Genomic DNA, 57,671 nt, shown 5'->3' with positions numbered 1-57,671 from the left:
TACCGCTGTAGAGCAGGACGATACCCGATACCTTCCAACCACCAATCGACTGAGCAAGGAAGCCCGTGTTTGCCCACTTCTTGCCCTTACCCAGCGGCAACTCGTAGGTGACAGACTGCGAGAAGCTGTTGGTGCGGTCGAAGTCGTTACGAGCGTAGTTGCGGCGCAGGTCCTGGAAGAAGGTGATGGCACCGTCGTCGCCTTGCTGATAACCAAGCCCCTTGCCCCAGGTGTAGGACGAGCTTGAAGCCAGGCCGTTGGTGAAACGACGGCTCAACGTGGTCTGCAGCGAGCTGTAGTTGCTGGAGAAACCGATGAACTGCTGCGTTACGCCGGCCGAGTGCTGGAACTTGATCTGCAGCGGTTGGCATGCCGTGCCGCAGTTCAGGCGGTCGGGTAGATTGATGTTGTTCGCCGCGCCGATGCGGACACCGTGATTGCCGACGTACGCAACAGACAGCGAGAAGTTGGCAGGCAGGGCTTGCTGCACGGCGAAGTTGTACGAATACACGTACGGGTTGTGGTAGTCCTGCGGGATGTAGATGTAGGTCTGGTTATTCAGCAGGCTGTTCGACGGGTCGATCTGGTAGACACCCGAGGTGGGAACAACGATCGGTACAGGAGCCGGGAAGCCGCTCTGGAACGTTACAGGCTGCGAGAAGGTATTGCCGGAGCAGGTGTACTGCGCCGAGAGATAGCTGCTACCAGAGCCGCAGGAAGTGTACGCATTGTTGGCGCGCACGGGATAGTTGTAGAGCCACGTGTTATCGGCATATGGCATATAGGCCATACCGATACCACCTCGAACCACAGTGTTGTCGCTTACGCGGTAGGCAAAGCCAGTGCGAGGCGCCCAGTAGTTGAGCTGCTTCTTGTAGCCCAGATCCATCGCGTTGGCACCCACGCCAGCAATACGAAGCTGGTTGGTGTTCGGGTCATAGGCCGAGAAACCTCCGGTCTTCGCTGGTGTGGCGGGCTGGTAGTACTCCCAACGAACACCAAGATCGACCGTTAGCTTGTTATTGACCTGCCACTTGTCGCCAGCGAAGCCGAAGTACCACCACTGACGATAATCAGGGAAGTAAGTAAACAGATCGCGTCCAACGCCGCTGGGGACGTCCAGCAGCAATGATGCGATATCGTTTGCAGCGCCGGTTTTGCCGCCAGGAATGCTGGTCTGGTTCTGACCGAACGTGGTGACGCCACGGGGGCTATAGGTTTGACCCTGCAGCAGTCCGTCACGAACACGGCGGATATCCACGCCCCAACGGAAGGTGTGGTTGCCCACAATCTTCGTCCAGTTGTTCACGAAGTCGATGTTGGCTTCCGCACGAATCCAAGGCATGGAAGGCGAGTAGCCGATGAACGGCCCCGAGGAGAAGGTACCGATGTTGATGCCAAGCTGGCCGCTGGTCAACTGGTCGACGTTGACACCAGGCGCGCCGGCGGTAGTGGCGTCGTTGGAGCCGTAGTCAGCCGGCTGCGACGTGTTGCGGTAATGTGCCACGCCCAACCGAACTTCGGTGAGCAAGGTGGACGAGAAGGCATGATCGTAGTTCAGACCGGTTGAGAAGGCGTTCTGATGGCCTGTACCGGCAAAACCACCGCCGTTACCAGGACCGCCAAGGAAACTGGAGAAGGATGGCGCCTGGAACAACGAATAGATCTGCTGGCTGAAACGTCCGCTAAGGTGGTCCTTCGGAGTGATCTGGTAATCGACCTTAACGTCGTAGGTATTGGCGTCCTTGAAGAAGGGCGAATTAACGAAGTAATTGTTGCTGGGGGCCGAAAGCGTATTCAGATTCTGATTCGGCTTCGGAAGCTTCTGCAACAAGCCCAATGACACGGCGTTTACGCGGGCAATAGGAATCTTGTTGCCAGCGAAAGGTGTACGACCAGCACCAGTGGTCGGATCGCCCGTTGCAGGATCGTATACCTGTGTTGGCAGGTCACTCAGGTCAATGAAGCCGCTGCCGTTATCTGTGTAGTACTTGGCGAACGGGATTGTCAGCGTGTTTGATGTGCGCTCATGGTCGGCGGTACGGAAATAATCACCGTAGAAGAAGAGCTTGTCCTTGATGATGGGACCGCTGATGTTGCCACCGAAGTAGTTGTAGGTGACCTTGCCTGCGGCAGCGGCGAAATACGAACGCGCGTTGAAGTAGCTGTTCTGCAGATACTCAGACGCAGAACCGTGGAACCGATTGGTACCGGACTTCAGAGTGACGTTGGTGACAGCGCCGATGGCGCGACCAAGCTCCACCTGGAAGTTGTTGGTCGATGCTTCAACGGAGCCGATTGCGTCGGCAGGCGGGATGAGGATCTGGAGCAGGCCCGTACGCATGTCATCGTCGATGCCTTCGATGTTGTAGGCATTGCCCATACGCGGAAGGCCGTTGACTTCGGTCTGCAGAGTGGAACCGGCATTGAAGAATTGCGAATGCTGGAAGGTTGCAGGTGTGGTGCCGGGAACCAGGTTCAACAGCGACTGGAAGTTGCGGTTCACGCCCATGGGCAGCGTTTCGACGCTCTGCTGCTCAATCTTCGTTGAGACATCAGCGCGATCGGACTGCATCATTGGTGCGGAGTCGGTGACTTCGATGGTTTCCGTCACGTTGCCGGGGTTCAGGTCGAAGTCAGAACGCGTGGTGTTGTTCACGAGCACGTCAACGCTGGGATGCGTTTCGCTCTGGAAACCCTGCATCTGCACGTTCACGGAGTATGCGCCCTGCGAAAGGTTCTGGAAGCTGTAGTTGCCACTGGCGTTGGTTGTGGCTTCGTGGGTGATGTTGGTGGCTTTTTCGGTGATGGTGACCTTGGCGTTGGGAACGGCTGCGCCGGTCTTGTCCTGTACGGTGCCCAGCAGCGATCCGTTCACTGCCTGCGCCATCATCATGCCTGGGAGCATTACGGGAGCGGTTGCGCCTGCCAGCAGCATCAGGCGCACTGCATTCTGCGCCAGACCTTTTCGCATGCGCGAAGGGAATTGGATAGGTGTCACGATATTTCCTCCGAAAGGGCTAACATCTGTGCGTTGCATGTGGCCTCTGCATTCACCGCGAGGTAGGACCACTTTTTTGAAGCGGCCAATTCTAGGCATTGGTCAGACCATTGAGCAAGCATGAAATTTCAAATGAGCCTGTGATTTTTTGAGGAAGAATCGGCGGAGGTGCGTCGAAACGTTTCGTTCTCCGTTGTGTTGTACATCGTGCCCCAAGGACCTATGAGATATGGAAGAAATACGTCTCAAAAGATCGCTCGCTCGACGAAGCAGGTATTTAGAAGAGCAACAAAAAGACGCAGCCCAGAGGCTGCGTTCTTCTTGAATCGAAGTTTTGGAAGGCTACTTTATACCTTGAGCTTCTTCAGGTAAGGAACGCTTGGCGCCATGAGTGCCGGATCTTCCTCGAGTTCAACAAAGTAATTCTTCACGCCTGCCTTGCCGGCAGCCGCGAATACAGCCTTCCAATCCACAACACCCTTGCCAATGGAGACCTGGCGGAATCCGCTCTTGGTGGAAGCGTCCTTCACCCAGTCCTGACAGTGCATGGATTGAAAGCGACCGGCGTACTTCGTAAGGTAGGTGACGGGGTCGAAACCGTCCTGCATCGTGGAGACCTGGAATTGCAGCTTCACGGCGGGATGAAGCTCGGTGATCATCACGTCGTAGACCTTCTTACCTTCGATGGTCTTGGAGACGAAGCCTTCGTTATGCAGCATGGGAATGATGCCTGCAGCGTTGGCCTTTTCTGCGAAGGTATTGAACTCATCGACGTAGCGCTTCACGTCGTCGAGCGTTTCATTTCCTTTGGCGTTGAAGGGGCCAAGAGCGGCGATGGCCATCTGCGTCATGCCGAACTCTTTTGCATAGGCGATGCTCTTGTCTGTTTCTTGGAACAGTTCCTTGCCGCCCCAGTGAGCCGAGAAGCAGTCGAGACCCCAGCCCTTGAGCAGGTCATGCAGTTCGCGCGGCTTGTACTTCTGCAGCGAAGCGAAGTCACTGTAGCCGTATGGCGAACAGAGTTCCACCGTGGAGAAACCCGCTGCAACAAGGCCCTTCATGGTGCCTTCAAAGTCCGTGGCAACGCTCTTGCGGAAGACGTAGCTCTGGAAACCAATGGGCAGGCCCAGGGGGTTTGCAAAGCTTGCCGGTGAGGCGGCCACGGCGGTGGCGGCTGCGGCAAGCTGGAGGAAGGTGCGTCGTGTCATGGCCATGGGCTTACATCTCCACTGAGAAATTGCAGACAACATCGAACTCAACCATGTTGAGCGCTAGGACGGTGTTAACGCAAATTTGCGAGGCTCTCCACGGACGGCACGAAGTAATACGAGCCCGTGATGGGCGCTGTATAACGCGTGAGCGCGTCGCGTGTGCCGTTGACGAGGCCTGCCATGCTGTCCAGCATCTTCTGCAGGCGTTGCTGCTCGGCGCTGAAGCCAACGAACATGGTGCCGTGGTCCTGCACGTCTCCGTACGGCATGTTGCGGCGGAAGATGTTGCCAAAGGTGTCCTGATCGGTGCGCGCCACGTGCGAGTATTCCGGCTTGTCTTCCAGCTCGGTGCTGTCGGCCTTAGTGCGGCCCATGGTCAGTTCCTGCTGGTGCACGGGCAGCGCTTCCCAGGCGCTGGTGTTGTGCTGCCATTTCTGTAACAACAACACAGAGCCTGCCGCGCCAGGCTGGTTCTCTGGAATCAATGCATCGCCGGGTGCTTCCAGCAGCGAAGGATTTTCTGATCCGTCGATGAATCCGGTGAGGTCGCGATCGTGTTGATAAGGCCAGCTTGTGGTTTCGTCAGAGAGCGTGGCAACATCGGCGAAGTCCTTGACCACAGCGCGCGCCATATCGAACAGGACGTCGTACGCGCTGCCGGAGAGCCACACCAGTGCATCATGCTGCGTCGCAGGCATCGTGAAGTTCTCTACTCCACGCAGGTCTTCATTGAAGCCGTGAATGTCTGCGGGCATGTCCCCGGGCATCAGCGTGCGCCACAGTTCCGGACGGACGCCGATGACAAAGTTCACGCCACCGGTGGTGGTGCGTGGTTCGCGAATGGCTGCGATCTTCGATGCAAATGCAGCGTGGTGCTGCGCATCCAGCAGGTCAAATTCCAGATACGCGTGCGAAGAGGTGCCAAGGGCAAAGATACCTGCCTGTGGTGTGTACATGCGGGGATTATAGGTTGTCGACGCGTCTACGTTGTTGCAACACGCGTGTGAACGTGTAGCCAGCAGTTGATGGCAAAACGAGAATCAGCAAAGTTCTGCGATGAGCACGCGATCGGCATGACCTGATGCGGTACGAACGACGGAAAGATGGCCAGCGTGTTTTGGGCGGGTTCAATATCCGTGTAGGTGTCATCGTTTGCAGAGAACAGACGCAGTTGGCCGCCGGTAAAACTCTTAGGTTCACGATGAAAGTAGTACACGGCGCTCAGCGCGCGATGCGATCCCTGTCCCATGGCTGTTTGCGTATCGGTGTGGCGCGTGAAGTGCGCGCCGTCGTTGTGCGCGGCGAGTTCCAATTCCATTCCAGAAACATCAAAGGGCGGCAAGCCCATCTGCGTCAGCCAGCCACGGTATTGGCTGCTTGCGGCTTTGGCCAACGGCATCTTGAAGGGACCAATATCCTGCATCACCAATGCGCGCCGCAGCTTGTCGTCCACGCCGGTGTGCACGCGCGCTGGCACAAACCCGTTTTGATTCTCCAGGGTCCAGCGCAACAGGTTGCTGTGGTCTTCCGCAGAGAGGAAGTTCTGCACGATGAGGTGAGGCGCTTGCGGCATGGCGACATTATCGCGCACCGGAAGAAGCGCGTGCAGGTTCGGAATTACACTCGGAACACTTATGCTGAACCGCCGCGAGTTCCTGCGAACATCCACCCTGGCCGCGTGCGCTGCCACCGCTTCCGCGAAGACCGCGGCAGCACTGCCTGCGACGCGTAAGCCAAACATCGTCATCTTCCTCGCGGACGACATGGGGTATTCCGACATTGGTTGCTACGGCGGCGAGATTGATACACCGCATCTTGATCGGTTGGCGAAGAACGGTGTGCAGTTCAGCTCGTTTTACAACTCGCCGCGCTGCTGCCCGTCGCGTGCGTCGTTGCTTACGGGGATGTATTCGCACCAGGCGCATATGGGCATGATGGTGGACGATCATGGTCGCTACCCTTTTCCTGCATACGATGGAGACCTGAACGAGAACTGCGTGACCATCGCAGAGGCGTTGAAGCCTGCAGGTTATGCCACGCTGCATTCGGGTAAGTGGCATCTGTCGTCGCAGCAGAAGACTGAAGGAAATCCTGACAGGCATAACTGGCCTCTGCAGCGCGGCTTTGATCATGGCTACAGCATGATTACAGGCGCGGGAAGCTACTACACGCCGAATTGCCTCACGCGCGACAACGAACCCATCAACCACTTCGACAAAGACTTCTACTTCACCGATGCCATTGGCGATGAGGCCGTGAAGATGATGGGCAACGTGTCGCAGGAGCAGCCGTTCTTTCTCTATTGCGCATTCAACGCTCCACACTGGCCGCTACATGCGCCGGAAGAGGTCACGGCAAAGTATCGTGAGCGCTATCTCGCAGGCTGGGACACGATGCGCGAGCGTCGCCACGCGAAGCAGCTTGCTTCCGGTTTATTGAAGGCAGAGTGGCAAATGACGCCTCGCGATCCGCGTGTGCCTGCATGGGAACGCGCTTCGTACAAGAAATGGGAAGCCGAACGCATGGCCGTGTACGCGGCGCAGGTGGAGATACTGGATCGCAATGTGGGTAAGGTCATTGCGCATCTCGAAGCGACGCACCAGCTTGAGAACACGCTGATCTTCTTCATGGCAGACAACGGTGGTAATTATGAAGAGTTCAACATCCAGAAGATGCCCGCAGGATCGAAGCGTGCGATATGGGTTCCTGATGCAGCGCCCGATGGAGGCGAGCTGCAGTTTGGCAACGATCCGAATGTGATGCCAGGACCTGCAAACACCATCCAGAGTTATGGCGGCCCTTGGGGCAATGTGTCGAACACGCCGTTTCGTTTGTACAAACACTTCGCGCATGAGGGCGGCATCTCCACGCCGTTTCTTGCCCACTGGCCTGAAGGCTTCAAGACGCAGGGACACATCACGCATCAGGTGGGGCATGAGATTGACGTGATGCCTACATGCCTTGCTGCCGCAGGTGTAACGATGCCTGTGAAGAGCAAGGCTGGTACTGCACCCGCATCACTGGAAGGCAAGAACCTGATGCCGGTGTTGCGCGGTGGCTCGATTGCGGATCGCGGCATGTTGTTCTGGGAGCACGAAGGCAACTGTGCGGTGCGCGATGGCAAATGGAAACTTGTGGCAGCCTTTCCAGACACGTGGGAGCTGTACGACATGGATGCGGACCGCACAGAGCTGCACAACCTTGCGGAAGCGAATCCTGCGCAAGTGCATCGCATGGCGGACGCCTATCGTGCGTGGGCCAAGCGTGTGGGAGCGCAGCCGTGGCCCATGCCGCAGACGCCCGGCGGCGATCGCAGCGGCCTGCCGCTTCCGAAATACCTGGAAGACGACCGACAGTAAGTTTTGCTAACGAACGGATGACTGCGTCAGGCGTTCCCAGTTGCCGCACGCAATCTTCTCTTTGTCTTCCGCGCTGATGGATAACTGTTCCAGAAACTGTCTGGGTGCTCCGCCGGGACGGTACTGGTAGGGATAGTCTGCGGAGAACAAAACACGGTCAATGCCGACGACGTCGACTGCGTGTCGAAAATACAGCTCGTTCCACATGCCGCTCGGCGTTACGTAGAGGTTCTCGCGCATCACGTCCAACACAGGCCGCTGCAGCGTTTGTATGTGACTCAGGTTCTTCAGGCGCTCTGTGTAGAAGAGGACCACTTCGCCCCAATGGCCAAGGATCATCTGCAACTGCGGATATTTATCAAAGATGCCCGCCAGAATCATGCGTACAAACTGAATGCCCGCTTCGTAATGCCAGCCGAGGCCAAAAGTAGCAAAGGCCGTGCCGGTCATGTCGCCGAAACCGCCGTAGAGCGTGTCGCGCACAGCCTTCTGCGGTATCTGCGGATGAATGTACATGGCACACCCAGCTTTTCTGCCATGGCAAACATGGGCAGGAAGTCGGGATGATCGAGGTTCTTATCGCGCGTGCGGCCGCAGAGCATTGCGCCGTGAAAGCCGTGCTCTTTCACGGCGCGTTCCAGCTCAAGCGCTGCTTCCTGCGGCGCGGCTGTGGGAAGCGTTGCGAATCCCTGAAAGCGATCGGGATGTTTTGCAATCGCCGCAGCGAGTAGGTCGTTTGTGTTGCGCGCCAGCGTGACGCTTTCTGCTGGTTCCAGGTTGTGCAGAGCCGGTGTGGTCACGGAGAGCACCTGAACGTCAACGCCGCTCTCATCCATTAAAGCGATGCGGCCTTCGCCAAGATCATCGAGACGCGCTTCGATTTCACCACGGTCGAAGACGGATGTCCCTTCCGTTCCGATAACCGAAGCAGCCCACGCAGCGCGGATGTCTGCGGTAAGGAAATGTTCTTCGAGCGCGATGATCTTCATAGAAACTCAGATGCGCGCCCGACTCTGTGGAATCGGACGCGCATAATGATTGCTTCGTTTGAGTTGGTTAGAGCGCGTCGATGCGGGTGCTGCCACTGCCTGTGCGGATGCGAAGCTCCGGTCCGCCGCCGTTCAGGGTGCCGTGTACCGAGTGGCGATTGCCCATGTCGCCCGTGGTCATCATGGGGATGTCGCTGTGGAAGCCGCCACTGCCAGCGGTCGCGTCCACGGTTGCGCGGAGATCACGCGGGAACGCGAGGTGTACGCCACCGCTGCCAACCTCAATGGTTGAATCGCCCTCCATCTGCTGCCCCGGACGCAGACGGACAGAGACGCCGCCGCTACCCGAATGAACGTGGAACTGGCTGAAGCCACCGTCGGCATTGAAACCGCCACTGCCTACGCTGCCGCGTAGACGGCCTGCGCTATCCATTACGTGAACGCCGCCGCTTCCGGCGCTGATGTTGATGTTGCCATTCACACCCGTGAGTTCGGTGCCGCCGCTGCCGGACTTCAGCGAGACGTCGCTGGTGGCCGGCGTTTGAATGATCACCTCGGGCGAACGGCCGTGGCTGCTATGCCAGCCATACTCCTCGCGCCGCTTGAGCGAGAAGAAAATCTGGTTGCCGCTTCCGCTCTCTTCCAGCTTGTAGTCCTTCAGGTCCTGGTCGTGAGCGTCCACGTGGATGGTGACCGAACGGCAAGTGCCGCAGGAAGTGGTATGAATGCTTGCCTCACCCGTGTTTACGTCCAGGGAGACGCGGCCGCTCACCGGATACGATTTATCCCACGTTTTGCCGGACTGGGCGTGTGTGGCAACGGAAGTGACGAGGGCGACGGTAAGAACCGCGAACGTAGAAATGCGCATGGCCGGGAAATCCTCTGCCAGACAATACGCAGGAAATTGGTTGGCGGTTCGGATTTTTTAGGAAAGTTCTCTATTTAATTTCTTCCGTGATGGAGCGAATGCGAATTACTACGTCTGGACTAAGAGATTGCAGAATGCCACCATGGTGGCTGGTTTTGTTTGACTATGAGAAAGGCGTCTGGTCGCATACCTGCCCACCAGAACTCCACTGCATCTCCATAGGGTTTCGTTGCTTCTTGAACTTTCTTGCTGTCGTCAGGATGGCACTGTGCGCCCACAATTACTTCTTTGAGCACAAAGGATGATCCGAACTCCATCCAATGGAGCCCTTTTTCGTCCGGTGGATCATGCAAATCCACAAACAGCCGCACTTCTTGTTCGTAGCTCCAACATTCATGCTTGGTACGAATCAATCGATTTGCGAGATTCAAATTCACGTCTTTCAAACTGCGGATTTGCATGAGATTGGGTTGATATTGGACGTCAGTTCCATAGTCTGACTCGGAAATGTCGAAACCAAGACATATTCCGGTATGAGCTGCACCATAATGGCTCCAGAGTAAGAGGTTGTCCCAATTTCGGCTGAAACATAGAATCCCTCGCCTGCTCCAGATTTCGCGATTTAGCTCAGATACCGCCTCCGCTACTGCTGGGTCTCGAGTGTCGAGCGGTGAAAGGTCGAATGGATCATTCAAGTCTTGGACAGTGGAGACTTTTAGTCGCCCAGTCTGCAAGTTACTAACACCGTAAATTGAAGATAAGTACTTATAGACTCGTTTCATTTTCGCCAATCTGTAGAGGTTCTCAGGGAGCGCCTGATTGCAGGTAGTCGCATTATGAGGCTATTGCTCGATGTGACGTTTACATTGGCAAGTTCCTCACGCTTGCATCGCCGGTTCATGAATATTCCTCCTCTAACCAGACCCGGCAAACTGGGTAACAAGCAAAGGCCCCGCTTTCGCGGGGCCTTTGTCTTGCTTCTGTTTGCTTAGTATTCCTTCACACCATCCACAAACGCCTTCAGCTTGCGGCTGCGGCTTGGGTGGCGGAGCTTGCGGAGTGCCTTTGCCTCTATCTGGCGGATGCGCTCGCGCGTTACCTGGAAGCTCTGACCTACTTCTTCCAGCGTGTGTTCGCTGCCGTCTTCCAGTCCGAAGCGCATCTTGATGACGCGCTCTTCGCGCGGCGTCAGGGTGCGGAGGACCTGGCTGGTGTACTCCTTCAGGTTGACGCTGATGACAGCGTCGGAAGGCGATACGGCCATACGGTCTTCAATGAAGTCGCCAAGGTGAGAATCTTCTTCTTCACCGATGGGCGTTTCCAGCGAGATGGGCTCCTGTGCAATCTTCAGGACCTTGCGGACCTTTGCAACAGGGATATCCATACGCTTTGCAATCTCTTCCGAGGAAGGTTCGCGACCAAGCTCCTGCACAAGCTGACGGCTGGTGCGGATGAGCTTGTTGATCGTTTCGATCATGTGCACCGGAATACGGATGGTGCGGGCCTGATCGGCGATGGCGCGCGTAATCGCCTGACGGATCCACCACGTTGCGTACGTGGAGAACTTGTAGCCACGGCGGTACTCGAACTTGTCCACTGCCTTCATCAGACCGATGTTGCCTTCCTGGATCAGATCAAGGAACTGCAGGCCACGGTTCGTGTACTTCTTCGCGATGGAGACCACGAGACGAAGGTTCGCCTCGATGAGCTCGCGCTTCGCGCGTTCCGCGTCCATGTCGCCCTGCACCATCTCGCGCTGTGTGCGCTTGAGGCTGTCCACGGTGATGCCCGCTTCAGCTTCCAGGCGGTCAAGATCGTGGCGGCAGTTCTTCTGCTGGCGACGGTATTCCTTCTTCAGCTCTTCAGACTTGCTGGCGTCGAACTTGGTGTCCAGATTCTTGATCTGGCGCTCCAGCGTCCGCATGCCGTCGACGGTCTTATTTACCTTGTCGAGCAGGCGCTTCTTTTCGCCATTCGTGTACTTCAGCTCGCGGACAATGCGGCTGACCTTCACGCGCTCGCGGCCAGCAGCCCAACGCAGTTTGCGCTGTTCCTTCTGGCTCTTGGCCTTGCCGGATTCCAGGGTGGCAAGGGCTTCTTCGGCGGCGTTCTGGTGCTTCACCAGGTTGTCGATGCGCTTGGCGGTCGCCTTCACGCGTGCGGCCAGAACGTCTTCCGTCAGCTCGTCTTCATCAAACGTGACAACTTCCTTCACGTTACGGACGCCACGCTTCAGATCTTCGCCGAGCGCGATGATTTCGCGAATGACGATCGACGAACGCGAGATAGCCTTCATCACGCGAAGCTGTCCGCGCTCAATGCGTTTGGCGATTTCGACTTCGCCTTCGCGCGTCAGCAGCGGTACAGTGCCCATTTCGCGCAGGTACATGCGCACGGGGTCGTTCGTCTTTTCCAGTTGACCCGGGGTCAGGTCCAGTTCAACGTCGTCGTTCTCTTCTGATTCTTCGCCGTACTTGTCACGGTTTTCGTACTTGTCCTCGCCATTGAGGACGTCAATACCCTGCGTGTTGATGGTGGTCAGCAGGTCATCCAGATCATCGGCAGAGGTGATGCCTTCGGGAATCAGGTCATTGACCTCACCGTATGTGAGATAGCCCTTTTCCTTCCCGGTGTCGATCATCCGGTCTACGTCTTCTTGATAGTTGTCGATCTCTTCAGCCACGGTGTTTTCCGTCCAGTCCCGAAAATTATGCGCAGGAGCCGACGCGCCAGGTTGCAGGCGCAGACACGACTCCCTTTATGGATGCGATGTGCATGAGCGGGGAAGCATAGGGCGCGGTATCAAAGACCGCAGGCGCAAGGTTGACAGTCGTGTGAGGACTGGACCACAAAGGCGCACTTCTCCAGCGAAGCACAGAGTAGCACATTCTTTTAGACGTTACCAAGAGAAAAAAGACGCAGAAGTATACGCCCTGTAGATTTCCCCTGCCTTTACCGCTGTGAAATTCGAGTGACGGGTCAATCCAGCCTTACGAGATACGGCAAGGCGTCCGGTTCTGCCGTGCGCAGAGTATCCGCAATCGCTACTGCTTGCCGCTTATCGTATCCGACAGGATTAATGCGTACCCAGTGGCCCGTAGGGCCCTGAAATTCAAGCACTTTCGCGGTGCTGTAGCGTCGCTGCAAGTCGTTCTGCAGGCGGAGCGCATTGCGAGAGTCTTGAAACGCGCCAATCTGTACGCACCACTTACCGGTTGGCGAGACCCCGGCACGCTGCTGCAAAACTTCAATCCGCACCTGTGTCACGCCTGCGCGATACACGCCGGTGGCTTTGGCTGCGGCCAGCGACAGGTCCAGCACCCGACCGTGCACGAAGGGGCCGCGGTCAGTAATGACCACCACCACGGATTGGTTCGTAGCTGTATTTGTTACGCGAACGGTCGTTCCCATGGGGAGCGTCCGGTGCGCTGCCGTCATGGCATTCTGGTCGTATGGCTGGCCGTTGGCGGCCTGTCGATTGTGATACGGCGGGCCATACCAGCTTGCAAGGCCTGTTTCCACGCTGGAGTCGCCGGGGGCCAGAGCGTTGTCGTTCCAGTTGGGTGGTGGCGTTGCGTACGACGGCAATGGCCGTTTCGCAGTTGCGGAATTGGAGGACGAAGCGCCGCTGCGCACCGGCGGTGGTGGCGGATAATTCCGCGACACCTTTGCCTTGTGATGGCATCCGGTGGTCAACAACACCACCAGAAGGCTGGCAAATACCAGCCCTGCTCGCTGCCATTTCCTGCGGCTAGCGGCTGCGGTCATCCATCTTCTCCGCAAGTTTGTGCAGTCCATCCGCAGCTTTTTTCAGCGCAGATGAGCCCTGTTGGCGCACTTCTGGCACCACTTCGTCGTTCAGGTAGCGGATCAGGCGCTGCAGTTCGGCCTCGGCACGGTCGGTTGCATCCTGTACTTCACGATTCCAGTCGGCCATCTCCCGATTCCTTCCCGCGCCGATGGGCGCACACATCCACATGCAATTAGAACCGTATCCACAGCGAGGGTTCTGCGAGAATTCTCGGGAGTTGCCGCTTGAGTTAACCCCGGACCCCGGTGCAACTCAAACGAAATAACAAGCTTCCAATTTGCGATACACCGGAGCACTCTGTAATACAGCCCCGAAAAGGAACGCCAAGTTGAAGCGATATCTCATTGCGTCTGCCTCTCTCTTAATCTCGCCGTTGCTGTTCGGGCAGGAACCGAATGTGCAGCACATGGCGGAGGCGCGCCTTGAACAGCCGGCGTTTCTGCCGGATGCGCCCTCAACAGTACGCGATTCGCTTGAAGACCAGGCAGACCAGAAGAACGCGAATTCGCCCATACGCGCCAACGCGGGAAACTACGGGCGCCCGGTGGCGAAGAAATACGCGAGCCTGATCTATCCCGGCCAGCAGGCGCTTCCGCTCAGCGCCACAGACAAAATGGTCTATGCGCTCCCTGACGCTTTTGGCCTGATGAATCTCGTCAGCATCATGTCTTCAGCGGGATGGTCGCATTTGATTGACTCATCGCCGCACTATGGTCACAACAGCGAAGCCTTCGGCAAACGCGTGGGTGCTGCGGCATTGCGTAACGTGACACAGAGCCTGACCACCGATGCGGTTTTTGCGCCGATTTTCCACGATGATCCTCGCTACTACCAGATGGGGCGGGACCACGGCTTCTTCAAGCGCGGCTTTTATGCCGCTTCGCGCGTTGTGGTGACACGGTCCGATAGCGGACACCAGAGATTGAATGCGCCACTGCTGCTTGGTTACGGAACCGCAGCCGGGATCAGCAATTTCATCTACCCCGATCAGGACACTGGCGCGAGGGCCACGTTCGAAAACTACGGCACTTCGCTGGGCGGCGCTGCCGTCGGTATGCTGGCGAATGAGTTTCTTGATGACGCTCTGCGTATCGTTCATTTGCGGAAATAGCGTGTTATCAGGCGAAACGCCATTTTGCGTCATGAATAAAAGCCGACTGATTGAGTCGGCTTTTTCATGCGTAAAAGTAAGCCTTCCGTTCACTGCAAGAGATCGCCGTTCGCTGCTTGATGTCGCTGTTCCATAAATCACAGATGTGCCCCTCTGACGCTTCCGGTACGCTTTTTGAGGCGCAAGTCCCTGTGTCTTTGTGGGTTCGTGCCGAAAGTTTGGAGCTTGGGATGGAGTTCAAACATCTTTAAGCTCGTCGCATAGATTCATTAAGCCCGTCCACGTGATCCCCACGGGGTGAGGCATTCGTTCAGGAGAAGGTATGGCCAAGGCATCGAAGCTCGCAGAAAAAGCCCTTACGCTGGCAGCGCAGGGAGCATGGGTAGTGTTTGACAAGCTGAATAACATCAGCCCGAACCCGTCGTTCACGCCGAAGTGGAGCGACAAGCCTCTGCTGAAGAGCTATCAGAAAGAAAAGCCGCCCCTCGGCTGGCCCCGTACGACCGATTCGCTCTGCCCCCGCTGCGTGCCGGAGATCCGTCAGCAGATTGTGGATGGCAAGCTGCCCCACGAAATCCTCCTCAACGAGAAGGTCGGCGAAATCAAGGCTCAGATCATCGAGCGCGATGGCCAGATCCTGATGGTGAAGGATTGCCCGATCCACGGCCACTTCGAAGACGTGATGTCCATCGATCCGCCGATGATGAAGCACCTGGAAGACGTTTTCCCGGGCCGCGATATCCGCGCCCACAACGATGAGAAGCTGCACAACCACGGCACCAGCACCGTGACGCACGGACGTGGTTCGGTTCTGACGATCGATCTGACCAACCGTTGCAACATGATGTGCGACCCCTGCTTCATGGACGCGAACCAGGTTGGCTTCGTTCACGAACTGACGTGGGACGAGATCAAGACCATGCTGGACAACGCAATCCAGATCAAGCCGCGTCGCCAGATGTCGGTACAGTTCTCGGGCGGCGAGCCGACCCTGAGCCCGTACTTCCTGGACGCTGTCGCTTATGCCCGTAAGGTTGGTTACAACTCGGTGCAGGCTGCTACCAACGGTATTGAGTTTGCGAAGTCGAAGGAATTTGCGAAGGCCGCGGCGGAAGCCGGTCTGCGCTACGCATACCTCCAGTTCGACGGTATCGGCAACGCTGCCAACAGCCACCGTAAGGTTGGCAACTCGTTCGATGTGAAGCTGCAGGCGATCCACAATCTGCATGAGGCAGGCGTGGACATCGTTCCCGTCACCTGCATCATCAACGGCATCAACAACGAGCAGGTTGGCCGCATCATCGAGTTCGCTCTCGACAACCCGAAGAAGATCAACTTCCTCTCGTTCCAGCCGGTTTCATTTACCGGTCGTGACGAAGCAGTTTCGGACGAGCGCCGTCAGGCACAGCGTTACACGCTGTCGCACCTCGCACACGACATCCGCAACCAGACGGGCCTGGGCGAGTCCACCCGCGATTGGTTCCCCATCTCGTTCATGTCCACCTTCTCTGACTGGGCCGATCTGGTTCACGGACCGGAGCATGAGTGGGGCCAGCTCTCCTGCGGTTGCCACCCGAACTGCGGTATCGGTATGGCGCTGATGATCGATAAGGAAACGAAGGAAGCTGTGCCGGTAACGGCGTTCCTGAACGCTGTACAGCTTGCGAAGGACGTGGCTCGCGTCAACGATGCGGCACGTGGCAAGTTCCTGTCCATCGTCGGTGTGTCGCTTGCCCTGCTGCGCAACTACGACCCGACCAAGTCACCCACGCACTTCCGCATCATGGATTTGCTGCAGAAGTTCGACAAGTGCTTCGGCGCTACCGGCCGCAATTACGGCAAGGTAACTGGCGACCGCACCATGGCCGACATTGAGAAGCGCCGCGCTGACCGCTGGAACTTCCTCTTCATCGCCGGCATGTGGTTCCAGGATCTGTTCAACTACGACTTCCGCCGCACCGAGCAGTGCATCATCCCGTACGCAACGCAGGAAGGCGAAATCAGCTTCTGCGCGTACAACACGGGTATCGGCTGGCGCAACATCATCGAGAAGATGCACATGACGTCGACCCTCACCAAGTGGTACGAGGAGCACGGCCGTCACGAAATCTTCGCAGGTGGTAAGAAGGTTGCGATCGAGAAGCAGGAGAAGTATGACCTGGTTCTGAACGAAGCGCACGTAAACTCCGCTGCGAACGATACCTTCGACAAGAGCGGTATCGCCAAGAACGCACGCGAAGAGAAGATCCGTGCACGTGACGCGAAGCTGAAGCAGGATGCAGAGAACGCCCGTATGGCGAAGCTCTACCGCAAGGAAATCCTGAAGGAGCAGGAACAGCCCGGATTCGTCGCTCTCGGCGAAATCGGTGGCCTGGGTGGCATCAAGCCCGCAGCTCCGGCAGTAGAAGTTGTTGCTGAGATCAAGAACGACGAACTGGTTGCAGGCGACTAATCGCTTCACTCAAACGAAATAAGAAAGGCCGCCCGTGAGGGCGGCCTTTCTGTTGCCCGTTGTTCACTTCATGCCAGTGCATTGAGGAGCGTGTGGATGTCTGCTTCGTTGTTGTAGACGGATGGAGCGATTCGCATGCGGCCGGGGTAGACCGAGATGTCGACCTTGGCGGCTTTTAACTTTGCCTCGGTAGTGGCATCGTTCTTTACGTGGAAAGCGATGATAGAGGCCCCCGCGTCTTCCGGCGTGATGCAGGCGTAGCCCAGCTTCGGCAGTTCCGCGCGCAGGATGCTGTTCAATGTGTGGGCGTGCTGCTGGATGTTGGGCACGCCGAGTTGCAGTATCCATGGCAGTGACACGCTGAGTGCGGCAATAACTGGATTGGCATAGGTGCCGATTTCGAAGTAGCCTGCAGCGTTCTGCAACTGGTCGAAGGTGGCTGGGTAGGGGCCGGGCTTGTCGCCTGGCAGTGCGTGGTATTCCATGTCGCCGAACTGGCGAAAGCTCATCAGCGGGCGTTGTAGTGCGGGCAGTACATCGGCGCGGGCGTAGAGGAAGCCGATGCCGAAGTCGCCCATGAGCCATTTGTAGCTGGCGGAGGCAAGGAAGTCGACGCCGCTTGCTTTCACATCAATCGGCATGCAGCCTGCCCCTTGTACGGCGTCAAGAAACAGCTTTGCGCCGTGTGAGTGGGCGAGATCGGCAAGCCACTTTGGATTATGTGTGAAGCCATTGATCCATGAGACCAGCGAGACAGCGATGAGTCGCGTGTTCTTGTCGACTGCTTTTTCGAACTCGGCGTTGTCTACGACCCATGCCCCTGCATCATTTGTTGTTGCCTTCACGATGCGTACGTCCACACCTCGCTTTTGCAGTTCGGTGTAGAGGTAGAGCGAGCCTTCAAAGTGAAGCGCGTCTGTGACGATGTTTGGTTGTGGTCCACCTGTGGCGGGATGCATGAGACCCAACGCGCTGACAACAAGGTTTTCGCCTGTGCTGGTGCTGTTGACGTAGGCAATTTCATCCGGCTTGGCGTTGATGAGCTTTGCAAAGCTTTCCTTTGCAACAACCGAGATGGGACTGGTAGTGCTGGCCTGCTTTACGGCCATGGTGCCCTTGCTATCGAGATAGGCATCGACCGCAGCACGGCTACTGATGCTCATGGGATGGATGCGTGCGTTGTTGATGTACACGCCGTATTGCGGTGTGACGAAGGCATCGCGTGCTGGCAGAACCGTAGATAGCGTCACGGAGATGGCCGCACTGGCAGACGTTGCGCGGATGGTCAGCAATGCCGCGCCTGCATTCTTCATCAAGGATCGTCTGGAGAACACACGTCACCTCGGAGAGAGGATGATTAGCCTAGTTATCTTTTACAGCAATGCCGATCAGTTCAAAACGGGCGTTGAAAAGCAGTGTGCCAGAACCGAGAAAAGCGCGCGGCGGAAGTGGTCCTGTGAAGTAAGTCCGATACACCGCGTTGAATGTCTCCCATAGGCTGACATCGCTGCAGAAGACCTGCAGTTGAACCAGATGATCCATCTTCATGCCAGCAAGGGCGAGCACCTTTTGTATGTCGTCCAGAACCAGGCGCGCTTCTTCTTCGGCGGTGGACGGAGTCTGCGTGGTGCCAGGTAGAAGCCCGATGCGGCCCGAGAGATACAGCGTGCGGCCGTCCACCAGGACGGCATCGGCAAACGGGTATTGGGGATTCTGTGTGAAGTATTCGCGGCCCATGAGGTTCCCCTTCAGGAATCTTTGCCTCAAGTGTAGAGCGTGCATTCCACCACGTGTTTGTTCTAACAGGGAAAGCGGTACTCATTGGTGCGCGGATGCTCGTCCCATAGAGCATGAACAGGCACTCTTTTCACCATCGGATTTTTCGTGGCGCGGTTGAGGCCGTGCCCTCGTTTGGTGTATTTCTGCTTACGGTGTTGCTGGTGGTGCAGAGTGGCATCACGCAGCAGCGACCGGAGCCGCCATCGGCTGCGATGGAGATCGATCACATTGCGCGAGCCATGTCACGGGCATAGGTGGCACTTACTACCGATCAGAAGAAACAGATCTTCAGTGTTTATGTGGACGCGCAGACGGCGGCGCAATCGTCTTCCAGTAACAGCACAGATGAGTTCACGCGTCGCCAGCAGATGGAGGCGTTGCAGACCAGCGTGCGCAAGGAAGTGCGTGCGTTGCTGACAGAGCCGCAGCAGAAAGTATTCGGTGCGATGGCGACGCAGCATGGTCGCCGTGTCGATGGTCCCATGCAGGGACCACCGCCATCGGATATGCCGAACTAGTAGCTGTTTCTGCCGCGTGACTTGGTGGAGCCGCCCATCATGCTGCCCATGATGGAGCCGAGTACGCCGCGCACGATCTGTCTTCCTGCCTGGCTCGCCATGGCGCGTGCTGCGGATTTTGCGGCGGTCTCGATGATAGAGTCTGCGCCGCGTCCACCGCGAGGGCCGGTTGGTCCGCGCTGTGTCAGCACTTCCGTTACGCTGGAGAGCCATCCGCCGCTCTGTTGTTGCGGCACGTCCTGTGGCACCGGCATGTCGCGTGGCATGGGCGATGGTGTGCCCGCTGCGGGTGCGTTGTTTGCTGAGGACGATGTGTTCGCGCGTTGCGTCAGGCGTTCGTAGGCGCTTTCGCGGTCCACGGCTTGTTCGTACACACCAGCTACTACTGACGTTTGCATGAGGGATTTGCGTTCGTCGGGTGTTACCGGGCCGATGTGTGCGTGCGGCGGGATGACCCATGCGCGTTCGACGATGGTGGGTGTTCCCTGTTCATCAAGAAAACTAACTAATGCTTCGCCCACGCCAAGCTGGCTGATGGCCTCTTCTGTATTGAGTGCAGGGTTCACGCGGAAGGTTTGTGCGGCCGTTTTCACGGCCTTCTGTTCCTGCGGTGTGAACGCACGCAGTGCATGTTGTACGCGATTGCCAAGCTGCGACAGCACCACTGGAGGAATGTCCGCCGGGTTCTGCGTAACGAAATAAATGCCCACGCCTTTGCTGCGAATCAGTCGTACTACCTGTTCGATCTTCTGTGAGAGTTGCGCGGGAAGGTCGTTGAACAGCAGGTGCGCTTCATCGAAGAAGAAGACCAGCTTCGGCTTATCCATGTCTCCGACTTCAGGCAGGTGTTCGTAAAGCTCGCTCAGCAGCCATAACAGGAAGGTGGCGTAGAGTTGCGGCGACTGCATCAATTTGTCTGCCGCCAAAATGTTCACCACGCCTTTGCCGTCGACGGTCTGCAACAGGTCGTCGATATTGAGTGCGGGTTCGCCCAGGAACTTATCGCCTCCCTGCTGCTCCAACGAGACGAGTCCGCGCTGAATGGCCCCAATGGAGGCCGCTGAAATATTGCCGTATTCAGTCTGGTACGTCTTCGCGTTTTCGCCCACAGCGTTCAGCATGGCCTTCAGGTCTTTCAGGTCCAGCAACAGAAGGCCCTGATCGTCGGCAATTTTGAAGACCAGCGTGAGGACAGCGGTCTGCGTATCGTTCAGGTTAAGAATGCGTGCGAAAAGCAGCGGGCCGATCTCGCTGACGGTGGTGCGCAGCGGATGGCCTTCTTCACCGAAGACATCCCAGAACGTGACCGGGCATCCTGCGAAGGCCCACGTGCCCAGCCCAAGCTTCTGCACGCGCGCGTCAAACTTTGGGGATGATGCACCGGGCATGGCGATGCCGCTGAGGTCACCCTTCACATCGGCAGCGAAGACGGGCACGCCGATGCTGCTGAATGCCTGCGCCATGACTTCCAGCGTTACAGTCTTGCCGGTCCCGGTGGCTCCGGCCACCAGACCGTGACGGTTGGCCATTCCGGGTAGCAGGGTCAGTTCTTGGGCGTCGATTTTGGCAATGAGCAGGGGTTCGGGCAAGGAAAAGCTCCTTCTTCGACAACGCGTTGATTGTAAAAGCAACGCAGCCGCGTGAGGGCATCCGGTAGACTAGACGCTGCCATGGCTGAAACCGCAGTCGCCCACGAAGAAGAGAAGCAAGAAACTCTGCCCGAATCACTTGCCGGACTAGCCTACGTGCTGGTTATCGGTCTCTTCATCATGACGTTTCTCTTCCAGAACTTTGCGATCCCGTCCGGATCCATGGAAAAGACGCTTCTGATTGGCGATCACGTCCTGGTGGACCGTGTGACCCTGGCTCCGCCCACAAAGTGGATGCCGCTGGAGTGGCATCGGCAGGTGCAGCGTGGCGACGTGATTGTTTTTGTAAAGCCGCACCCAGAGAACCCGGATCTGATCCTGGTGAAGCGTGCCATGGGCCTGCCGGGCGACCGTATTCATCTGGAGCACGGCATTGTGTATCGCAATGGTCAGCGCCTGGATGAGCCGCAGATCTCTGTTCCTGATAACTCCGGCATCCCCAGCCACAATTACGACACCGCACGTGATGATTTCCCACGCGATATCAACGGTATTGCCTCTGCTGCTGCGATGAATAACGCCGAACACTGGGCCGTAGATATCCGGAACCACGTGCAGAATGGCGAACTGGTTGTGCCGGAAGGCGTCGTCTTTGCCATGGGTGACAACCGTCTTGAGAGCCTCGACAGTCGCTACTGGGGATTTGTGCCGCAGGAGAATCTGATTGGCCGTCCCATGTTCGTCTACTGGTCATTCATCACGCCGGACGACCAGGCAATTAAGGCGCAGTACCCCAGCACCGCCGGATGGTTCCTCCACGTCATTACGCATTTCTTCAGCGATACGCGCTGGAGCCGTACCTTGCATCGGATTCAGTAGAGGCGATGGAGAACGAAGAAGTCCTGCACGACGATCATCACCCACTGTGGACACCCACCATCCGCCGCCGCCTGACCTTTGTGCTGATTGGGGCTCTAATGGTGGTGCTGCTGATCGTTCTGCCACCGTACATCAGTGTCAGCCGGTATCAGCGTCGCGTGGCCTCAGCCATGTCCGAGGCACTGGGACGCCCCGTGCGCATCGACAACATTCAGCTTCATCTGCTGCCATTACCAGGGCTGACGCTTTCGAATTTTGTAGTGAGCGAGACCCCGGATTTTGGTTCGGAGCCGATTCTTCGCGCCAATACTGTTGAGGCACGGCTGCGGCTGGCGTCGTTGTGGCGCCGACGGATTGAGGTGTCGCGCATTTCGTTGGATTCGCCCTCCATCAACCTGGTACGGGACCCGCAGACGGGCCGATGGAACCTGCAGCGCATCGTTACGCAGGCATCGCAGATCACCTCTGCGCCCACAACTCAGGCAAAGGCCAGTGAAGCTCCTCGCTTTCCTTACATTGAAGCGACCGACGCCCGCCTGAACATTAAGAACGGCGATGTGAAGCTCCCGTTCTCGCTGAAGGAAGCCGAATTTGCACTGTGGCTGCCGGAGCCGGATCAGTGGCAGCTTCGGCTTTCGGGTCGACCTTCGCGCACGGACACCGACGCATCGGACGTAGGCCTGGTAAAGGTTGAAGCCACCCTGGGACGCGGTACGGACCTTTCATCGGCGAGCATTGATCTCAGTGCGACGTGGAAGCCCACTCCCATGGGCGAGGCCACCAAGCTGGTCGCAGGAAAGGATCAGGGATGGCGCGGCGAAGCCTCTGCTTCCGCCACGTTGAAGGGCACGTTGAACACGGCGCGCCTGAATGCCGATCTTCATCTGCTTTCGCTGCACCGTGCGGACTTTGCACCGGAGCAGACCGCACAGATCAATGCGCACTGCGAAGCCGCCACCGCGGGTCTGCTGCGCAGCCTGCATGATCTCCGTTGCGCTGTGCCCACCAAGGAAGACACGTCGTTCCTTGCGGCCATTGACTTCCTTCGCAGCGAGCCCGCGCCGCTCAGTGCGCATGACAAGCCAGATGCGGCAGCCAAACCGGGTGTGTTTCTGCTGCGCGGCGAGATTCCGGATACGTTCTCTTTCAGCACGGCCTCCATGCAGGCATCGCTGAAGGATGCTTCACCCAACTACGCTCTCGCATGGATGCGTCTCTTTTCGAAGCGGATTCCAAAGAACCTCAGCCTGGGCGGATCGCTCAATCTGACGGCTTGGAAGGAAGACACCGGTCCCCAGAGTAGCCGGTGGGGTACCACCGTGATCTGCACCTGCACACTTCCCGCGCAGCAAGACGATGCCGCCAATGCAAACCGTACGTGGAATGTCGTCCTGACGAACGTGGGAACGGGCAACAACAGCACGTTGATCGATACAGCGCTGACGCTTACCGCATATCAGACGGCATCGACCGTACAGGGAACGCCCGAACCCGTGGTGCCGCGCGTGGCTGAGTCGCAAAGCATCATTGGCACACTGGATCGCAATAATTACAAGCTGACTTTTGCATCGGCGGATGTGGCGCACGTCGCGGCTCGATACTTTCCACCGTTGGGCGACGATATGCCCGCGCAAATCGCCGCAGGAAGTCAGCTTCAGACCATGCGCAATTGGACCGGAACTCCTGTCTGGACAGTAACGGCTCCCGCACCTGTCGCGAAAACAAAGCCTCGCCACCGCCGCTAAGTTATCTTAATTCTTAGGGATAGCTGATTGTGGTGATTCTCCGCTACGGAGTCGCCCATTTTGCGATATCCTAAGAAACGGTCAGCGTGACCTGAGAGCGGGGTGTTTTACTACATGGCAGAAGTACGTCTCCAAGAGGGCGAACCCCTTGAGAATGCACTGCGCCGCTTCAAGCGGAAGGTTCAGCAGGAAGACATCATCAAGGAAGTCAAGCGCCACTCCTTCTACCTGAAGCCCGGCGAAAAGAAGCGCGTCAAGGAAGCATTGGCACGCAAGCGGAATCGCAAGAAGGTTCGTAAGGAACAGGATTAATTTTCCTCGACCTGCTTCGCAGGTGATCCTTGCAACTTCAATCAGTATGGGAAAGCCCGGCCTCGCGCCGGGCTTTTTCTATTGCCGTGGAAGTCACGCGCATCGCGCCCCGAGAACCGCAGGAAGTATCTATTTCAAAGGCAAAGCTTCCCCCGCCTTGGGCTCCGCAGCCTTCCAGTCCTCACCCAGAAAACGTGCCAGCGTAGCCGCCACCTGCGACTGCGTGACCAACGCCGCATTCTTCTGGACGCCCTTGCCTTTCAGACCCGGCGCGCTCACTGCAATAAAGATATCTTTCGATTCCGGTGTCTTCTCGCCATGCGTCTGCCAGGCTTTGCCCACGGTGCCACGGCCATGGTCGGTGGTGAAGATCAGAGCGGTGGAGTTCCGATACTCCGGCATGGACTGCAGCAGATCCCAAAGCTGCTTCAGGTACTGGTCGGCCCGGTTTGCTGACAGCAGATACTCGCCGTAGTTCCCTGCATGCGCCCACTCATCGGTCTCGCCCAGGGAGATGTACAGCACATGCGGCTTCTTTGCCTTCACGTACTCCATCGCGGTGTAGAACGTAGGCGCATCTACCGTTTCGTCGTCCCATTCGCGCGGCGAATCGCGTTTCACCGCATTCAGTACCGCCAGCGCAGGTGGCATCGGCGAAATCACCAACGGATCGTACGCCGCATTGTCCACGCAGCCGCACTTCTCCGGATTCACGGCATTGGCAATCGTCTGCCACGCGCCAAACGCCGCAACGCTGCCCTTGAACTTCGGCCTGTGATTCAACCACGCCAGCACCGTCAGGTTCGGGTTCGGCTTGTCATCATTCGAATCAATGCGAGGGTCCGGATGCCCCGTCAGCGTCTCCGAATATCCGGGATAGGAGAAGTTCTTGCCGTTCGTCACGGACGCCGTGGAACCGGCATCCTGATCGCCAAAAATGAAGCCGGTGGCACCAAAGTGTTCCCAGAAGAACGGCATCAGCTTGCGGCGACGCTCCTCAGCCGTAGCTGCCAGGAACTGCTGCTTCAGCGGCGCAACGTCACGCTTGTTGTAGTAGTTCTCCGGCGTCAGCAACGTCTCGTCTGCGCCGCGGAAGATTTCCTGCCAGCGCATACCGTCCGTCATGACCAGTACCACGTTGCGGACAGGCGTCTGTTGCTGCGCGGGCAAACGCAGCGCACAGAGCAGAGAAAGAACAAGAAAATTTCGAAGCGACAGAAACGACACGGTTTTCATCGGTGCCGATGATACCCGCAACACCAAAAACATGGCATCAAGTGAGTCTGCATATCTGTAATCGCACTCTCGACTTGATATAAGACTTAACTTGTCCGATATTAAGAAGCACAACTTTCACTACTTCCGGCGCTCTGAGGGGGGTCCGTTGGAGTGAGTTCGATGGGCCCACCCGGCAGCCTCGAATTCCCACGGAGTTCTTTTCTGCTTTCACGGGCCACATCCCTGAAAGGTACTCATGCGCCCGTTTTTGCCAGTTTCGTTTGCCCTCGCGCTTTCCTCCGTCGCCGTGATGCACACGGTTGCCGAGGATCCACACCCCGCCACAAAACCCGCAGTGAACGCTGCCGTAGAGCCCGCGCCTGCGGGTTGCGACGGCCACCGTGGCACGCCCCGCCGTCTCTCTGGTGTCGTCACTGATCCCACGGGCGCCAGCGTCCCACACGCACAAATCACCCTCACCTGCGGCACCCTGCGCACGCAGATCACCGCCGACGCAGCCGGAACCTATGCCGTCACCGTGCCCTACGGTGAATACAAAATCGACGTGGAAGCGCCCAACTTCGGCACAGCTTCGCAGAAGGTCAACATCGCCGACTCCACCTCAGGTACCGTGCTGAATCCTGTCCTGCAGATCGGCAACGTCCGCAGTGCCGTGACCGTCACGGCTACCGAAGGCAATGAGTTTGCAACGCCCGTCAGTAGCGGCGGCACCAAAACCGACCTGCCCCTGGCAGAGGTGCCGCAGGCCATCAGCGTGATCAATCGCAGTCTCATGGACTCGCAGGAAGTGGTGAAGCTGGACGACGCGCTAAAGAACGTCCCCGGCGTCATCGCAGGCGGTTATTACGACGGCTGGGACTACTACCGCATCCGCGGCTTCGACGCCTCGTTTAACACCTACATCGACGGCTTACGTGGCGGCAACGGCATGATGGAAGAGACATGGGGCCTGGAGTCCGTCGAAGTGCTCAAGGGACCGTCTTCCGCACTCTACGGCCAAAGCGTTCTCGGTGGCCTCGTGAACATCGTCACACGCAAGCCCGTACCGGACTTCTTCGTCCACGCACAGGTCACCGCAGGTTCATTCAACTTCGTCGATCCCGCCGTCGACATCGGCGGTTCGTTGACCTCTTCGCGCACGGTCTACGGCCGGCTCGCTGCGCTGTATCACTCTGCGAACACCTTCGTGGACTACACCTACCGCCACCGCTACTACTTCGCGCCGTCGCTCACATGGAAGCCACGCACCTCAACATGGCTCACACTCACAGGCCGTTTCCAGCGTGACAACGGCCGACAGGGCATGCCTCTGCCCGCCATCGGCACAGTGCTCCCCAATCCCGGCAACGGCATCCTGCCCATCTCCACGTACATCGGCGAACTTGAAGCCAATGCGAACAAGATGTCGCAGGCCAATCAGCAATTCGGCGTGCAGTTCCACCACAGCTTCAGCGACAACCTGATCTTGCGCGAGAACGCGCGCTTCGCCTGGTACCAGCAGGACTGGAGCCGCATCTACTACCCAGGATTCCTCGGCGCAGACAACCGCACGCTCTATCGCTATCCGTACAGCTATCACGGGCCGTGGCAGACGCATGAGACGGATACCAACATCGAGGGCCGCGCCAAGTTCCTCGGCATGGAACACAGCGCGCTGCTCGGCCTCGACTTTTTCCGCAACCCCACCATCGGCAAGGGTTGGTCCATCGACTTCAACGATCCCAGCCAGTACGAACCACTGGATCTGTACAAGCCTGTCTACGGGCAAAACCCGGTGCAATCGCTGATCGTGGCTTCCGATACGAAGACCGTCACGCAGTACACCGGCCTGTATCTGCAGGACCACATCCGCCTGCCAAAGCACGTGACGATCACCGGTGGCGGACGCTTTGACTGGGCTAAAAATGAAAGCCGTGGCTCCGCAAATCAAAACGGTCATGGCGTTACGCCTCGCTTTGGTGTTACATGGCAAGCCTTCGGCCAGACCACTGTGTACGCCAGCTTCAGCAAGTCGTATCTGCCGCAATCCGGCCTCGTCTACGTCGACGCCAACACCAGCACCTATCTGCCACCCGAACGCGGACAGCAGTGGGAAGGAGGCGTAAAGTCGTCTTTCCTCAGCGGCAAGCTGCTCGCCTCTGGTGCACTTTTCCAACTCGATCGCAAGAACGTTGCCACGGCTAACCAGGCAGTTCCTAACTTCTACCTCGTCACCGGCGCGCAACGCAGTCGCGGCGTAGAGCTTGAGGCAACGCTCCATCCGCTGGCCGGTTGGAACATCGTCTCGTCGTACGCATTCATCAACGCTATCGTCACCAACGACACCACGCTGCCCCCAGGCACGCCTACGCTGAACGCGCCGAAACATCTCTTCAATGTGTGGAGCACCTACGAGATTCCGCGCGGCCCCGTGCGCGGTCTTACGTTCGGTTTTGGCGGACGCCATTACACCGATCAATCCGGCGATCTTGCTAACAGCTTCCGTCTGCCCGCATACGGCATCGTGGACGCATCGGCCAGCTATCGTCGAGGTCACGCCATGTGGCAAGTGAACGCCAACAACATTACCAACAAGCGTTGGTACGCCGGCAGCTACAACGACCTGTACGTCAAACCCGGCGAACCACGCGTGATTCGCGGCACCATGTCCTGGAACTTCTAGACTCCTCCCGAAGTCTCTGGATTGCTGCGAAAGGCCCTCGCGATACTTCGCGAGGGCCTTTTTTTGCTTCATTCGAGATGTGCCAGAAACGATGGCGTTTATTGCGCGTCGGGATTGTCTTTGTTGATGCGGAATTCGATGCGCAGTTCCAGGTTGGGTCCATGGAACTCCTTGGGCAGAGGCTGTGCCTGGCCCAGTGCCGTGATGGAACCCCATGCTGCGCGGTCAATCGCGACGTCATGCGTGGAGTAATCCAGATGCATCACGCTGATCTTGCCGTCGGGGAGGATGGTGAACCGAACGCCGGTAATGCCCTGCTTGTTGAGCGGTGGGCGGCACTCTTCCGGAATCAGCGGCAGCCAATTTCGACGAACATCCGAGAGCAGGCGCTGAAGATATTTGCCAAAGTCGACGCCCTGCGTGTCGCTGAGAATCTGCACGCCCTGCTTGGCGCCACCCTGCTGGCCACGGCCCACGGAGCCGTAGTCGCCGCTGTCGCCTGCATTGCGCGATCCACGAGCGGCCTGCGCGATTTGCGATGCGGCGCTCTGCGAACCCTGGCCGAAGTTAGGACGGTTGTTATTGGAGGGGTTCGGCGCAGGCGAATCCACCATGGGCTGCGGGTGCGGCACCGGCGGAGTGGGCGTGGGCGGTGTGTTTTTAGCTACTTGCTGGGGCGGAGCCTGTTGCTGCTGTGGAGCGGGTGCGGCCTGTTGCGGCGCAGCCTGAGGGGCCTGCTTCGGCATGGGGGGTGCAGGCGTTCCGGCCTGTGGTGTCGGCTGCACCTGCGGATTCGGCTTGGGGCTCTGCGATTCAGTGCTGTGCGCGCTGATATTGGGCGCAGGCTTTATCCGCTTGAGTTGATCTTTCAGGTCCGGCGGCGTGTCCAGATAGGTCATGGTAGACCGCTTTTCGTTGTCCGGCGCCATGACGATAACAGGCGCATGCCATAGATAACGCGGACCATAGATCATGACCCAGCCCAAAATGAGCCAGACGATGACGGAGATATAAACAGCTTCGCGGAAGCGTGCGCGTGTGCGCTCGTCGTCTACCTCGTCCAGCAGCATGATGAGCTCATGCTGTTCCAGATCGCCATAACGGCCCATGCCGCGGCGATTTCCGGAACGAGGATTCTCCTCGGGCTGGGGTGTGTCCTGGGTAGGTTCGTCAGAGGGTGTCTGGTATGGCGGCACGCTGGGTTGATCTCTATCTGTAGGACTGCCGGAACGCCCATTTGTACGCAGAAAAGCGCCGGAGGGCTACGCGACAGCAGAATTATTCTCTCATCCCAGCCTCAAAGCGCGCTTCGACTGGCCGGGTTCGGCGTGTTCGCCGGGTAGAATGACCGAGGATGTATCACCTGCACGCACTCGCAACCCTGCTGCAAACCGCGCAAGACGCGGTCCCGCAAGCCGCACCTCATCACGTCGGATGGCTCAAGCATTTCACCCAGACCACCCAGGCGTTCTTTGAGCGCTTTGGCCTGTGGGGACTCGCCGCCATTGCGCTGCTGGATTCCGCCATGCTACCCATGCCGTGGCAGTATCTGCTGATCTCCGACGTGAACAGCCATCCCTCTACATGGCTTCTCTATCCGCTGGTGGCAGCAGTAGCGTCCAGCGTTGGCAGCCTGGTGCCGTTTTATGTGGGTCGTGTGGGCGGTGAAATCTTCCTGCTGGGCAAGATCAACCGCGAACGCTACGAGCGTTTGCGTGATCGTTTCGAGCGGCAGGAGTTTCTGGCGATCTTCATCCCTGCTATCGGTCCACCACCAACGCCGTTCAAGTTGTTTGAGTTCTGCGCAGGCGTGTTTGAGATGAAGCCAGCGCTGTTTCTGCTGGCGGCATTCCTGGGCAAGCTGATTCAGTACGGCGCGTACGCCTTCCTGACCCATAAATACGGCCCGACTGTGATTCAAGTCATCATGCACGGCGCGCATACACATGGCCAGTTGATGCGCATGGTCATCGGCGTAGTGCTGGTGCTGTTGGTCGTGTGGGTTCTGCGTAAGGTCTTTGATCGCCGCAAAGGAACGCGGCTTCCGATTGAAGACGGCATTGAAGATGGCAAGACCGTCATCGTGGAAGAGTAAGTTCAGCAAACAGAGACGTCACAGAGCTGTTCCGATATACGGGTATGGGCATACGCAATTCGCGTATGCCCATTGCCATTGCACTCCGGATCGATCTACCACGTCTCATCATTCTTAGTAAAAATCCCGTTGACATGAACTTGGGAAGGTGGGAGCATCCACCTGCTCCCCCGTGATCAAAGTAAGCGCGCTGAAATGCGGCACAGATGGCTCACCGCATTCAGCGAAAGGGATGATCTATGCCTCTCGATATAACGCTCGGTGGGACTTCAATCCCCACAGATTCCGACAAGGTAAAAGACCTCAAGTCAGACGCACAGCTTGCCTTCCAGTTAGTGAAGACGTTGGAGCCTTATCTTCAAGGAACGTTGTCCACGGTTCCCGACGCGCAGAAGACTTCAATCGCATATACAAGCCCTCAGCTTGCGTTGACACTGCCTGATAGTGTCGTGTCTTTCGGATTGACGGGCAGCGCCTCCGGATCACTGGACATTTTGAACAGCGGCGACCTTGGTTCTTATACCGATGGTCTGGACTCTCCGCAGACCAAGTCAATCCCGTTGCCGCAAGGCTTCTCGTACGTTCGTCTTTCGTTGAAATTCAATCTTTCCGCCAATGTCTCCGCAAAGTATTCCGGCGGCGCCTATGGCGTGAAAGCTTCAGCAGATACCTCGGACACGTACTCCATTACCTATTGCAAAGCATTTCCTCCTACGACAAAAGTCATCGATGCAATTGGGCAGACCTTTGAAAGCTTCCTGCTGCCGTTTACCTCGCACACGCTGAGCTCGATGCAAAATGGGGATTACCTTTTCCATGAATTTGATGGCAACCTGAACTTTGCCATTGGCGCCTATGCGGGTGTGGATAAGGTTCTCTATGCAGGCCAAGGCTCTGCCGACGTACTGAATGCCTTCCACAGTCCGTTGGCTACGGTGACCGCTTCGGTCAAGCCGGAGATCGCTGCATCTGCGTCGCTCGACTTCAAGATGACGTATGCCGCGCGCTTTGAAGCTGTACTGTCAAAAATCGGCACTGCGGGCCGCTTGCATCTCTTCAAATCGGATAAGAGATCCAGTACGACGACGCTCTCAGCGGGATTGACGATCAGCCTCAACGCGACCGCAAACCTAAAGGAAAACGTTACAGCGCATCTGGATACGTTGAAGACTTCTATCGTGAACTCTGTAACTGATCCAACTGGTAAGCAGACCCTTCAAAGCCTGCTGGACTCCGAGACGTCGAAAATCCAACTGCAGAAGTATGCAGATGAAGTCACCGACAAACTGACAAGCTGGCTGAACCGGGCGAATGGGCTTAAAGCCAATCTTGAAGTCGCCATTGAGAACACTCAATCCAAAACCTTGCTTGCCAGCTACACATTTATCGACGTAACTGCGGCGAAGTACCACGATGCATGGGCTGCAGCTGTAAAAGGAGACTTCGTCGCGGCTCTGGACACAGGCGTTGTCACTTTGGATATCGGCAGCGGTCTGGAGCAGGAATATCAGAAGAAGACCAGCTTCAATTGCAACATCTTCAACCTGTGGAACATGAGTTCGTGGAGTCAGTTCGGTCAGAGCGTGTCGCTGGTCTATGCGGGCAATAACGTCTTTCATTTTGTGGCGCAGGTCGGACGCACCACGCAGACGAATTATGTCGGCTCCATGCAGAGCATGGACTTCTACTTCTCCGCACAGGCGGATGCCATGGCCGACGGCCTACTCTCTAACACGGAGATCACACTGAATCTAGCAATGAACGCACAGAACGACAGGAAGGCAATTGAAAAGATTGCCCTGATGCTGAGTGCGATTGATCAGAGCCAGGCCATTTCGAACACCGTACGAGACATGCGAGCCTTTGCAACGAACACAAGCAATGCAACGGTGCAATTGCTGGTAAAGATCCCCGGCACCGGATTTCAGCGCATCGTTGCCGACCCAAAGAGCGGTGCGCATGACAAGACGAACTGGGATGCCTTCGCGTCTGCCGCAGACGATCTGGATGCGTGGACTTTGCACAGTGGGTCGTCCATTCCAAGGCAGTGGCGAACATACTTCGAAACATATAAAGCATGGCAGGATCTGAACGTAGGTGAGCAAGGACCCAATAATCCAGACCGGAATAGTTTTGGCTCTACATTCACATGGCTCAGCGACTGGCCTGCTTTGGACACGGCAACAAAAAGTCAGGTGGTCTTTTCCATGTTCGCGGGACAGGGTTACATGAACTTCTGTGCGGACCTGCAGAAACTAGCCACAGTGACCGGTCCCGATGCGGTGAAACCTGCATGGGAAGACTTCCTGCAACTGATTACAAAGACTATCGAAAAAGATACACAGGTTGACTTTCTAAGACCTGCTGCACTCGCCACCATCCGGCAATGTAAGGGCACGACATTTGCGCTGACTGCACCCAGCTCGGCGGCCATTCCGGCAGATCACTTTGCCGTCGGAATCACTCTTTAGCCAGCGTTAGCGATGTTGCTGACGTCACTTCCAGCAATCCTATGCGCGATCGAAGAAGCTTTCTACGTCGTTGATGTCCTGTGTCAGTTTGTAGGGTGGCAGGCTGTCGAGGAATATTTTGCCGTAGCTCTGTCGTTGGATGCGGCTATCTAACAACATCAGAACGCCACGGTCGCTGGCGCTGCGGATCAATCGTCCGAAGCCCTGCTTCAACGTGATGACTGCCTGCGGAATCTGCAGATCATGAAACGGCTTGCCGCCTTCGGCTTCAATCGCCTCCATGCGCGCCTGCATCACCGGATCGCTCGGCACTGCGAATGGCAATCGGTCAATGATGACGCAGCTTAGCTGATCACCCTGCACGTCCACACCCTGCCAGAAACTGGAGGTGCCAAAGAGAATGGCATTCGGTGTGGATCGAAATTCGTCCAACAACGCCTTGCGTGGCGCCTGCCCTTGCAACAACAACGGATACGGCAATTCCACAAGCATTCGTTCATAGAGCGTCTTCATCTGCGCATAGCTGGTGAAGAGGCAGAACGCGCGGCCTCTGCTTAACTCCAATACGCGACGCATCTTCTCTGCAGCCTGGTTCAGAAAATCCGGATCGCGTGGATCGGGCATGTAAGGCGGCAGATACAGCAGCGCCTGCTTGTTGTACTGAAAGTGCGATGGCACGGCAAGTTCGCGCGCGCCCACCAGGCCCACGCGCTTGGCAATGTGTTCAAACCCGCCTTGTACGGTCAGCGTTGCGCTGGTCAGTACAACCGAACTGAAATCTTTAAACAGCGTGGTGTTGAGAATCTCAGACACATCAATGGGCGTGGCCTGCAGATACGTGTGGTACGCCATGGGTTGGCCCGCGTGCGTGCGCGAGAAGTTCTTCACCCCACCGGCTGCGCGGCGTTCTATCCAAAAAACTGTGTTTGGATCTTCTGCCTCCATCAGGAAGGTGGACGAGGTGCGCAGTTCCGTCACACGACGCTTCAGTCCGTTGACCTCTTCCACATCCTTGACGAGCTCTAACTCGTCGCGCAGCCGATCCAAAGCGGTTAGGTAGCTTGCATAACTATCTCCGCGTTCTTCCAGGAATCCGGGACGATCACGAAACGGCTGGCGGCCTAGCTCAAAGCCGTTCATCGGAAGCGATCCGAAGAAAGCACGTGAGCGTTCACGCAAACCATTCGTTGCACTTTCAATGCTGGACGACGAGACCTTCTTGGCGCGCAGCATTATCTCCACATCGCGCGCCAGTTCTTCACAACGCTGTTGCGAGATGGCCACGCCAAAGTAGTCGCTGGCCACGGCTTCCATCTCATGCGCTTCGTCGAAGATTACCGCTGCGGCATCCGGCAGAATGCCTGCGTCTGGCGCGCCTGCTGCCTGTTGACGGATATTCAGGTCCGCGAAGAACAGGTGGTGATTGACGATGATGATGTCGCTCTCAAGCGCCTTGCGACGCATCGCCGTGATGTAGCACGGCTCGAAGTTCGGGCAGCTTTGCCCCAGGCACGCTTCGCTGCGCGCATCCAGCTTGGAGAACAGCGGAGAAGGCTCCGGCAACCCGACAATTTCAGCGCGGTCGCCCGTCTCTGTTTGGCTCTCCCACTCGACGATCTTGCCGAAGTGATCGAGTTCTGTGAACTCGGTAAGCAACGATGACGTCTGCTGCAGTGCATAGAGCTTCTGCTTACACACGTAGTTGCCGCGGCCCTTCATGTAGCAGACCTTGAGTGGTCCCAGCAGTGACTCAAGAAACGGAATGTCCTTGAAGAACAACTGTTCTTGCAGGTTCTTCGTGCCGGTGGAGATGATGACGCGCTGGCCTCTCTCGCGTGCCAGTCTTAGCGCAGGTAGAAGATACGCCAGCGTCTTACCGGTTCCTGTGCCGGCCTCCACAACAAGATGGCGACGATCCTGCAACGCCGCCTCGACAGCCTTGGCCATCTCATACTGCCCCTGGCGATGCTCATAGCTCAGCGATGACTGAGCGAGCACGCCGCCCGGCGCGAAGAACTCGTGCAGCGTGGGCAGTTTCTCGGTTGCGGCAAATGCGGGCATAAAGGCGCAGGAAAGGCGAACATCTTTAGTGTATCTGCACCGCGTTTCGTCATAGATACTTTGGGGATGCGCCACTTGGAAGGTAATCGCTGGAGCTGGTCTCGCATGCTGGTATTGCTGTTGGCGCAATTGTGGCTTGCGCATGCGGCGGTTTTCTTTGCGCACGAATACGCGCACTCATTCATGGCGTGGGCGCTGGGCTGGAAGTCGAATCCCTTTCCCCTGCATGTGCCACCCGTTTCCGCCACAGTACTGGCGATCCAGCTTGGAATCGATCAGAACGTGGATGAAGCCGCGATCCTTGCTTCAGGGCACGGTGTACAGGCGGCTCTGGTGAGTGGTGCTGGCGTACTCGGCAATGCGTTGATCACGTTGCCGCTGGGACTTATCGGATTCTCCTATGCTCGCAGGCGGAGCGCCGCGGGATGGGCCATGGCAGCGTATTGGGTGCTCGTTGCGAGCGTCGGGAACCTGCTGGACTACATTCCTGTCCGCACTTTTACGGATGGCACGGATTTACTGATGGACACGTTCGCGGTGGAGCGTGGGCTTGGCATTTCGCCTTGGACGCTGCTCTCGGTCGCAGGAATCCCCACCTTGCTTATTACCGCGTGGTTCTTTCTGAGGATGGAGCCGAAGGCGCTCCGTTGGCTGTTTCCATATTCGCGTGGACAGCGAGCCGTATGTGCGTTGCTGACTGCCTTTGTGATCTTTTGCTTCTATGGTGCGGCTGGATTGAGCGAGGGCGGCCCGATGTCACACCGACTCTCCTTGTTTTCGATCTCCGTGGCATTTCCGTTGACGGCGATTGTGAGCCTGCTCCTGGTGGAACGCAACCACAGCGCTGCTACCCTAAAAGATGGAAGCAGGTACGCATAATGGCACCGGAAAAGAAGCGGCTCGGAAAAAAGCATAGGTCGGCGGTGACGCGGCCGCACAAGGGGGCCACCCCTAAGGGGGCCAAGGCTGGTGCGTCGACGGTGGGTGGTGCTTCGCCGAAGGGGCGTAAGGGTATCGCCGCCAAGAAGTCTGCCGCGTTCAGCCAGAGCAAGGTGCGTACACAGTCGCCTGCCCGGCAGAAGGGTCGCGCCATTACCGGGGCACAGATGGCTCCCGGGGCGCTGCCCAAGGCGGAGCGTGAGCGGCTGGGGATTCCTGAGCCCACGCGGGCGCCCAAGGGGTCGCGTGGCATGGGTTCCAGCGCGGAGGTGCAGGAGCGGCGTCTGGTCCATCGCGCTGCCCTGAGCGATCCGGAGACGGAGAACGCCTTCGCCAGCACACTACCCATGATCGAGGAGGCGCAGCGTCCGTCCGACGCCATTGCCGCGCCGCTGTTCGCCATCTGCGGACGCCCCAACGTGGGCAAGAGCACCCTGTTCAACCGCCTGACCGGCACGCGCCGCTCCATTGTGGGCGACGAGCCGGGCATTACGCGTGATCGCATCTACGGCGAGGTGGATTGGGAAGGACGCGTGCTCCGGATTGTGGACACGGGCGGCGTGGTGCCGGATGATGAGGCACTGATTCCGCGGGAGATCTTCCGGCAGGCACAGATTGCGCTGGATGAGGCCGAGGCGATTGTGCAGGTCGTGGACGGTCGCGCGGAGCTGACGCTGCCGGACATTGACCTGGCGCGACTACTGATCAAGAGTGGCAAACCTGTCTTCCTGGCCGTGAACAAGATGGACACGGAGAAGATTGCGCCGCAGGCCGAGAGCTTCCGCACGCTGGGTTACAAGGATGTGTTCCCGGTCAGCGGTGAGCACGGGCTTGGCATGGGCGACCTGATGGACGCTGTTGCTGCCGCGCTGCCGCAGACCGAGCCAGAAGAGGCAGAGGAACTGGAAGAGGTCTGGGAGGATGAATCCGCCACAGACGAAGAGGCTCCGCGTGAGCGCAAGCTGCGTTCGCATGGCGAGCATGTCTCCAAGGAGACGAGCATTGCCATCATTGGCCGTCCGAACGTGGGCAAGTCCACGCTGCTGAATGCTCTTACCGGATCAGGACGCGCTATTGTGTCGCCGATTGCGGGAACTACACGCGATGCCGTGGACGAGACTGTGGAACGTAATGGCCACAGCTTCCGGTTCGTGGATACCGCAGGTATTCGTCGCAAGGGCAAGACGACTCTGATGGCAGAGAAGCTATCGGTGATCATGGCACGTAAGCACCTGGAGGCCGCGGACGTGGCGCTGCTGGTGATTGATGCCACAGAAGGTGTTACCGGACTGGACGCCAACATTGGCGGCTATGCGCACGAGAGCGGCCGCAGCGTGGTGATTGTGGTGAACAAGTGGGACGCTGTGACCACGAACCGCGAAGACGGACAGGCTCCTGCGGACCAGAAGGTGTACACGGAACAGGTTCGGCACGCGCTGAAGTATCTGGATTACGCTCCGCTGATCTTCATCAGTGCGCGTGATGGCATCAACGTGGACGAGGTGTTCAAGAAGGTGCAGCTTGTGGCACGTGAGCGTCGTAAGCGTATTTCGACCGGTCAGATGAACAAGTTCCTGGACAATGTGGAGTTCGAGAAGGCTGGTGTTCCGTACAACAAGCGTCTTCGCATCTACTACATGACGCAGGCTGCGGTTGCGCCGCCGACGTTCATCCTGTTCACAGATCGCGATGTGAAGCTGCACTTCAGCTATGAGCGGTTCCTGGAGAACCAGATTCGTGCGCAGTGGCGCTTTATCGGATCACCGATCTGGTTCAAGGTGCGAGCGAGGAATAAGAAGAGCGAGAAGTAAGTGCTTCGCACCGTTCTCGACGCCTTCGGCGTGTTCGTTGCGCTTAGCGGGCATGGTGGGGTACCCCCTCCCCCTGTTTTTCTAAAATCGTCTTTCTATTGGGGTTACGGCTTTGGCGTCGCTAAAATCGTCTTCCCATTGGAGTTACGGGCAAAATCGTCTCTCTAAAGGAGTTAGGGCCGCGCATAGCGCGGCCCTTTTCTCTCTGGTTCTATTTTAGTTTTTTGGCGGAAATACCATGCCAACTCTATTTCTCTTGGTTTGTTGGGGTTGAGTGGGTTAGGGGCTTGACAGCACTTCGTGCCGTTCTCGACGCCTTCGGCATGAGGGCCTTGATGCAGAATTCCTGTTGCGTCGTCCCCATATTAGTTCTACATTGTGTACTTAATGGTGGGTGAGTTTGAATATCTGCTTCTGACGGCTGCAGCGCGCTTAGGCGAGCAGGCGTATGGTGCTGCGATTCGCAGATTGTTGGCAGAGGTGGGTAGACCAGTTTCTATTGGAGCGCTTTACACCACAATCGATCGGCTGGAGCAGAAGGGGCTGGTCACCACGTGGATGGGCGAGGCCACGGCGGAACGCGGTGGTCGTGCGAAACGCATGGTGAAGGTGACCGCCGAAGGATTGCGAGAGGCGGAAGAGTTTTACAGCACCATCACGATGATCAGCCGCGATGTTTCGTGGGTAAAACGATGACTCCTATGACTTCTCTCCAGGTGACGCTGTTGGCTTGGTTGTCCTCATTTCTGGATGAGAACGATAGAGAAACTGTTCTTGGAGACTTGGCAGAGGAGGATGCCGGTTACAAGGCTTCTGCCATGGCTGTCTGCGGACTTGTGTTGCGCAAAGAGCTAGAGAGATGGCGTTCGATCTCGCCGTGGCTTGCGCTGGTTCTGTTGCTGCTGCCCTGTGTCTTTTTGCTGGTAGTTGTGACGAATGCTGTGACGGATGTCAATGCGATTTACCTGTGGATGCTGGTCAACAATGCAGATCCTGATCTGCTTCGGCAAGCGGGTTACTGGTCAACCGTGAAGGGATGCATGCCCCAGTTGCTGTGGAGTGTGCTGGCGCTGGCGGGGTGGTCATGGTGCTCTGGTTTTGTTATTGGGGCTGCTTGCTGGAAGGTACGCCGATCAAACCTGATCCTGATGGGTCTGCTCGTTGGCTTTGTCCAGTTGGGTTGGATACCCTTTCCCGTTCCATCTGTACTTTTGCCGCACGGCAGAGACTTCGTGGGAAATGCTGCTGTGTTTCGGAATGCGTTTTACCGGGATGTGTTCCCGTGGCTGATTCTGCTGCTGCTTGTGGTTGTTCCCGCAGCGCGCGGCCAGTGCGACGCGCGTCGCACTGGCAGCGCAGTTGGAAAAGAAAAATTCCTAATGATCACCGCGCCTGGCCTGATTCTGCTGTCGCTGGCGGCACAGGTGTTTTTACCTGCCTCTCATTCCTTCGGATTGTTTTACTGCGGCGCTGCGGGAGTAATCCTTCACTTTGTTCTGCGCGATCAACGCCGGATACCTGCCCGGTTGCAAACTTCCTGAGTTGAAGAGAGAGGGATAGGATGAATCGTTTCGCTGCGCATCTGCTTTCAGCACTGATTCTGACCACCGTGCAAGGCGCATCCAGCGCGCAAGCGCCACAGCTTAAGAACGACTTCATTCCTGCGGATGCACGGAAGGCCGCGCCGGACTTCACGATCACCGACGTGTATGGCAAGCAGGTGACTTTGTCCAAGTACAAGGGCCACGTGGTGTTGCTGGATTTCTGGGCGGTGAATTGCGGTGGATGCAAGCAGGAAATCCCCTGGTATGTGGATTTTGAATCGCGCTATGGGAAGTCAGGTCTGTCACTGATCGGACTGGATATGTACGGCGAAAGCCCCGACATGGTGAAGGCATTTATGGCGCAATCAAAGATGACCTATCCCGTTGCGATTGGCACGGATGCCCTGGGAGAGCGCTTTGGGCTGCGGGAAATGCCTCTGACACTGCTGATTGATCGAAAAGGGCGGATTGCCGTGGCCCACGCGGGAGTGGTGGATCGCGACGTTTTTGACCGGGAGATCCAGAAGTTGCTGGCGGAGTAGGAAATGGAAGGATGATCCCTGGGGTAGCGTCGAAGTCGCTGGAAATGCATCCATATTGGTGACGTTCTATTCTGGACGTGGAGGTGCGCATGGCGCACGATCACTCGCACGCACATCACCATCATGTACACGGACCCACCAGCGGTAAGCGGCTGTGGGTTTCGTTGGCCGTGACGTTGGCGTTTTGCGCGGGTGAGGCGATTGCCGGGTGGGTGTCGCATTCGCTGGCGCTGCTCTCCGATGCTGGCCATAACGTGAGCGATGCCGTGGCGCTGGGGTTGGCTGCGTATGCCGTGGTGGCCATCAAGCGGCCTGCTGCCGGACGGCACACGTATGGGCATATTCGCGTCTCCACGCTTACGGCTCTTTTCAATAGCAGCACGCTGGTTTTGATTGCGCTTTGGATTGCGATTGAGGCAGTGGGGCGTTTTCGGAACCCGGAGCCGATTGAGGGCAACCTGATGATCTGGGTTGCGGCTATCTCCGTGCTGATGAACACGGTGATTGCCGTGGCGCTGGCGGGTGATGCGAAGCACAGCCTGAATTCACGCGCAGCATTCATTCATATGGCTGGCGATGCGTTGAGCGCGGCCGCTGTTGTGATTGCAGGCGTCGTGGTGCGCTACACGGGATGGCTGTATGCCGATCCGATTGTGTCGCTGATGATTGCCGTGTTCATTTTCTGGAGTGCGATTGGCATTGTGCGCGAGGCGAGCGATGTGTTGATGGAGAAGGCTCCGCAACATCTTGATCCTGAAACGCTGGCTGCACGCATTGGCGAGATTGAACCTGTTTGCAGCGTGCATGATGTGCATGTGTGGACTGTGGGCGAAGGTCGCAATTTGCTGAGTTGCCACGTCGCATTGCCCGCGAACCACACGTTGCTGGAGACGACGGCGATTGTGAGTCGCATTGAGAAGATGCTGCATGATGACTTCGGCATTGAGCACGCGACGATTCAGCCGGAAGAAGATGGGCTGTGTCGCATGGCTCACGCGGCGACTGTGTTTTGCAGTATGGAGACACATTCACATTCCCACGTGCATTGATCCGTCAGTTTTTCGAATACTCTCAGCGGTCTAGAGAATCCCTTTCCATTCCATAAAGCCCATGTCCTTGTGCGCATGGGCTTGTTCTTTTTGACCGTATGAAAGCTCGTGGGAGCACATTGGCAGGACGGGTTCGTGTCGTGTGGCGGCGCTGGGAATTCACGTGCCATTTAAATATGGGCGCGTTTGACGTGACATGCTGAAAAACGACAGCGACAGTCGCAGCGATGCCGTAATTTGGCGCTCACATTTCCCTTGTCCGAACTGTTGTGGGGCGGTGACACTGCAACTCCGTTGTTGTCCTTTCACCTTCCTTTCTGAGTGGTTGGGAAGGTGTCCCCCTTTATCTGCATTGCTTTCTGTGAGGCCTTTACCTTGAAGACAAATTCTGGATCGAAGCGACTGCTTTCTGCGCTGCTTTGTGCCCTCTGCGCGTTGGTGCTTAATGCCGCGGCATTCGCCCTGCCTGCTCACGTGGTGATTTCGCAGGTGTACGGCGGTGGCGGCAACAATGGCGCTACCTACCGCTATGACTTTGTGGAGCTGTATAACCCCGGAACGACTGCTGTTGATCTGAGCAGCTACACGATCCAATACGCTTCCGCTACAAACACCAACGCCAACAACTGGTCCAAAATACAGCTGTCTGGGAGCATTGGTGCGGGCAAGTACTACCTGGCCCAGCTTTGCATCGGCGTTACCGGATCGACGACGGGCGCATTGCTGCCCACGCCGGACTTTGTCGCCACGAACACCGATACTACGGCCAGCTGCACAGCTCCTGCTCTTGCTGCGGGCGCGGGCAAAGTTGTGTTGGTGAACAACACCACCATCCTGACTGGTGCGAGCACTGGGGCTTCCGGTCTGGCTGGCACAGGCTGTCCAACGACCAATACCACGGCCATTGTCGACTTTGTAGGGTATGGCAGCACCGCGAACTGCACAGAGTCGTCGACAGCATCTGTGAGCCGTACGGCGGATCTTTCGGCTACGAAGTCCGCCATCCGCGATGCTTCGAATGATGACACCAATGACAATGGCACCGACTTCTCGGTAGGCGCGCCGAATCCACGCAACAGTGCGTATACCTCGGCCCCGGTAACGACGATTGCAATCACGGGATCGTCCGCTACACCGGCAAACATCCCGGCTGGTAGCAACACGGTGCTGAGCGTAACAGTCACGCCGGGCACTGCGACCACGTCGGTCACAGCGACGGTGGACCTGTCCGCAGTGGGCGGTAGCGCAACGCAAGCGATGGCGCTCAGCGGCACTGCCAACACCTACACCTACACGTTGACCACCAGCGCCGGTCTGGTACCGAACATCTATTCTCTACCGGTTACGGTTACGGACAACACCGCCGCGACTGCCACCGGAAAGATCGCCCTTGGTGTCACCACTCTGGCCGGTGATACACCGATCTCAACCATCCAGGCGAACCGCAACGGATACGTGAACACCAACATCACGTTTACGGGCGTGATTACGGTGGTGACGAACGCCGGCTATTACATGCAGACGGCTTCATCGACACCGGGATCGACTGGCGATGAAGGCATTTATGTTTACAGCGGCACGGGCAAGAATCCTGCAGGTGCCTTGGTTGGAAACAATGTCACGGTTACGGGCAAGCTGACGTTCTATCCAGATACAACGGTTAGCCATACACCGTCGCTCGAAGTGACGACCGCATCGCTGACGGTGAACAGCACCGGCAATCCGCTGCCGACGGCCATTGTCATTACGGCCCCTGTGCCCACGGGCGGCATCTATCAGCTTCGTCAGTACGAGAGCATGCTGGTGAGCCTGCCTTCTGTGACGGCGGTTGGTGGCACGGATGCCACGCTGACTGAAAACACAGAGACGGTGGTTTCCAACGGCCAGCTTTACGTGGCAGGCTCGAGCATTCCGCGTCCGTTCCGCGAGCCGGGAATGGACTTCCGCGACTTCTCGTCGACGACCTGCCCTGCTGTGGACAACTGCCCGGCAGCAACCAATCCGATGACGGTTGCGGGTGCGGTTCGTCCTGCAAACCTGACGCTGTATGACGACAACCCGGAACGCTTGATCATTGAGAGCACCCTGGGCGGCAGCACGGCGATTGACGTGTCGGCTGGCGCGACTATCACTGGTGCAACGGGTGTGGTGGATTACACCTACTCCACTGACTATCCCTATGGCGATCCGGCACGCATCATTCTGACGGCTGCAAACCGTCCGACGGTGTCGACCGCTGGTGCTGTGGCGGTGAAGGCGTTGGCGCTGCCGAACGCGAACCAGTTCACGGTTGCGGCGTTCAACGTAGAGCGGTTCTTCGACACCAACTCTGCGAATGACCTCTACTACAACCCCGTGAATGGCAAGACTGCGGCAAGCTCTGCTGTGGACGTTACTCCGGATGCGTATGCACGCCGCTTGAAGAAGTTCTCGCTGGCGGTGCGTACGGTTCTGAATAATCCGGACATCATCTCCGTTGAGGAAGTGGAAAACATCCAGGTCCTGAAGGACATGGCTGCACAGATCGACGCGGATACCACCACTGGCACCAAGCCCGGCTATGTGGCTTACGGCACGGACTCGATCACAACATTCACCAATGACATTGGTGGTATCTCTATCGGTTTCCTGGTGAAGCCTTCGACCGTAAACGTGACGACCTGGGAGCAGAAGGGCACTCAGACCCTGGTTGCTGGTGGCGGCTCGGCGTTGAACGACCGTCCGTCGCAGGTGCTACACGCAACCATCAACCGCGGTACGGGCGCGAAGCCTTACCCGATCACCGTGATCTCAAACCATCTGCGTTCGCTGAGCGCGGTGAACACTGCGACTGTGCAGTCGAAGAAGGAACTGCAGGCCGAGATGCTGGCGAACCTGATCCAGGGCTATCAGCAGGCGGGTGAGCATGTCATTGCAGTGGGTGACATGAATGCCTTCCAGTTCTCTGATGGCTATACGGACACGCTGGGCACGATCACGGGCAATGTTGGCAACGGCGTTGCAGTGATGCCGGGTGTGGCGATTGTGAATCCGGTGGCTACGGATCTGATCAACACTCTGCCAGCGAATGCTCAGCAGAGCTACACGGAGTGGGGCAATGCGCAGGTGCTGGACCACGCTGTGGTGACGGCGGACATTGCAGGCAGCTCGACGCTTGCAGTGGGCCACATTGATGCGGACTTCCCCGTTGTTCTGTACAACGATGCAACCACGCCTGCGGCGATGTCGGATCACGATCCGCTGCTGGCTTACCTGGCACTGCCTGCTCCTGTCACCAGCGCAACGCTGACTGGCAATGGCGCGTTTGCTACAGCGATCACTGTCGGCCAGTCGTCGGCTGGCCAACAACTCACACTGACGAACACGGGTGAGGCTGTTATCAGCATCACCGGCTTTACCGTGACGGGCGACTTTGCGCAGAGCAACAACTGCGGATCGTCGCTGGCGGTGGGTTCGACCTGCGCCATCAACGTGGTATTCAAGCCAACCGCGGCTGGTGCTCGCACGGGCAGCATTGCGCTGAATGGTTCGGCTACGGTTGCGCCTGTGGCACTAACTGGTACCGGCTTGGCGGTACTGCCTAGCTTCACGATGGGCGATTCGACGGGCAATGCAACGACGGCGTTGACGGTTTCGGCTGGTTTGAGCGGCACCGTTTCGCTGAAGCTGACATCGACCGGTGGCTTTGCCGGATCGGTGGCGTTCACCTGCGCTTCGTCCGGGACTGCTCCGACGGGCGTGACCTGCACGGTGACTTCGCCGGTGACACTGGCAGCGGCTGGAACAGCCAACGCCACGGTGACACTGACGACGACGGCTCGCACGCAAGCCACGAGCTCGGGCCTGATGTTCGCCAATGGCTCGGGACGTACGGCTTCACTGCTGCTAGCGGCTCTACTGGCAGGCGTTGTGATGCTGGTGGGACGCAAGGGACGCGCATCGCGCATCGGCGGACTGCTGATGTTGCTGTTCGCCCTGACGATGGGTGTATCCGGTTGCGGTGGCTCATCGCACCTGGGCACCTCGCCCAATCCCAATGGCACGCCGAACGGAACCTACACCTACAAGGTGACGGCAACTTCCGGAAGCGTAAGCCAGGTGGAAACGGTCAACCTGACGGTGCAGTAAACCGTAAACGAACGAAGCACGACCGGAAGGGACAGCGCTTGCGCTGTCCCTTTCACCGTTGCATGGGTGTTTAGCGCACCGCTAAGTCCAGGAGGTTGGTATGCCTCACACCTGGGTACAACCCTGACTCCCGAAAAACGCAGAAGATGGCCATGCTAAGGTGGACGCATTGCAGTCCTGCGTTGTTCTAAGGAGCACGATGAGAGAGGGCACCGAGGTACCAGAATCGACGCCTTCAGGCGCTGAGCAAATGGAAGCCGGGGCGCCTGGTGTGGAGCAGAAAAAAGACAAGGACATCTGGGACAAGCTGTCGTCTCTCTCCAGCCTGATCTCAGGCGTGGTGATTGCCGGGCTGGGGCTATGGCTTAACCATAGCCTCACGGCCGGCCAGCAACGGATGGAACTGATCCAGCACCAGACGGAGGAAAGGCAGAGAGCCCTGGAATTGAGTATCGAGGGCGCTCATAACAACGCGCTCGAATTGCAGGCGCAGCATGCGATGGATCTCCAGGACAAGCAATTCAATCAGTCCCAGAAGCTTGATCAGTTGCGTTTGCAGATTGAACAGGCGAAGCAGGAGCAGGAGAGGCTGCACGACGAGGCGGCGGATAAGCTGCAGCATGCCCAGCTTGCGAAAGACCTGATGCCACAACTCCAATCCAGCGGGCAGGCGAGATCGAGTGCGTTGGCGCTCATTGAGAGTGTGGATTCAGTTCTTGCGATCAAACTGTCCCTGAATTACTCCGAGACCTCCTCGAGTCCGGAACTGCGGAACGCCGCGACCGCCACCCTGAAAAAGTTTGAAGGCAGCGCGGATCCGGACACCCAGAAGCTGGCGAAGGACGCGCTGGTTCAGTCGCAAACTTCACGGCGAATCCAGGCAATTGTGAATGTGTTTGAGACGGGAACGACAAAACGCGATTACAACAGCGTTATAAGCATTGGGAGCGATCTTTTCTATGCGGGTTTTGGCCTTCGCAGCGGGACGCTTAAACAGCTAGTTCAGAAGTACATCAACGCTCCTGACGCTAAGCAGGCAGGTGCCTTGACGCCCTATGTTGCCGATTTGAGTTCCAACGATGCATCGCTGGCAACGAACGAATCGTTTAAGAACACTCTCCGCAATGCATCCGAAGACCCAGTCATGCAACGAGTCCAGGACGAATTGTTCCAGGCTAAGTTTTGGCAACCTGCGCAGACGAGGGCTGCCGATCTGGGTTTGAAGTTACCGCTGAGTCTTGCGGTTATTTACGACTCCTCATTGCAAGGCGGCTTGGCCAGAATTGTGACGGCGACGAACAACCAGACAGGAGGTACGCCACTGACGGGTGTGGACGAAAAGGTCTGGATTCGCGCGTATCTGGAGCAGCGACGCTCGTGGTTCGCTTCGTCACCGCTGCTGTCCCAATCTGTGAACAGGGTTGATACTTTTCGAACTCTTGTTGCGAAGGACAACTGGTTGCTGTCTCCGCCGATTGTGGTTCAAGGAGTTGCGATTGATTAGAGGGCCCCGGCTTTCGTCGCGTGTTTCATTTGCCCGTACACAGCAAAGCCCTCTCCGCCGCGTTGGCAGAGAGGGCTTTGCGATGGGTTGAGGGCGACTTACGCTGATGCGGCGGGAACGAAGCCGTCGCAACCGCTGATGGGGGTTACCTTGAGGTGCAGGCTGGCATGCTTGGGATGTCCGCACTCGTCCACCATGACAACGTCTGCCTTGTGGCTGGTGAGGATGCTAACCAGAGCGCTGCTCTTGCTGTGGTGCTCGCCGAAGTGGGTACAGAGACCACACTGACCGTCATGAACTGCTTCCATAGGACACCTCTAAAGAACTCAGTTGATTGGAGCCGGGGCAGCGCCCTCACGTTGCCTCTGGACTCCAATGACGACCACCTTAAATACGTAGAAAACCCTTGTAAATTGCGACGATTTCAGTCCCGTATCGACATGGAAACACGACTGAAAGTGTCGTAGATCTGTCTCTGCTCTGACGGACTGTGGCTTCAGTGACTTATGCTGTTCATTCCGGAAGCGCGGAGTCGTCGGCTGTACTGCGACGAAAGGTATGGCCTCCGCGCAAACATACAGAGCAGTACACGGAGGCTTGCGCTTTGGCGGCATGGCCTGTGATGGCGATCGCACCTACAATGAAACTCTTGCACGCTTCCAAAAAATCATCTTCTAACTCCATCGCCGAGCCAGCATTGACGCCAGTGCAGCGAGCGGCATTTGAGCGCAATCTGCGGCTCTGGTATGAGCAGAATGCACGCGCTCTGCCGTGGCGCGGAATTCGCAATCCGTATCGCACATGGCTTTCGGAGGTGATGCTGCAGCAGACACGTGTAAACGCCGTGCTGGAGCACTACGAACGATTCCTGCGACGATTTCCCACCATCATTTCGCTGGCGCTGGCGCCGGAAGATGAAGTGCTGGCCCAGTGGAGCGGCCTGGGCTATTACCGACGCGCGCGCATGCTGCATCGGACGGCGAAGCTGGTGGTGGAAGAATACGGGGGCGAGCTGCCCTCTACGTCCGTGGGACTGCGGAGGTTACCGGGCATTGGAGCCTATACCGCGGCGGCCATTGCGAGTATCGCGTTTGGAGAATCGATTGCCGTGGTGGATGGCAACGTGGAGCGCGTGTTGCTACGCGTACTGGGATTGCCGGAGACGTCGGGAGCGAAGATGGCGGAGTTCCTGGAACGCACAGCGAATTCGCTGACGCCGCGACGCAATGCCGGGGACCACAACCAGGCCATGATGGAGCTTGGGGCAACAATCTGTACGCCGCGTTCTCCGCGATGTGCGGAGTGCCCTGTATTTGGACTCTGCAGGACGCGTGGCGAGCATCCTACGCTGGAGCGCAGTCCCATGCGTTCAGAGCGTGTGCGCTATGCGCTGACGACTCGACGCAGGGTGGATGGGCTGGACGTATTGTTGCAGCGACGATCAGCAAAAGCGTCGCTGATGGCCAACATGCTGGAACTGCCCCAGCTCTCCACGCAAAAAAGTGCAGGCGAACTGGTGCTGTTAGAGGAACCACTGCTGCGTGTCCGACACTCCATTGTGGGCACGAATTATTACGTGGAGGTGGTGGGCATAGCGACCCGGCGCGATGCAGCGAAGCACGCGTTGCGCAGCGATGGCCTGGAATGGGTTCGGGTTACGAAGCTGGCAGAGCTGCCGTTAACCGGCCTGGCGCGCAAGGTGTTGCGGAGAATGAAGTTGATGAAGTTGCCAAGCGGTCTACCGCAGCAGGAAGTTCCACTGCTGATTGGGCGTGGCGGACGAGGCGCTACCGGGAAAAAAGCCTGACACCACCAGGCGCAATTTACCGCGCAGCACTTGCTCGTGCGGGTGTTTCCGTGTACATCCGATAAGGGAAGCATCCGCCGCTACATTTCCGTAGGGCTGCGGACAATTGACAACGGAAGACGGTCCCGCACGGTAACCCTGTGCGCAGGAAGGAAAGGCTTGTTATGGCAACGGAACGCAGTGCAAATGCAGTTTGGAATGGCGGTTTGAAGGACGGCAAGGGCGTGATCAGCACGCAGAGCGGCGTACTGAAGGAGCAGTCGTACACGTTTGTGTCGCGCTTTGAAAATGGTGCGGGCACGAACCCGGAAGAGTTGATTGCAGCGGCGCATGCGGGCTGTTTCTCCATGGCGCTGAGCGCGGAGCTGGAGAAGGCCGGGCACAAGGGCGACAGCGTGGCCACCACCGCAACCGTGGTGCTGGAGTTTGTGAATGGCGCGCCGACTGTGACCACGATCCACCTGAAGAACGAGTCGAAGGTGCCGGGACTGGATGATGCAAAGTTCCAGGAGATTGCCGCTGGAGCCAAGCAGAACTGCCCCATCTCACGTCTGCTGGCCGCGGCGAAGATTGATCTGGATGCGAAGCTGATTTCGTAAACCGCGTATTTTGTGAAGCACGAAGGCCCCGGATATCCGGGGCCTTTTTCATTGCGAAAAATATTTGGCCACCGAAGACATTTTTTGCATTCGCGTGCGTTTGTGTTTCCGTTTCTGTTGACATAGGCAGCCTATGCCAGTCGAGGCGCACACCTGATGAAGCACAACGAAATCCCGCCCGGATCGCTGACGTTATTGATTCTTCGCACGCTGTCGCGACATGGAACGTTGCATGGTTATGAGATTGCGGAATCGATTTTGCAAACCTCCGGCAACATTCTGGAAGTGGAAGAAGGATCGCTGTATCCCGCGTTGCAGAAGATGCTGGTGAACGACTGGGTGAAGGCGGAGTGGGGTGTGACGAAGGGTAATCGTCGCGCGCGCTATTACCAGTTGACCGCCGCAGGGAAAAAACAGCTTGCCGCTGAGTCTTCAAACTTTGAGCGCGTTTACAGCGCCATTGCACGTGTATTGCAGACGGCTTAGGTAGCCATCATTTTTTAATTCTCATTCTTTGTTGCAGGAGAAATCCGCCATGTCACTTCTTCGTCGTATCCAGATGCTGTTTCGCCGCTCGCGTTTTGATTCTGAGTTGGAAGAGGAGATGCGCCTCCACATGGATCTACGCGAAGAAGAACAACGCTCTGCTGGAGCCACGCCGGAAGAAGCACGGCGGCTGAGCAGGCGCGACTTTGGCAATCCTATTGTGCTGCGCGAGCGCAGCCATGCCGCATGGGGATGGGGATGGCTGGAGTCGCTGGTGCAGGACATTCAGTATGCGCTGCGTTCGATGATGCATGCGAAGGCACTGACGCTGATGGCGCTGCTTTCGCTGAGTCTTGGCATTGGAGCGAATGTTGCGATCTTCAGCTTTCTGGATGCGCTGGTGTTGCGTTCGTTGCCGGTGACGAAACCCGCGGAACTGGTGATGCTTGGCAACGGTGATGACGCGGGCGTAACGGATGATTATGGCTCGACGACGCTGTATTCCTATCCGTTCTTTCGTGAGTTTCGCAAGAGCAACACCGTGTTCTCAGACCTTGCGACGGTCATGAGTTTTGGCAGCGAGATGCATGGCACGCTGGATCAGCGGGACAGCATGCAGAAGCTTACGGGTGACACCGTGTCCGGCACGTTCTTTTCAACGCTTGGTGTTGAGCCTGCGCTGGGTCGTTTCTTTCGCGATGAGGAAGATCGCGTGGAAGGAAAGTTTCCTGTCGTAGTGGTCAGCTATGCGTTCTGGCAATCTGCGTTTCAAGGGACGCCGGACATTCTGAACCACACGGTGAAACTGGCGGATACCACGTTCAACATTGTTGGTGTGGCGCCGCCAGGCTTCTTCGGAATTGAAGTGGGCCATGCGCCGGATTTCTGGGTGCCGATGGCGATGATGCAATCGTTGCCATCGCACAGTAAGGGTTATAACGACGGCTTCTTTCAATCGAACTTTGTGTTCGGGCGGCTGAAGCCGGGTGTGACGCGTGCGCAGGCCGAGGCGGAGACGAATGTGCTGTATCAGCATATTGTGCGGTCGTTTCCAAACGCCGAACTGAATGCATACAACCTGGGGCATCTCCAGAATGCGCATGTAAAGTTGACCGACCTGACAACAGGCCGCTCGTTCCTCCGCAATACGTTCTCTGATCCGTTGAAGATTCTGATGGGTGTTGCGGCGCTGGTGTTGCTGATTACGTGCGCCAACATTGCGAATCTGTTGCTTGCGCGAGCGACGACACGCACACATGAGTTTGCAGTGAGGCAAGCATTTGGAGCGCAACGTCTTCGGCTGATTCGCCAGTTGCTGACGGAGAGTCTTCTGCTGTCTGTTGCAGGTGCGGCGCTTGGTGTTGTGCTTGCGCTTGCGGCGGATCGTGTATTGCTGCGCATGATCTCTGGCGGGCCTGATGCGAACCTGCTTCCGCTGGACATTTCGCTGAACGTGCGGCTGCTTGTCTTCACGTTGTTTGCCACGGTGGGTACGGCGATATTGTTTGGCGTGGTGCCTGCGTTACGCGCATCGCGTGTGGCGGTGAATGAAGGCTTGAAGGAGAGTCGGCGCAGTAACAGCAATGCGCGCAGCCCGCTGGGCAAGGGGCTGGTGATTGCGCAGATTGCACTCTCGCTGGTGTTGAGTGTGGCTTCCGTCCTGTTCCTGCGGACGCTGGTGAACCTGACACGTGTGGATACAGGCTTTCCGCGCAATGGCGTCATGCTGGTGGACATGGATTCCAGTGTGCTGGGCATGAAGGGTGAAGACCCGCGCATGATTGCCATGTTCCAGGAGATTGAGCAGCGCGTGGGTGCGTTGCCGCAGGTGAAGGCCGCGAGTTTTGCCGCGTTCACCTTTGCACAGGGCAGTTGGAACGGGACGGTGACTGTGCCGGGGATGCCGTTCAAAGAAAACATCAATGTGAAACACAACGTGATTGGCAACGGCTATTTCAACACGATGCAGATTCCTCTGCTGGCAGGTCGCACGTTCGGCCCGCAGGACAGTGCAACATCACACCATGTGGTGATCCTGAGCGAGACGATTGCGCGCGAGTATTTTCCTGCTGGTGTAAATCCTGTCGGTCGCCATATGTACTACGGCAAGGATCCCGATCCGAAGAAGGAAGTGGAGGTGATCGGCATTGTGCGCGATGTGAAGTTCAGAGACCTGAGCGAGGGGAAGGAGTACATCGACTACTATCCGAATCCGCAGCATCCGTGGGGCTATGGAAGGCTGGCGGTGCGTTACGACGGGGACTTCGCTGCGATGTCTACCGCGGTGCAGAACACGATTCGTTCTGTGAACCGCAACCTGGTGATTGACCATGTGACCACGCTGGATCGCGTGATTGAACGCACAGTGGTGAACCAGAGCCTGATGGCGCAACTATCAACGGCGTTTGGTCTGCTTGCTGTGCTGCTTTCCGCGATTGGCATCTACGGGTTGATGAGCTACCTGGTGGGTCAGCGCACCGGCGAGATCGGCATTCGCATGGCGCTGGGAGCATCGCACACCGGTGTTCGATGGATGGTGATGCGCGAGATCACGATGCTGGTGGTCAGCGGAATTGCAGCGGGAATCGTGTTGACACTGCTCTGCGGACAACTTGTGCGCAACCTGCTCTACGGTATTGCGCCGACGGAGCCGGTGAGCCTGATCGTTGGCATCGCCTTGCTGACGACGATTGCGCTGGCGGCAGGTTATGTGCCTGCGCGGCGAGCTTCCCGTGTGAATCCGATGCAGGCGCTGCGCTACGAGTAAGTGAAATTGTGATTGGCTCCCGAATCGGCTTGTGACATTCTTCGATGGGTGTCAGCAAACGATTCGGGAGGCACTGCCTGTGATTCGCAAGACGTTTGGGACGCTACTGATGCGTGCTGTTGGTGTTGGCGTACTGCTTGTATGCATAGCAACTTCGGTTAGCGCTCAACAGCCGCCACAGAATCTGATGAGTTGTAAGCCAGTGGCCGAGAGAACGAATGAAACTGGCTGTTGGATTCTTGCGCGCCAATCTGTGGGCGTGGTGGAAGGCCCGGTCTACTGGACGCTCGATGCATTTCCCACCAAGGAGCTGGCCGATCGGGCAAAAGGGCCGAACGGGACAGTGGTCGAAGCGCTGGGCAAGTTCTGGCTGCTGACCCTTGGCGATAAGGCACAAACTGCCGCCTCCGCCAGCCGCGTAACCCAGATGGGCCCATTAACGACTGAAAAAGGGCGGAGCTACACCGCGCAATACATGGAAGCAGTCCTTCAGCCGGGAATGGTCAGCGAGACGCACACGCATCCGGGTATCGAGGCCTTTTATACCGCGACGGGCGAGACATGCCTGGAGACCCCGGACGGGATGCAGACCGGAAAGAAGGGAGTCGACGTCGTGATTCCTGAGGGTGTGCCCATGGAACTGACCGCGGTTGGAAGCGAGACACGGCGCAGTCTTGTCCTGATTCTCCATGACGCATCGAAGCCACCCACGACGCTTGAACACAGCTGGCATTCAAAGCACCTGTGCCAGTCAGCGAAGTAAAGCGGTGTGCCGAGGTGTGACATTCTGTTGAATCGCTTGCCACAGTTTGTTCCGCACCCCTAGAATCACGCTTCGGGGAACCTGTTCCTCTCACGAAGGGATTACTGCGCTCATGAACATGAATCGCCGCGACTTTGGTCGCCTTGCAGCAGCCGGCATTTCTGCCGCTGCGCTCCAACCGCGTTCGCTCTTTGCCCAGGGCAAGCCGAACTCGAAGTTTAACGGCGTACAGATTGGCGTCATCAGCTATTCCTATCGCCAGATGAAGCCGTTCGATGCGCTGTCCGTACTGAAGTACGCCGTGGAAGACGGCATCAACGCCACCGAACTTGAAAACGTGCAGGAACTGTGGGCAGGCTTGCCGCCCGCGCCGCCGCGCCCCATGGGACCGCCGCCCGCACCGGGCGCTCCGCGTCCCCAGATGTCAGAAGCCGCGAAGGCTGCGCAGCTTGCCCATGCGGAAGAAGTGACCAAGTGGCGCACCACCATGGACGTGAACAAGTATGCGGAACTGCGCAAGCTGTATAACGACGCGGGCGTGAGCATCTACGCATTCAAAATCACGCTGACCGACCGCATGCCCGATGCCGAGTTTGATTACGCATTCAAGGCAGCCAAGGCCTGTGGCGCAAACCACCTGACCATGGAAATGCCGGACAACAATCCGGGCCTGACCGCTCGTATTGGCAAGTTTGGCAAGAAGTACAAGATGCGCATGGGTTACCACGCCCATACCCAGGCCAAGCCCGACACGTGGGATGAAGCGATGGCACAGTCGCCGTGGAACTGCATCAACCTGGACATTGGCCACTACACGGCTGCTGGCAATCACGACCAGATTGCGTTCATCCAGAAGAACCACGCGCGCATCACCAGCATGCACCTGAAGGATCGCCAGTACCCGGAAAAGGGCGGACAAAACCAGCCCTTCGGCCAGGGCGACACCCCAATCAAGGAAGTGCTGCAGTTAATGAAGAAGGAGAAGTACAACTTCCCCGCCACCATCGAGCTGGAGTACAAGCTGCCGGATGACTCCGACGCGGTGAAGGAAGTGGCCAAATGCCTGGCTTACGCGAAGAGCTGCCTGGCATAACTAAGGTCTTCAACACTAATAAAGAGCCGGCCGTGTGCCGGCTCTTTTATGTTCGGCACATCTTTCGCTTGATCTCGGACCGATCCTGTCGTATTTTGAAAGTACGGCAGAAATTGCCGTTTTCTGAGGCTCTCCTTGAGGGAGAGGAGAGAAGTGCGTGCCGCTACGGCGGTGAGCCTCTCCTACGCTAACGCGCGAGCCCTGTCTCGCCCCCAGAGAAAATCCGCTGTTGCGGTTTCCCGTGCGTGTTTGCGCGGCCGCGGCAGTGCGTATGAAGGATGTTTGTTTTGAAACCTATCCAATATTCCGCGGCCTTACTTGTTTCGTTTTCCGCGATCTCCCAGGTCGCTGTTTGCCAGTCGAATACATGTTCTGAAGATAAGTCGACGCCGATCCAGGCTGTGACGTTGCAGGTGCAGGACAGCAGCGGTGCAACGGTGGAACGCGCTGCGGTGGAAGTTCGTTGCGGTGCTACGGTGTATCGCGTGCAGACCGGTGCTCACGGCGAAGTAGCGCTGTCGCTGCATCCCGGTAGCTATAACGTCTCGGTACAGGCGCCCGGCTTTGCCGCGTTGCAGCAGGACAATGTAGCACTCTCTGGTGGCGCGCAGCCCACCGTGTTGAAGCTGCAAGTTGGTTCGGCGACCGACGTTATCAGTGTGACGGCGAACACCGGCTTTGTTCCTTACGCGTCGAATGCTGGATCGAAGACAAATGCGCCACTGGTGGAAGTGCCGCAATCGATCTCCATTGTTAGCGAACTCGAGATGCAGTCGCGCAACGTAATCACCATGAATGAAGCGCTGCGCTACACACCCGGTGTGCAGGCGGACGAGTTTGGTGTGGAGCCGCGTTTTGATTGGCTAAAGATTCGCGGGTTTGCAGCGGAGACATTTGGTGTGTTCCGTGATGGTATGCGCTTCAATTCCCTCTCCGGCAAGCTGGATCCGTACGAATTGGAAAGCGTGGAAGTGTTGCGTGGACCTTCGTCTGTGCTCTATGGACAGGTGCCTCCGGGTGGATTGATTAACCAGGTTACGAAGCGTCCTTCAGCAGAGCGCCGCACGGAAGTGGGCATGCAGCTTGGCGCATTCACGCGTCGTGAAGGATTCTTCGACACAACCGGCTCCATCGATAAGAACCAAGTGTGGCAGTATCGCTTACTGGGTGTGTTGCGTAACAGTGATACGCAGACAAACTACACGCCGGACAATCGTCGTTTGATTGCACCGTCATTCACGTACAAGCCCAGCGACCGCACCAACTTTACCTTCCTTGGTGATTGGCAGCATGACGGCACGCGTTGGAGCCAGTTCCTGCCTGCAAGCGGCACGCTTTATAGCAATCCGAACGGCGTTATTCCTGTGAGCACCTTTGTGGGTGAGCCGGGATGGGAGAAGGTTAAGCGCGACCAGGCGTCGGCTGGTTACACCGGCGACCATCTTTTCGATGATGGCTGGAACCTGCACTCGAACTATCGCTACCAGTACATCAACTTCCAGGGCAGCACGGTGTACGGCACGGGCTTTGATGGCAACAGTACCACGATGGTGACGCGTTACGCATACGAACTGCCACGCTGGAACCGCATCAACACGCTGGATAACCGCGCTCTGCGTCGCTTCACGAATGGCGATTGGGAGCAGACAGTGCTGTTTGGTTACGACTATCAGCACGTCGCCATCAAGAGTCAGCAGGCGTTCGCACAGGTGGCGGACATCAACATCTTCAAGCCGGTGTACGGTGTGACGACGATCCCGAATATGTCGCCATATCTGTATCAGGACAACCTGCTGCAACAGCACGGTCTGTATGCGCAGGATCAGATCAAGTATCGCAATCGCCTTATCTTCACCGTGGGCGGACGTCAGGACTTTGCGAAGAATGACATTGCAGACTTCCTGGCGCACACGGAGACCGGACATCTGGATCAGCGATTCACTGGTCGTGCGGGTGTTGGTTATCTGACTTCAAGCGGCATCTCGCCTTATGTTTCGTTCTCTACCAGCTTTCTGCCGAATGCAGGCAGCTATGTGTATAACGCGACCACGGGGCAATCGACTGATCCGGCGAAGCCGTCTGATTCGCGACAGATTGAAGCTGGTGTGAAGGTGCAGCCGAACACCTGGAATAGCTACTTCACTGCGGCGTTCTTCCAGATCAATCAGACGAACGTGCTGGTGAGCAACGCCGCATTTCAATCCACACAGACCGGCGAAGTTCGTTCGCGTGGTGTGGAGTTGGAAGCGATCGCAAGCCTACAGCATGGCCTGAGCCTGCACGGGGGATACACCTTCACGGCAACAGAGACCGTGAAGGACCAGACTGCTGCGAACATTGGCAAGTGGCTGTCGCAGACGCCAAGGAATCAGGTATCGATGCTTGCGGATTACACCGTCGCTAACGGACATTTCAGCGGACTTGGTGGCAACTTTGGAGTGCGCTTCGTTGGCACCAACGCGGCCGACAGTGCGAACAGCTTCTTTGTTCCGAATTATGCGCTGCTGGATGCAGGTCTTCGCTTTGGATATCGCGGCATGCTGTTTACGGTGAATGCGACCAACCTGACAGACAAGCGTTACGTAGCTACATGCAGCGGCCTGGCGTACTGCTACTACGGTTACTCCCGCAACGTTATTGGACAGGTGAAGTACCACTTCTAAACACATGGGATTCGCAAGCAATCTCGTTCATCATCCGCGTAAGCTGTGGCTGCGCAGGGCGCTCTTCCAGGTTCATCTCTGGTTGGGCGTCCTGCTGTCGCTTTACGTGATTGTTATTGGGTTTTCAGGCTCTGTACTGGTGTGGGAAGACGAGTTGCAGGCTCGCGCTTTTCGCGGGCAATCGTACGACGCGGCGCATGTGCTTCCTGCATCGCAGATTGTTAAGACCGTTGCGAACGCGTATCCGAAAGAGCCACTGTATTACCTGATGTGGCCGCAGGAAAATACGCCGGTGTACACCGCGTATCTGCACACGGAAAACAAGGGCCAACATATCGTTCGTTTGAACGCGACGACCGGCGAGATTGTGCCGATTCGTGGCGGCTTCATTGACTGGGTGCATGACCTGCACATCTACCTGTTGATGGGGCAGACCGGCTTCATTGTGAATTGCGTGATGGGCATTGGGCTGCTTGTTCTGTCGATCAGCGGCGTGGTGTTGTGGTGGCCCGGACTTCGCGCGTGGGCGCGTGGTTTCTATATGAATCTGCGCGCTGGGTGGAAGCGGATCAACTTTGACGCACACAACGCTATTGGGATCTGGACACTGCTGATTGTCAGTTGGTGGGGATTCACTGCGATTGCCTTCCTGTTGCCAGCTCAGGTGATGAAAGCCGTGAGTGTGATTTCGCCGGTTAAGGCCATGCGGCAACCGGATGTGCCTAAGCCGCAACATGTGGGTGCCGCTGTAACACTGCAGACAATTGCGGATCGTTCGAATCAACTGAATCCATCCGCGTTTCTGTCTGGTGTTTCGCCGCCTGATGCGCCGGGGCAAAACTACGTCGTGTACATGGATAGCCTTGCGCCCGGGGACTTTTCGCATCGGTTCATCCACACGTTTGCTGCGGATGGACAGTTGCTTTCCACGTGGCACTACGGGGAGAAGCAGTCTCTGGGCGATTGGATTCTGTGGCTGGTTTATCCACTGCACTTCGGTACGCTGTGGGGAACATGGGTGAAGGTGATCTGGAGTGCGCTTGGTATGAGTCTTCCGATCCTCTCCATTACTGGCTTGCTGATGTACTGGAATCGGTATCTGGGCAAGCGTTGGAAGAAGCTTCAGCAGTAAATCAAAAGGGCACGGCGAAAGCCGTGCCCTTTGAACATTGCAAAGCAATCGCTACTTCACTTTGGTTCCAAGCCATGCTTCGCGAAACGCCTTCTGTTCCGCGGTTAGTGTTCCGCCTGCTGTTTCGACGGGAACAATCTCAAGCGTGGGATCTGCAGCGAGGACGGCATTCGAACGTACTTCCTGGCCGCGACGCTTGTAGACCAACTCCACGCTGTCGCCGACCTTTTTGCCGTCGATGGCCTTCTCTACATCTGCGGATGAGTTGATGGCTATGCCGCCTACGCTGATCAATTCATCATCGAGATCGAGTCCTGCAAGATACGCAGGCGAACCGATGACGGTGGATGCGGCAACCTTCAACGTCTCCGTCCCTGCAGGCGCCTGACCACGACGGACGGGATCACCCTTCTTCATCAGATAGATGTTGCCCAATGTTGCGCCGCCGCGCTTCTTCATGACGAAACCTGCGTGCTGCAGCAGCGATGCGTAGTCCACCTTTTCGGTGCCGATCATGTAACGCTTCACATAGTCCGCAGCGAAGGCGGGATCGCCACTGACCTTTGCGAGTTGGGTCTGCACATCGGCAATGCTGTATGGATGACCAACGAGGCCGGGTGCGGGGCCCCCGGGCTTGCCGTATGCAAACCACATGGCACGCATGAAGTCATCGAGCGTGACCTTGCCGTTTG

44 protein-coding genes and 1 pseudogene (2 of these 45 running past the window's edge) are annotated in these 57,671 nt (G+C 57.4%); 27 read left to right on the top strand and 18 right to left on the bottom strand.

Annotated features, from left to right (window positions below; all coding sequences use genetic code 11):
* The 4 genes from M504_RS12825 to M504_RS12810 form a co-directional block, all read right to left on the bottom strand.
* Nucleotides 1-3,001: the 5' portion of a carboxypeptidase regulatory-like domain-containing protein gene (locus M504_RS12825; RefSeq protein WP_232296272.1), read on the bottom strand. It extends 488 nt beyond the left edge of the window; only the first 3,001 of its 3,489 coding nucleotides appear in the window; it begins with the start codon at nt 2,999-3,001; its stop codon lies beyond the left edge, outside the window.
* Between the two features lie 347 nt (nt 3,002-3,348).
* Nucleotides 3,349-4,215: a sugar phosphate isomerase/epimerase gene (locus M504_RS12820; protein WP_047491961.1), complete on the bottom strand. Its 867-nt coding sequence runs from the start codon at nt 4,213-4,215 to the stop codon at nt 3,349-3,351.
* A gap of 68 nt (nt 4,216-4,283) precedes the next feature.
* Nucleotides 4,284-5,168, bottom strand: coding sequence for a Dyp-type peroxidase (locus tag M504_RS12815; protein ID WP_047491959.1), 885 nt, complete (start codon nt 5,166-5,168; stop codon nt 4,284-4,286).
* 26 nt (nt 5,169-5,194) lie between these two features.
* Entirely contained in the window at nt 5,195-5,785 is a 591-nt protein-coding gene (locus tag M504_RS12810; protein ID WP_052200695.1) for a 2OG-Fe(II) oxygenase, read from the bottom strand.
* Nucleotides 5,786-5,846: 61 nt separating this feature from the next.
* Here M504_RS12810 and M504_RS12805 point away from each other — a divergent pair, with 61 nt between their 5' ends.
* Nucleotides 5,847-7,571, top strand: a complete 1,725-nt coding sequence (locus M504_RS12805) for an arylsulfatase (RefSeq protein ID WP_084214313.1) — start codon at nt 5,847-5,849, stop codon at nt 7,569-7,571.
* A 6-nt stretch (nt 7,572-7,577) separates the two neighbouring features.
* Here M504_RS12805 and M504_RS12800 read toward each other — a convergent pair.
* The 6 genes and pseudogenes from M504_RS12800 to M504_RS12775 form a co-directional block, all read right to left on the bottom strand.
* Nucleotides 7,578-8,407, bottom strand: a pseudogene (locus M504_RS12800) (amidohydrolase family protein).
* 220 nt (nt 8,408-8,627) lie between these two features.
* Nucleotides 8,628-9,428 carry a DUF4097 family beta strand repeat-containing protein gene (locus tag M504_RS12795; protein ID WP_047491957.1) on the bottom strand — a complete coding sequence of 267 codons (801 nt, stop codon included), beginning with the start codon at nt 9,426-9,428 and terminating at the stop codon, nt 8,628-8,630.
* 119 nt (nt 9,429-9,547) lie between these two features.
* Nucleotides 9,548-10,123 carry a DUF2971 domain-containing protein gene (locus M504_RS21810; protein WP_198137594.1) on the bottom strand — a complete coding sequence of 192 codons (576 nt, stop codon included), beginning with the start codon at nt 10,121-10,123 and terminating at the stop codon, nt 9,548-9,550.
* A gap of 293 nt (nt 10,124-10,416) precedes the next feature.
* The gene (gene rpoD / locus M504_RS12785) at nt 10,417-12,111 is read right to left on the bottom strand and encodes an RNA polymerase sigma factor RpoD (RefSeq protein ID WP_047491954.1); all 1,695 of its coding nucleotides are present in this window, start codon (nt 12,109-12,111) and stop codon (nt 10,417-10,419) included.
* 296 nt (nt 12,112-12,407) lie between these two features.
* The gene (locus M504_RS12780) at nt 12,408-13,196 is read right to left on the bottom strand and encodes a septal ring lytic transglycosylase RlpA family protein (protein ID WP_047491951.1); all 789 of its coding nucleotides are present in this window, start codon (nt 13,194-13,196) and stop codon (nt 12,408-12,410) included.
* On the bottom strand, nt 13,180-13,365 hold the full coding sequence (locus M504_RS12775; RefSeq protein ID WP_047491948.1) for a hypothetical protein: 186 nt from the start codon (nt 13,363-13,365) through the stop codon (nt 13,180-13,182). The genes M504_RS12780 and M504_RS12775 overlap by 17 nt, the downstream gene beginning before the upstream one ends.
* A 202-nt stretch (nt 13,366-13,567) precedes the next feature.
* Between M504_RS12775 and M504_RS21365 the strand changes: the two genes are divergently transcribed.
* Together M504_RS21365 and M504_RS12765 are read left to right on the top strand one after the other, a co-directional pair.
* Nucleotides 13,568-14,350, top strand: a complete 783-nt coding sequence (locus M504_RS21365) for a hypothetical protein (protein WP_052200693.1) — start codon at nt 13,568-13,570, stop codon at nt 14,348-14,350.
* A 322-nt stretch (nt 14,351-14,672) separates the two neighbouring features.
* Nucleotides 14,673-16,802, top strand: coding sequence for a radical SAM protein (locus M504_RS12765; protein WP_047491945.1), 2,130 nt, complete (start codon nt 14,673-14,675; stop codon nt 16,800-16,802).
* A 68-nt stretch (nt 16,803-16,870) separates the two neighbouring features.
* Here the strand turns inward: M504_RS12765 and M504_RS12760 are convergent, their stop codons facing one another.
* A complete protein-coding gene (locus M504_RS12760) occupies nt 16,871-18,115 on the bottom strand; it encodes an aminotransferase class V-fold PLP-dependent enzyme (protein WP_052200692.1) in 1,245 nt (414 codons plus the stop codon).
* A gap of 49 nt (nt 18,116-18,164) precedes the next feature.
* Nucleotides 18,165-18,539, bottom strand: coding sequence for a RidA family protein (locus M504_RS12755; RefSeq protein WP_047491939.1), 375 nt, complete (start codon nt 18,537-18,539; stop codon nt 18,165-18,167).
* Nucleotides 18,540-18,652: 113 nt separating this feature from the next.
* Between M504_RS12755 and M504_RS22340 the strand changes: the two genes are divergently transcribed.
* The gene (locus M504_RS22340) at nt 18,653-18,835 is read left to right on the top strand and encodes a hypothetical protein (RefSeq protein WP_047491936.1); all 183 of its coding nucleotides are present in this window, start codon (nt 18,653-18,655) and stop codon (nt 18,833-18,835) included.
* The gene (locus M504_RS12745; RefSeq protein ID WP_047491933.1) at nt 18,836-19,099 is read left to right on the top strand and encodes a hypothetical protein; all 264 of its coding nucleotides are present in this window, start codon (nt 18,836-18,838) and stop codon (nt 19,097-19,099) included.
* On the opposite strand, the gene M504_RS12740 is transcribed toward M504_RS12745, so the two are convergent.
* Nucleotides 19,096-20,688, bottom strand: a complete 1,593-nt coding sequence (locus tag M504_RS12740; protein WP_047491930.1) for a helicase HerA-like domain-containing protein — start codon at nt 20,686-20,688, stop codon at nt 19,096-19,098. The two genes, M504_RS12745 and M504_RS12740, sit on opposite strands and share 4 nt — an antisense overlap.
* An 81-nt stretch (nt 20,689-20,769) precedes the next feature.
* Here M504_RS12740 and lepB point away from each other — a divergent pair, with 81 nt between their 5' ends.
* The 3 genes from lepB to rpsU all read left to right on the top strand — a co-directional run bounded on the left by lepB (nt 20,770) and on the right by rpsU (nt 23,624).
* Nucleotides 20,770-21,567 carry a signal peptidase I gene (lepB, locus tag M504_RS12735; RefSeq protein WP_047491927.1) on the top strand — a complete coding sequence of 266 codons (798 nt, stop codon included), beginning with the start codon at nt 20,770-20,772 and terminating at the stop codon, nt 21,565-21,567.
* A 5-nt stretch (nt 21,568-21,572) separates the two neighbouring features.
* A complete protein-coding gene (locus M504_RS12730; protein ID WP_047491924.1) occupies nt 21,573-23,312 on the top strand; it encodes an AsmA family protein in 1,740 nt (579 codons plus the stop codon).
* Nucleotides 23,313-23,426: 114 nt separating this feature from the next.
* Nucleotides 23,427-23,624 carry a 30S ribosomal protein S21 gene (rpsU, locus tag M504_RS12725; protein ID WP_041592738.1) on the top strand — a complete coding sequence of 66 codons (198 nt, stop codon included), beginning with the start codon at nt 23,427-23,429 and terminating at the stop codon, nt 23,622-23,624.
* A 129-nt stretch (nt 23,625-23,753) separates the two neighbouring features.
* Here rpsU and M504_RS12720 read toward each other — a convergent pair whose 3' ends face one another.
* Complete coding sequence (locus M504_RS12720) at nt 23,754-24,860, bottom strand: sulfatase-like hydrolase/transferase (RefSeq protein WP_047494809.1); 1,107 nt, start codon at nt 24,858-24,860, stop codon at nt 23,754-23,756.
* A 238-nt stretch (nt 24,861-25,098) separates the two neighbouring features.
* Between M504_RS12720 and M504_RS12715 the strand changes: the two genes are divergently transcribed.
* The gene (locus M504_RS12715; protein ID WP_047491921.1) at nt 25,099-27,525 is read left to right on the top strand and encodes a TonB-dependent siderophore receptor; all 2,427 of its coding nucleotides are present in this window, start codon (nt 25,099-25,101) and stop codon (nt 27,523-27,525) included.
* A gap of 98 nt (nt 27,526-27,623) precedes the next feature.
* On the opposite strand, the gene M504_RS12710 is transcribed toward M504_RS12715, so the two are convergent.
* Nucleotides 27,624-28,721 (bottom strand): cell envelope integrity protein TolA, encoded by a 1,098-nt coding sequence (locus M504_RS12710; protein ID WP_047491918.1) that lies wholly within the window; start codon nt 28,719-28,721, stop codon nt 27,624-27,626.
* A gap of 158 nt (nt 28,722-28,879) precedes the next feature.
* Here M504_RS12710 and M504_RS12705 point away from each other — a divergent pair, with 158 nt between their 5' ends.
* Both M504_RS12705 and M504_RS12700 read left to right on the top strand, forming a co-directional pair.
* Nucleotides 28,880-29,620 carry a YqaA family protein gene (locus M504_RS12705; protein ID WP_232296271.1) on the top strand — a complete coding sequence of 247 codons (741 nt, stop codon included), beginning with the start codon at nt 28,880-28,882 and terminating at the stop codon, nt 29,618-29,620.
* Nucleotides 29,621-29,859: 239 nt separating this feature from the next.
* Nucleotides 29,860-32,091 (top strand): hypothetical protein, encoded by a 2,232-nt coding sequence (locus tag M504_RS12700; RefSeq protein ID WP_047491915.1) that lies wholly within the window; start codon nt 29,860-29,862, stop codon nt 32,089-32,091.
* Between the two features lie 39 nt (nt 32,092-32,130).
* On the opposite strand, the gene M504_RS12695 is transcribed toward M504_RS12700, so the two are convergent.
* Nucleotides 32,131-34,152 (bottom strand): ATP-dependent DNA helicase, encoded by a 2,022-nt coding sequence (locus M504_RS12695; protein WP_047491912.1) that lies wholly within the window; start codon nt 34,150-34,152, stop codon nt 32,131-32,133.
* Between the two features lie 66 nt (nt 34,153-34,218).
* On the opposite strand from M504_RS12695, the gene M504_RS21360 reads away from it, so the two are divergent.
* From M504_RS21360 to M504_RS21355, 8 genes are all read left to right on the top strand, one after another.
* Nucleotides 34,219-35,031 (top strand): hypothetical protein, encoded by an 813-nt coding sequence (locus tag M504_RS21360; protein ID WP_156993735.1) that lies wholly within the window; start codon nt 34,219-34,221, stop codon nt 35,029-35,031.
* A complete protein-coding gene (gene der / locus M504_RS12685) occupies nt 35,031-36,902 on the top strand; it encodes a ribosome biogenesis GTPase Der (protein ID WP_047491909.1) in 1,872 nt (623 codons plus the stop codon). The genes M504_RS21360 and der overlap by 1 nt, the downstream gene beginning before the upstream one ends.
* Before the next feature lie 387 nt (nt 36,903-37,289).
* Nucleotides 37,290-37,598 (top strand): PadR family transcriptional regulator, encoded by a 309-nt coding sequence (locus M504_RS12680; protein WP_047491906.1) that lies wholly within the window; start codon nt 37,290-37,292, stop codon nt 37,596-37,598.
* Between the two features lie 5 nt (nt 37,599-37,603).
* Entirely contained in the window at nt 37,604-38,443 is an 840-nt protein-coding gene (locus tag M504_RS12675; protein WP_047491904.1) for a hypothetical protein, read from the top strand.
* Nucleotides 38,444-38,463: 20 nt separating this feature from the next.
* Nucleotides 38,464-38,988 carry a TlpA family protein disulfide reductase gene (locus M504_RS12670; RefSeq protein ID WP_047491902.1) on the top strand — a complete coding sequence of 175 codons (525 nt, stop codon included), beginning with the start codon at nt 38,464-38,466 and terminating at the stop codon, nt 38,986-38,988.
* Nucleotides 38,989-39,077: 89 nt separating this feature from the next.
* Complete coding sequence (locus M504_RS12665) at nt 39,078-40,037, top strand: cation diffusion facilitator family transporter (protein WP_052200689.1); 960 nt, start codon at nt 39,078-39,080, stop codon at nt 40,035-40,037.
* Nucleotides 40,038-40,412: 375 nt separating this feature from the next.
* A complete protein-coding gene (locus M504_RS12660) occupies nt 40,413-44,165 on the top strand; it encodes a lamin tail domain-containing protein (RefSeq protein ID WP_047491899.1) in 3,753 nt (1,250 codons plus the stop codon).
* Nucleotides 44,166-44,364: 199 nt separating this feature from the next.
* A complete protein-coding gene (locus M504_RS21355; RefSeq protein WP_052200688.1) occupies nt 44,365-45,669 on the top strand; it encodes a chitosanase in 1,305 nt (434 codons plus the stop codon).
* Nucleotides 45,670-45,767: 98 nt separating this feature from the next.
* Here M504_RS21355 and M504_RS21805 read toward each other — a convergent pair whose 3' ends face one another.
* Nucleotides 45,768-45,977, bottom strand: a complete 210-nt coding sequence (locus M504_RS21805) for a hypothetical protein (RefSeq protein ID WP_084214309.1) — start codon at nt 45,975-45,977, stop codon at nt 45,768-45,770.
* A gap of 332 nt (nt 45,978-46,309) precedes the next feature.
* Between M504_RS21805 and M504_RS12645 the strand changes: the two genes are divergently transcribed.
* The 8 genes from M504_RS12645 to M504_RS12610 all read left to right on the top strand — a co-directional run bounded on the left by M504_RS12645 (nt 46,310) and on the right by M504_RS12610 (nt 56,979).
* Nucleotides 46,310-47,476, top strand: a complete 1,167-nt coding sequence (locus tag M504_RS12645) for an A/G-specific adenine glycosylase (RefSeq protein WP_047494794.1) — start codon at nt 46,310-46,312, stop codon at nt 47,474-47,476.
* A gap of 164 nt (nt 47,477-47,640) precedes the next feature.
* Nucleotides 47,641-48,075 (top strand): OsmC family protein, encoded by a 435-nt coding sequence (locus tag M504_RS12640; RefSeq protein ID WP_047491894.1) that lies wholly within the window; start codon nt 47,641-47,643, stop codon nt 48,073-48,075.
* Between the two features lie 156 nt (nt 48,076-48,231).
* Complete coding sequence (locus tag M504_RS12635) at nt 48,232-48,561, top strand: PadR family transcriptional regulator (RefSeq protein WP_047491891.1); 330 nt, start codon at nt 48,232-48,234, stop codon at nt 48,559-48,561.
* A 49-nt stretch (nt 48,562-48,610) separates the two neighbouring features.
* Nucleotides 48,611-51,328 carry an ABC transporter permease gene (locus M504_RS12630; RefSeq protein ID WP_047491890.1) on the top strand — a complete coding sequence of 906 codons (2,718 nt, stop codon included), beginning with the start codon at nt 48,611-48,613 and terminating at the stop codon, nt 51,326-51,328.
* A 79-nt stretch (nt 51,329-51,407) separates the two neighbouring features.
* Nucleotides 51,408-52,091 carry a cupin domain-containing protein gene (locus tag M504_RS12625; RefSeq protein WP_156993734.1) on the top strand — a complete coding sequence of 228 codons (684 nt, stop codon included), beginning with the start codon at nt 51,408-51,410 and terminating at the stop codon, nt 52,089-52,091.
* Nucleotides 52,092-52,203: 112 nt separating this feature from the next.
* A complete protein-coding gene (locus M504_RS12620; RefSeq protein WP_047491883.1) occupies nt 52,204-53,184 on the top strand; it encodes a sugar phosphate isomerase/epimerase in 981 nt (326 codons plus the stop codon).
* 287 nt (nt 53,185-53,471) lie between these two features.
* Entirely contained in the window at nt 53,472-55,847 is a 2,376-nt protein-coding gene (locus M504_RS12615) for a TonB-dependent siderophore receptor (protein ID WP_198137593.1), read from the top strand.
* A 4-nt stretch (nt 55,848-55,851) separates the two neighbouring features.
* Complete coding sequence (locus tag M504_RS12610) at nt 55,852-56,979, top strand: PepSY domain-containing protein (protein WP_047491879.1); 1,128 nt, start codon at nt 55,852-55,854, stop codon at nt 56,977-56,979.
* A gap of 51 nt (nt 56,980-57,030) precedes the next feature.
* On the opposite strand, the gene M504_RS12605 is transcribed toward M504_RS12610, so the two are convergent.
* Nucleotides 57,031-57,671, bottom strand: partial view of a M61 family metallopeptidase gene (locus M504_RS12605; RefSeq protein ID WP_156993733.1) — the end only. Its footprint extends 1,258 nt past the window's final position; the window shows 641 of its 1,899 coding nt (coding positions 1,259-1,899); its start codon lies off the right edge, out of view; its stop codon occupies nt 57,031-57,033.

Origin of the sequence: Terriglobus sp. TAA 43 (genome assembly GCF_000800015.1) — a bacterium.
Classification (GTDB): Bacteria; Acidobacteriota; Terriglobia; order Terriglobales; family Acidobacteriaceae; genus Terriglobus.
The sequence above is the reverse complement of the archived record's forward strand: the minus strand, read 5'-3'. Positions and strand labels throughout refer to the sequence as shown.

Bases quoted from the DNA above. Each gene is read 5' to 3' on its own strand.
- M504_RS12810 (WP_052200695.1), bottom strand. From the start codon at position 5,785: ATGCCGCAAGCGCCTCACCTCATCGTGCAGAACTTCCTCTCTGCGGAA.
- M504_RS12780 (WP_047491951.1), bottom strand. From the start codon at position 13,196: ATGACCGCAGCCGCTAGCCGCAGGAAATGGCAGCGAGCAGGGCTGGTA.
- lepB (WP_047491927.1), top strand. From the start codon at position 20,770: ATGGCTGAAACCGCAGTCGCCCACGAAGAAGAGAAGCAAGAAACTCTG.
- M504_RS12715 (WP_047491921.1), top strand. From the start codon at position 25,099: ATGCGCCCGTTTTTGCCAGTTTCGTTTGCCCTCGCGCTTTCCTCCGTC.
- M504_RS12755 (WP_047491939.1), bottom strand. From the start codon at position 18,539: ATGGGCCGCGAATACTTCACACAGAATCCCCAATACCCGTTTGCCGAT.
- M504_RS12700 (WP_047491915.1), top strand. From the start codon at position 29,860: ATGCCTCTCGATATAACGCTCGGTGGGACTTCAATCCCCACAGATTCC.
- M504_RS12795 (WP_047491957.1), bottom strand. From the start codon at position 9,428: ATGCGCATTTCTACGTTCGCGGTTCTTACCGTCGCCCTCGTCACTTCC.
- M504_RS12620 (WP_047491883.1), top strand. From the start codon at position 52,204: ATGAACATGAATCGCCGCGACTTTGGTCGCCTTGCAGCAGCCGGCATT.
- M504_RS12610 (WP_047491879.1), top strand. From the start codon at position 55,852: ATGGGATTCGCAAGCAATCTCGTTCATCATCCGCGTAAGCTGTGGCTG.
- M504_RS12760 (WP_052200692.1), bottom strand. From the start codon at position 18,115: ATGAAGAATGCAGGCGCGGCATTGCTGACCATCCGCGCAACGTCTGCC.
- M504_RS12680 (WP_047491906.1), top strand. From the start codon at position 37,290: ATGGTGGGTGAGTTTGAATATCTGCTTCTGACGGCTGCAGCGCGCTTA.
- M504_RS21355 (WP_052200688.1), top strand. From the start codon at position 44,365: ATGAGAGAGGGCACCGAGGTACCAGAATCGACGCCTTCAGGCGCTGAG.
- M504_RS12805 (WP_084214313.1), top strand. From the start codon at position 5,847: ATGCTGAACCGCCGCGAGTTCCTGCGAACATCCACCCTGGCCGCGTGC.
- M504_RS12630 (WP_047491890.1), top strand. From the start codon at position 48,611: ATGTCACTTCTTCGTCGTATCCAGATGCTGTTTCGCCGCTCGCGTTTT.
- der (WP_047491909.1), top strand. From the start codon at position 35,031: ATGGCACCGGAAAAGAAGCGGCTCGGAAAAAAGCATAGGTCGGCGGTG.
- M504_RS12775 (WP_047491948.1), bottom strand. From the start codon at position 13,365: ATGGCCGACTGGAATCGTGAAGTACAGGATGCAACCGACCGTGCCGAG.
- M504_RS12640 (WP_047491894.1), top strand. From the start codon at position 47,641: ATGGCAACGGAACGCAGTGCAAATGCAGTTTGGAATGGCGGTTTGAAG.
- M504_RS12815 (WP_047491959.1), bottom strand. From the start codon at position 5,168: ATGTACACACCACAGGCAGGTATCTTTGCCCTTGGCACCTCTTCGCAC.
- M504_RS12665 (WP_052200689.1), top strand. From the start codon at position 39,078: ATGGCGCACGATCACTCGCACGCACATCACCATCATGTACACGGACCC.
- M504_RS12645 (WP_047494794.1), top strand. From the start codon at position 46,310: ATGAAACTCTTGCACGCTTCCAAAAAATCATCTTCTAACTCCATCGCC.
- M504_RS12670 (WP_047491902.1), top strand. From the start codon at position 38,464: ATGAATCGTTTCGCTGCGCATCTGCTTTCAGCACTGATTCTGACCACC.
- M504_RS12765 (WP_047491945.1), top strand. From the start codon at position 14,673: ATGGCCAAGGCATCGAAGCTCGCAGAAAAAGCCCTTACGCTGGCAGCG.
- M504_RS21360 (WP_156993735.1), top strand. From the start codon at position 34,219: ATGCGCCACTTGGAAGGTAATCGCTGGAGCTGGTCTCGCATGCTGGTA.
- M504_RS12675 (WP_047491904.1), top strand. From the start codon at position 37,604: ATGACTTCTCTCCAGGTGACGCTGTTGGCTTGGTTGTCCTCATTTCTG.
- M504_RS12820 (WP_047491961.1), bottom strand. From the start codon at position 4,215: ATGGCCATGACACGACGCACCTTCCTCCAGCTTGCCGCAGCCGCCACC.
- M504_RS12720 (WP_047494809.1), bottom strand. From the start codon at position 24,860: ATGAAAACCGTGTCGTTTCTGTCGCTTCGAAATTTTCTTGTTCTTTCT.
- rpsU (WP_041592738.1), top strand. From the start codon at position 23,427: ATGGCAGAAGTACGTCTCCAAGAGGGCGAACCCCTTGAGAATGCACTG.
- M504_RS22340 (WP_047491936.1), top strand. From the start codon at position 18,653: ATGAACAGGCACTCTTTTCACCATCGGATTTTTCGTGGCGCGGTTGAG.
- M504_RS12705 (WP_232296271.1), top strand. From the start codon at position 28,880: ATGTATCACCTGCACGCACTCGCAACCCTGCTGCAAACCGCGCAAGAC.
- M504_RS12730 (WP_047491924.1), top strand. From the start codon at position 21,573: ATGGAGAACGAAGAAGTCCTGCACGACGATCATCACCCACTGTGGACA.
- M504_RS21805 (WP_084214309.1), bottom strand. From the start codon at position 45,977: ATGGAAGCAGTTCATGACGGTCAGTGTGGTCTCTGTACCCACTTCGGC.
- M504_RS12635 (WP_047491891.1), top strand. From the start codon at position 48,232: ATGAAGCACAACGAAATCCCGCCCGGATCGCTGACGTTATTGATTCTT.
- M504_RS12695 (WP_047491912.1), bottom strand. From the start codon at position 34,152: ATGCCCGCATTTGCCGCAACCGAGAAACTGCCCACGCTGCACGAGTTC.